General features: G+C 55.6%; 46 protein-coding genes and 2 pseudogenes (1 of these 48 running past the window's edge). 15 read left to right on the top strand and 33 right to left on the bottom strand.

Features of this window, described 5'->3' with window-relative positions:
• Positions 1 to 1,077, bottom strand: the 5' portion of a protein-coding gene (locus AC2FLA_RS14715) for a Gfo/Idh/MocA family protein (RefSeq protein ID WP_496723121.1). Its footprint begins 57 nt before the window's first position; the window shows 1,077 of its 1,134 coding nt (coding positions 1-1,077); it begins with the start codon at positions 1,075 to 1,077; its stop codon lies beyond the left edge, outside the window.
• Between the two features lie 39 nt (positions 1,078 to 1,116).
• Positions 1,117 to 2,220 carry a Gfo/Idh/MocA family protein gene (locus AC2FLA_RS14710; RefSeq protein ID WP_496723119.1) on the bottom strand — a complete coding sequence of 368 codons (1,104 nt, stop codon included), beginning with the start codon at positions 2,218 to 2,220 and terminating at the stop codon, positions 1,117 to 1,119.
• A 115-nt stretch (positions 2,221 to 2,335) separates the two neighbouring features.
• Here AC2FLA_RS14710 and iolC point away from each other — a divergent pair, with 115 nt between their 5' ends.
• From iolC to AC2FLA_RS14695, 3 genes are read left to right on the top strand one after another with little or no spacing between them, the layout of a single operon-like run.
• Entirely contained in the window at positions 2,336 to 3,316 is a 981-nt protein-coding gene (iolC, locus tag AC2FLA_RS14705; RefSeq protein WP_496723117.1) for a 5-dehydro-2-deoxygluconokinase, read from the top strand.
• A gap of 9 nt (positions 3,317 to 3,325) precedes the next feature.
• Positions 3,326 to 4,162, top strand: coding sequence for a 5-deoxy-glucuronate isomerase (locus tag AC2FLA_RS14700; protein WP_496723115.1), 837 nt, complete (start codon positions 3,326 to 3,328; stop codon positions 4,160 to 4,162).
• Positions 4,159 to 4,998, top strand: coding sequence for a class II fructose-bisphosphate aldolase (locus AC2FLA_RS14695; RefSeq protein ID WP_496723113.1), 840 nt, complete (start codon positions 4,159 to 4,161; stop codon positions 4,996 to 4,998). Before AC2FLA_RS14700 ends, AC2FLA_RS14695 begins: the two co-directional genes overlap by 4 nt.
• 9 nt (positions 4,999 to 5,007) lie before the next feature.
• Here the strand turns inward: AC2FLA_RS14695 and iolB are convergent, their stop codons facing one another.
• The 9 genes from iolB to AC2FLA_RS14650 form a co-directional block, all read right to left on the bottom strand.
• Positions 5,008 to 5,814 carry a 5-deoxy-glucuronate isomerase gene (gene iolB / locus AC2FLA_RS14690; RefSeq protein ID WP_496723111.1) on the bottom strand — a complete coding sequence of 269 codons (807 nt, stop codon included), beginning with the start codon at positions 5,812 to 5,814 and terminating at the stop codon, positions 5,008 to 5,010.
• Positions 5,815 to 5,862: 48 nt separating this feature from the next.
• A complete protein-coding gene (locus AC2FLA_RS14685) occupies positions 5,863 to 7,044 on the bottom strand; it encodes a phytanoyl-CoA dioxygenase family protein (protein WP_496723109.1) in 1,182 nt (393 codons plus the stop codon).
• Positions 7,045 to 7,092: 48 nt separating this feature from the next.
• Positions 7,093 to 7,992 (bottom strand): myo-inosose-2 dehydratase, encoded by a 900-nt coding sequence (iolE, locus tag AC2FLA_RS14680; protein WP_496723107.1) that lies wholly within the window; start codon positions 7,990 to 7,992, stop codon positions 7,093 to 7,095.
• Positions 7,989 to 9,821 carry a 3D-(3,5/4)-trihydroxycyclohexane-1,2-dione acylhydrolase (decyclizing) gene (gene iolD, locus AC2FLA_RS14675; RefSeq protein ID WP_496723105.1) on the bottom strand — a complete coding sequence of 611 codons (1,833 nt, stop codon included), beginning with the start codon at positions 9,819 to 9,821 and terminating at the stop codon, positions 7,989 to 7,991. Before iolD ends, iolE begins: the two co-directional genes overlap by 4 nt.
• An 81-nt stretch (positions 9,822 to 9,902) precedes the next feature.
• On the bottom strand, positions 9,903 to 10,721 hold the full coding sequence (locus AC2FLA_RS14670; RefSeq protein ID WP_282119507.1) for an ATP-binding cassette domain-containing protein: 819 nt from the start codon (positions 10,719 to 10,721) through the stop codon (positions 9,903 to 9,905).
• 1 nt (position 10,722) lies between these two features.
• Positions 10,723 to 11,847 carry an ABC transporter permease gene (locus tag AC2FLA_RS14665; RefSeq protein ID WP_496723104.1) on the bottom strand — a complete coding sequence of 375 codons (1,125 nt, stop codon included), beginning with the start codon at positions 11,845 to 11,847 and terminating at the stop codon, positions 10,723 to 10,725.
• Positions 11,848 to 11,928: 81 nt separating this feature from the next.
• Positions 11,929 to 12,870, bottom strand: a complete 942-nt coding sequence (locus tag AC2FLA_RS14660; protein WP_496723102.1) for a sugar ABC transporter substrate-binding protein — start codon at positions 12,868 to 12,870, stop codon at positions 11,929 to 11,931.
• 136 nt (positions 12,871 to 13,006) lie between these two features.
• Positions 13,007 to 14,005, bottom strand: coding sequence for an inositol 2-dehydrogenase (gene iolG / locus AC2FLA_RS14655; RefSeq protein WP_496723100.1), 999 nt, complete (start codon positions 14,003 to 14,005; stop codon positions 13,007 to 13,009).
• A gap of 76 nt (positions 14,006 to 14,081) precedes the next feature.
• Positions 14,082 to 14,984, bottom strand: coding sequence for a LysR substrate-binding domain-containing protein (locus AC2FLA_RS14650; RefSeq protein WP_496723098.1), 903 nt, complete (start codon positions 14,982 to 14,984; stop codon positions 14,082 to 14,084).
• Between the two features lie 172 nt (positions 14,985 to 15,156).
• Between AC2FLA_RS14650 and ugpB the strand changes: the two genes are divergently transcribed.
• The 6 genes and pseudogenes from ugpB to AC2FLA_RS14620 all read left to right on the top strand — a co-directional run.
• Positions 15,157 to 16,467, top strand: coding sequence for a sn-glycerol-3-phosphate ABC transporter substrate-binding protein UgpB (gene ugpB / locus AC2FLA_RS14645; RefSeq protein WP_496723096.1), 1,311 nt, complete (start codon positions 15,157 to 15,159; stop codon positions 16,465 to 16,467).
• A 61-nt stretch (positions 16,468 to 16,528) separates the two neighbouring features.
• A complete protein-coding gene (gene ugpA / locus AC2FLA_RS14640; RefSeq protein ID WP_058274560.1) occupies positions 16,529 to 17,410 on the top strand; it encodes a sn-glycerol-3-phosphate ABC transporter permease UgpA in 882 nt (293 codons plus the stop codon).
• A gap of 20 nt (positions 17,411 to 17,430) precedes the next feature.
• Positions 17,431 to 18,267, top strand: a complete 837-nt coding sequence (gene ugpE / locus AC2FLA_RS14635; RefSeq protein WP_058274572.1) for a sn-glycerol-3-phosphate ABC transporter permease UgpE — start codon at positions 17,431 to 17,433, stop codon at positions 18,265 to 18,267.
• A gap of 3 nt (positions 18,268 to 18,270) precedes the next feature.
• Positions 18,271 to 19,326 carry a sn-glycerol-3-phosphate ABC transporter ATP-binding protein UgpC gene (gene ugpC / locus AC2FLA_RS14630; protein WP_496723095.1) on the top strand — a complete coding sequence of 352 codons (1,056 nt, stop codon included), beginning with the start codon at positions 18,271 to 18,273 and terminating at the stop codon, positions 19,324 to 19,326.
• Positions 19,326 to 20,270, top strand: a complete 945-nt coding sequence (locus AC2FLA_RS14625) for a glycerophosphodiester phosphodiesterase family protein (RefSeq protein ID WP_496723093.1) — start codon at positions 19,326 to 19,328, stop codon at positions 20,268 to 20,270. Before ugpC ends, AC2FLA_RS14625 begins: the two co-directional genes overlap by 1 nt.
• A 347-nt stretch (positions 20,271 to 20,617) precedes the next feature.
• Positions 20,618 to 20,906 (top strand): annotated as a pseudogene (locus AC2FLA_RS14620) (IS30 family transposase); the annotation flags it as partial.
• Positions 20,907 to 20,967: 61 nt separating this feature from the next.
• Here the strand turns inward: AC2FLA_RS14620 and AC2FLA_RS14615 are convergent.
• The 3 genes from AC2FLA_RS14615 to AC2FLA_RS14605 are packed head-to-tail and all read right to left on the bottom strand — an operon-like array spanning position 20,968 to position 24,835.
• Positions 20,968 to 22,776 carry a metallophosphoesterase family protein gene (locus AC2FLA_RS14615; protein WP_496723091.1) on the bottom strand — a complete coding sequence of 603 codons (1,809 nt, stop codon included), beginning with the start codon at positions 22,774 to 22,776 and terminating at the stop codon, positions 20,968 to 20,970.
• 3 nt (positions 22,777 to 22,779) lie between these two features.
• Positions 22,780 to 24,285 (bottom strand): tripartite tricarboxylate transporter permease, encoded by a 1,506-nt coding sequence (locus tag AC2FLA_RS14610; RefSeq protein WP_496723089.1) that lies wholly within the window; start codon positions 24,283 to 24,285, stop codon positions 22,780 to 22,782.
• 16 nt (positions 24,286 to 24,301) lie between these two features.
• Positions 24,302 to 24,835, bottom strand: coding sequence for a tripartite tricarboxylate transporter TctB family protein (locus tag AC2FLA_RS14605; protein ID WP_496723222.1), 534 nt, complete (start codon positions 24,833 to 24,835; stop codon positions 24,302 to 24,304).
• A gap of 196 nt (positions 24,836 to 25,031) precedes the next feature.
• On the opposite strand from AC2FLA_RS14605, the gene AC2FLA_RS14600 reads away from it, so the two are divergent.
• Both AC2FLA_RS14600 and AC2FLA_RS14595 read left to right on the top strand, forming a co-directional pair.
• Positions 25,032 to 26,009 carry a Bug family tripartite tricarboxylate transporter substrate binding protein gene (locus tag AC2FLA_RS14600; RefSeq protein ID WP_496723087.1) on the top strand — a complete coding sequence of 326 codons (978 nt, stop codon included), beginning with the start codon at positions 25,032 to 25,034 and terminating at the stop codon, positions 26,007 to 26,009.
• A 92-nt stretch (positions 26,010 to 26,101) separates the two neighbouring features.
• Positions 26,102 to 27,034, top strand: a complete 933-nt coding sequence (locus AC2FLA_RS14595) for an AEC family transporter (protein WP_496723086.1) — start codon at positions 26,102 to 26,104, stop codon at positions 27,032 to 27,034.
• Between the two features lie 53 nt (positions 27,035 to 27,087).
• Here AC2FLA_RS14595 and betC read toward each other — a convergent pair whose 3' ends face one another.
• On the bottom strand, positions 27,088 to 28,632 hold the full coding sequence (gene betC, locus AC2FLA_RS14590; RefSeq protein ID WP_496723084.1) for a choline-sulfatase: 1,545 nt from the start codon (positions 28,630 to 28,632) through the stop codon (positions 27,088 to 27,090).
• Positions 28,633 to 28,961: 329 nt separating this feature from the next.
• Between betC and AC2FLA_RS14585 the strand changes: the two genes are divergently transcribed.
• The gene (locus tag AC2FLA_RS14585) at positions 28,962 to 30,182 is read left to right on the top strand and encodes an ROK family protein (protein WP_496723082.1); all 1,221 of its coding nucleotides are present in this window, start codon (positions 28,962 to 28,964) and stop codon (positions 30,180 to 30,182) included.
• Between the two features lie 20 nt (positions 30,183 to 30,202).
• Here AC2FLA_RS14585 and AC2FLA_RS14580 read toward each other — a convergent pair whose 3' ends face one another.
• Genes AC2FLA_RS14580 through AC2FLA_RS14565 form a run of 4 tightly spaced genes read right to left on the bottom strand, consistent with a single transcriptional unit; the run spans position 30,203 to position 35,886 of the window.
• Entirely contained in the window at positions 30,203 to 32,065 is a 1,863-nt protein-coding gene (locus AC2FLA_RS14580; protein WP_496723080.1) for an SLC13 family permease, read from the bottom strand.
• A gap of 16 nt (positions 32,066 to 32,081) precedes the next feature.
• Positions 32,082 to 32,387, bottom strand: a complete 306-nt coding sequence (locus tag AC2FLA_RS14575; RefSeq protein WP_496723078.1) for a hypothetical protein — start codon at positions 32,385 to 32,387, stop codon at positions 32,082 to 32,084.
• A 59-nt stretch (positions 32,388 to 32,446) separates the two neighbouring features.
• On the bottom strand, positions 32,447 to 34,228 hold the full coding sequence (gene xsc, locus AC2FLA_RS14570; RefSeq protein ID WP_496723076.1) for a sulfoacetaldehyde acetyltransferase: 1,782 nt from the start codon (positions 34,226 to 34,228) through the stop codon (positions 32,447 to 32,449).
• Positions 34,229 to 34,281: 53 nt separating this feature from the next.
• On the bottom strand, positions 34,282 to 35,886 hold the full coding sequence (locus AC2FLA_RS14565; RefSeq protein ID WP_496723074.1) for a GMC family oxidoreductase: 1,605 nt from the start codon (positions 35,884 to 35,886) through the stop codon (positions 34,282 to 34,284).
• A 1,336-nt stretch (positions 35,887 to 37,222) separates the two neighbouring features.
• On the opposite strand from AC2FLA_RS14565, the gene AC2FLA_RS14560 reads away from it, so the two are divergent.
• Positions 37,223 to 37,888, top strand: coding sequence for a YrbL family protein (locus AC2FLA_RS14560; RefSeq protein ID WP_496723072.1), 666 nt, complete (start codon positions 37,223 to 37,225; stop codon positions 37,886 to 37,888).
• A 119-nt stretch (positions 37,889 to 38,007) separates the two neighbouring features.
• Here AC2FLA_RS14560 and AC2FLA_RS14555 read toward each other — a convergent pair whose 3' ends face one another.
• The 5 genes from AC2FLA_RS14555 to AC2FLA_RS14535 all read right to left on the bottom strand — a co-directional run bounded on the left by AC2FLA_RS14555 (position 38,008) and on the right by AC2FLA_RS14535 (position 43,498).
• Complete coding sequence (locus tag AC2FLA_RS14555) at positions 38,008 to 38,613, bottom strand: YrbL family protein (protein ID WP_496723070.1); 606 nt, start codon at positions 38,611 to 38,613, stop codon at positions 38,008 to 38,010.
• A 765-nt stretch (positions 38,614 to 39,378) separates the two neighbouring features.
• The gene (locus tag AC2FLA_RS14550) at positions 39,379 to 40,158 is read right to left on the bottom strand and encodes an IclR family transcriptional regulator (protein WP_496723069.1); all 780 of its coding nucleotides are present in this window, start codon (positions 40,156 to 40,158) and stop codon (positions 39,379 to 39,381) included.
• An 11-nt stretch (positions 40,159 to 40,169) separates the two neighbouring features.
• On the bottom strand, positions 40,170 to 41,528 hold the full coding sequence (locus AC2FLA_RS14545; protein WP_058276698.1) for a TRAP transporter large permease: 1,359 nt from the start codon (positions 41,526 to 41,528) through the stop codon (positions 40,170 to 40,172).
• Positions 41,528 to 42,193: a TRAP transporter small permease gene (locus AC2FLA_RS14540; RefSeq protein WP_496723067.1), complete on the bottom strand. Its 666-nt coding sequence runs from the start codon at positions 42,191 to 42,193 to the stop codon at positions 41,528 to 41,530. Before AC2FLA_RS14540 ends, AC2FLA_RS14545 begins: the two co-directional genes overlap by 1 nt.
• Before the next feature lie 66 nt (positions 42,194 to 42,259).
• The gene (locus AC2FLA_RS14535) at positions 42,260 to 43,498 is read right to left on the bottom strand and encodes a TRAP transporter substrate-binding protein (RefSeq protein ID WP_113791428.1); all 1,239 of its coding nucleotides are present in this window, start codon (positions 43,496 to 43,498) and stop codon (positions 42,260 to 42,262) included.
• A 109-nt stretch (positions 43,499 to 43,607) separates the two neighbouring features.
• On the opposite strand from AC2FLA_RS14535, the gene AC2FLA_RS14530 reads away from it, so the two are divergent.
• Positions 43,608 to 45,203 (top strand): GMC family oxidoreductase, encoded by a 1,596-nt coding sequence (locus tag AC2FLA_RS14530; RefSeq protein ID WP_496723065.1) that lies wholly within the window; start codon positions 43,608 to 43,610, stop codon positions 45,201 to 45,203.
• A 229-nt stretch (positions 45,204 to 45,432) separates the two neighbouring features.
• On the opposite strand, the gene AC2FLA_RS14525 is transcribed toward AC2FLA_RS14530, so the two are convergent.
• From AC2FLA_RS14525 to AC2FLA_RS14495, 7 genes are all read right to left on the bottom strand, one after another.
• Positions 45,433 to 46,944: a mannitol dehydrogenase family protein gene (locus AC2FLA_RS14525; protein ID WP_496723063.1), complete on the bottom strand. Its 1,512-nt coding sequence runs from the start codon at positions 46,942 to 46,944 to the stop codon at positions 45,433 to 45,435.
• Positions 46,944 to 47,717 carry an L-iditol 2-dehydrogenase gene (locus AC2FLA_RS14520; protein ID WP_496723062.1) on the bottom strand — a complete coding sequence of 258 codons (774 nt, stop codon included), beginning with the start codon at positions 47,715 to 47,717 and terminating at the stop codon, positions 46,944 to 46,946. The genes AC2FLA_RS14525 and AC2FLA_RS14520 overlap by 1 nt, the downstream gene beginning before the upstream one ends.
• Positions 47,714 to 48,718: an ABC transporter ATP-binding protein gene (locus AC2FLA_RS14515; RefSeq protein ID WP_496723060.1), complete on the bottom strand. Its 1,005-nt coding sequence runs from the start codon at positions 48,716 to 48,718 to the stop codon at positions 47,714 to 47,716. Before AC2FLA_RS14515 ends, AC2FLA_RS14520 begins: the two co-directional genes overlap by 4 nt.
• A gap of 12 nt (positions 48,719 to 48,730) precedes the next feature.
• A complete protein-coding gene (locus tag AC2FLA_RS14510) occupies positions 48,731 to 49,561 on the bottom strand; it encodes a carbohydrate ABC transporter permease (protein ID WP_113791433.1) in 831 nt (276 codons plus the stop codon).
• A gap of 12 nt (positions 49,562 to 49,573) precedes the next feature.
• Positions 49,574 to 50,440 (bottom strand): carbohydrate ABC transporter permease, encoded by an 867-nt coding sequence (locus AC2FLA_RS14505; protein ID WP_108859810.1) that lies wholly within the window; start codon positions 50,438 to 50,440, stop codon positions 49,574 to 49,576.
• Positions 50,441 to 50,546: 106 nt separating this feature from the next.
• Positions 50,547 to 51,848 (bottom strand): ABC transporter substrate-binding protein, encoded by a 1,302-nt coding sequence (locus AC2FLA_RS14500; RefSeq protein ID WP_282154165.1) that lies wholly within the window; start codon positions 51,846 to 51,848, stop codon positions 50,547 to 50,549.
• A gap of 94 nt (positions 51,849 to 51,942) precedes the next feature.
• Complete coding sequence (locus tag AC2FLA_RS14495; protein ID WP_282120190.1) at positions 51,943 to 52,968, bottom strand: LacI family DNA-binding transcriptional regulator; 1,026 nt, start codon at positions 52,966 to 52,968, stop codon at positions 51,943 to 51,945.
• A gap of 120 nt (positions 52,969 to 53,088) precedes the next feature.
• Here AC2FLA_RS14495 and xylB point away from each other — a divergent pair, with 120 nt between their 5' ends.
• Positions 53,089 to 54,525, top strand: a complete 1,437-nt coding sequence (xylB, locus tag AC2FLA_RS14490; RefSeq protein ID WP_496723057.1) for a xylulokinase — start codon at positions 53,089 to 53,091, stop codon at positions 54,523 to 54,525.
• Between the two features lie 630 nt (positions 54,526 to 55,155).
• On the opposite strand, the gene AC2FLA_RS14485 is transcribed toward xylB, so the two are convergent.
• Entirely contained in the window at positions 55,156 to 57,210 is a 2,055-nt protein-coding gene (locus AC2FLA_RS14485; protein WP_496723055.1) for an adenylate/guanylate cyclase domain-containing protein, read from the bottom strand.
• Positions 57,211 to 57,562: 352 nt separating this feature from the next.
• Positions 57,563 to 57,671: pseudogene (locus tag AC2FLA_RS14480) on the bottom strand (IS6 family transposase); the annotation flags it as partial.

The following is a 57,671-nucleotide window of genomic DNA, read 5'->3' as shown; positions in this document are numbered from 1 at the left end:
CACTGCGGCATGCACGGCTGCGATCGACCGCACTCCGTCGGCAGGTGTCGGCAGACCATCACGCGCCTCTCCGCGAATAGCGTCGGCAAGATCGCAATAGATGTTGGCCACGGCCAGCGGGAACCCTTCGGGATGGGCAATCGCCACACGGGACAATCGTTGCGCATCGTCGTGAAGACCGCCCTCGCCTTTTTCGATGATCTGTGTACGGCCACCGACAGGCGTATAGATCAATTGATTGGGTTGCTCGGACGTCCAGCGAAGGCCTCCGGTTTCGCCAAACACCTGAATATCAAACCCGTGCTGACGCCCAATTGCCACTGAAGAGGTCCACAACCGCCCGACAGCACCGCCTTCGGTCCGGAAGTTGACCATGGCATCGTCCTCAAGTTCGCGGCTTGAAATCGTAGACGCCATATCTGCAGACAAGGTTTTGACTTCATCGTCACTGATGAAACTGGCCATGTGCAGCGCATGGATACCGCAATCTGCGAACTGGCCAGACACGCCGGCCATCGCTGGATCATAGCGCCACCGCACCCGAGGGTTATCGGCGTCAGTCGCGTCGCCATGGTGGCCATGGCTGAAATTCGTCACAACTAGGCGAACCTTGCCAATATCCCCGGCGCGAACCATCGCGCGCGCCTGGCGCACCATCGGATAAGCGGAATAGCAATAGTTCACGGCACAAATCTTGCCCGAGGCCTCTGCGACGCGAACGATCTCTTGGCCCTCTTCCACGGTCATTGTCATTGGCTTTTCGCAAAGCACATTGAACCCGGCTTCAAGGAACGTTTTGGCAATCTCAAAGTGGGTGGAGTTCGGAGTGGCGATTGTCACCAGATCAACCCGGTCGGGACGGTCCTTTTCCCCGGCCAGCATTTCCTGCCAGTCGCCATAGGCGCGATCCGTCGCCACGCCAAATCTTTGCGCATATTCCCGCCCAACATCGGGTCGGTGATCCAAAGCACCCGCAGCGAATTCAAACATCCCATCCGCCAACGCTCCTAACCGGTGTGCGGGTCCGATCTGACTGCCTTCACCACCACCAATCATGCCCCATTTCAGCTTTGCCATGGTTCTCGTCTCTCTTAGATGATCTCTTAGTTTTTGTGTTCAGACGGTACTGACGTCCTGCCACTGCCGCTGCTCTGAAGATTTCAACGCGGCGGCCAGAACGCAGTTGACCTCATGCCCATCTCGGAATGTGGGCCAGATTGATTTGCCAGTGTAAATGGCCTCAAGAAAATCTTTGGCCTCAATGATGATCTGGTCCTGATAACCTGTTCCATGACCGGGGCCCTGACAGAAAGGCTCGTAATCGGGGTGCGCCGGACCCGTCAGGATCTTAGTGAAACCTCTTTCTTCCTCTGGTCCTTCGCGTCGATAAAGCCACAGGGCGTTCTGATCTTCCTGATCGAACCGGATTGCGCCTTTGGTGCCTGTAATTTCATAGGCATAGCCCATCTTTCGACCTGTCGCGATGCGGCTGACATAGATATTGCCCATCGCACCACCGGCAAACCGGCACATGATCTGCGCGTGGTCATCATTGGTGACAGTGCCGCCTGGGCGTTCACTATGAACCGTTTCGACTTCGGCCATAACCTCGACAATCGGACCGATCAGGGCCAAAGCACCGTTGATCATATGTGGGGCAAGATCCCCGATCGTGCCGTTGGCCATTCCGGACGTCCGCCATGTAGCCGGGGCGTCGGGGTCGGCATAGAAGTCCTCGGTATGCTCGCCGCGAAACCAGGTTATGTCCCCCAATTCACCGTTGGCGATCAACTGACGGGCAAACTGTGTTGCGGGCGTTCTGACGTAGTTGAACCCGACCATATTGGTGACGCCCGTGGCTTCGGCCGCGGCAACCATTGCGCGCCCATCATCCAAAGAAGATCCGAGGGGTTTTTCGCACAACACAGGCTTGCCCAAGGCTAACGCGGCCTCTGCAATCTGTCTGTGCGTTGTTTGAGGCGAGGCAATCACGACAGCATCCACTGCCGGGTCATTGACCAGCACTGACCAATCCGAGGTCGCGCGACGAAAGCCGTAAGCCGCGCGGTATCGCTCGGCGCTTTCGGGTGTGGAGGCGCAGATCATCTCAAGTCGTGGCCGCAAGGCTGTGTTGAACACTGCGCCTACGGCTGACATCGCGACTGAATGAGCTTTGCCCATATAGCCACCGCCGATTATTCCAATTCCGATTTCAGGCATCTGCAACGGCTCCGAACAATGTATTTGCAACCGGTTGCAAAATCAGTATCGTGTGAATCGATTCAACGCAAGGACCAACGATCCTCGCCAGCCCATTTTTGCCGGAGGACATGACGTGAGCGCTTTGATAGACGGTATCAAAGGAAACCGGTTCGCGGTCTTTGGACGCGCGGGCATGGACCTGTATGCCGAACCCGTTGGTGTTAAAAGCGAAGACGCCGACACGTTTCACGCCGATCTGGGCGGGTCATCGGCAAATATCTGCGCGGGGCTGGTCAAGCTGGGCAGCCAGGCATCCTTGATCACTTCGGTCTCAGATGATGCGGTTGGCCGCTTCTGCCTGAATAAACTTGCTCACTACGGTGTAGACACGTCCTATATCCGCGTCGTCTGTGGTGAATACCGCATGTCTCTGGCCGTTTACGAAAGCCGGATCGAAGAATTTCAGAATGTCATCTACCGCAACGGCGCAGTCGACTTTCAGGTGACCGAGGATGACATGGACAAGGTCGACTACGGCAAATTTTCAGCCGTGATATCTGCCGGAACGGTGTTTGCCGCTGAACCCTCGCGCAGCGCCACGTTTCGCGCGTTCGACAACGCCCGCAAGGCGGGGTTGCCGGTAATTTTTGACATAGACTACCGTCCCTACAGCTGGCCATCACCTGAGGTTGCCGCCGAAGTCCTGTCGCGCGCGGGCGAAGCAAGCGATCTAATCGTCGGCAATGACGAAGAATTTGGGTTCATGGCCGGCGGCATCGACAAAGGCTTCGCTAAAGCCAAGGAGTTGGCGGCGAAACCGGGCCGGATCGTGATCTATAAGATGGGCGAAAAAGGCGCGGTAACTCTGGTGGATAGTCAGGAAATCGAAACCGGCATCTATCCGGTAGAGGCCGTCAAACCCAACGGCGCTGGCGACAGTTTCATGGCCGGCCTGCTGGCCTCGATCGCCGCTGGAAGCGAGCCTAAAGAAGCGGTTATGCGCGGCTCAGCCTGCGCCTCAATCGTCGTGTCCAAGCCCGGCTGCGCCCCGGCCATGCCCACAACGTCGGAACTGGACGCGTTTCTTGCGTCTCATCCCGGCCCAACGACATAGGAAACCCTCATGCATATCGCTCCCTATGACAATCAGAACAAACCGATCGTCGACGCCGATGATCCAACGGTTCCGCTGAATTACTTCAACATCGTCAAACTGAAAAAGGGCGAAGCGTTTGAATATCAGGTGCCCGGTTATGAGACGTGTATCGTGCCCGCCACGGGCAGTGTCGATGTCGATGTCGAAGGCGAGCAGTTCGCCAAGCTGGGCAAGCGGGGCGAAGACGTCTGGGATGGGGATCCGGAAGGCGTTTATGTGCCGGTCGGCGCTAAGGTCCAACTGGTCTGTGTGTCGGATGAAACCGAAATCTTCATAGCGGGCGCCAAGTACGACAAGGTGCTGGATCCGTTCGATGTGCGTGAACATGACCTTGTGCAATACGGCAGCGACGACACTAAAACGCATCGCAAAATCAAACACATCCTCGGTCAAAAACAGCACGACAAGGTGGGTCGCCTGCTGATCAGTGAGCTGTTCACCGTGGGTCAGGGTGGCTGGTCCGGCTTCCCCAGCCACAAGCATGACACGAACCGCCTGCCCTACGAGACGCGGCACGACGAGACCTACAATTTCCGTTTCAAACCCAACTGGGGGTCGGGCCTTCAGATGCTGCAGCGTGAGGACAACGAACCGGGCGACGCCTATCACATCGTCGACGGCTCAACGATCTGCATCGACAAGGGCTATCACCCCTGCTGTGTTCTGCCGGGATACGAGATGTACTATTTCACCATCCTTGGCGGTCTGACTCAGCGTTCTCTGGTCCAGTACTTCCAACCAACCCATGCCTATCAGGTCGAGACCATTCCAGGCATCAAAGACATGATTGCCAAATTCAAATGACCCTCGCCACACTCAAAGACGTCCTCACCCCCGCATACGAAAACGGCTACGCTGTTGGCGGGCTTGTTACGCTGGGATGGGAGGATATGCGCGCCTATGTAGCCGCAGCCGAGGCGGAAAATGCGCCGGTGATCCTTCAGGCTGGTCCAAGCTGCCGCGAGCACACACCCCTGCCTGTTCTGGGCAAGATGTTTCATTTCCTTGCGGAAAATGCCTCGGTTCCGGTCGTGGCCCATCTAGATCACGGTTATACATTCGAGGACTGCAAGATCGCATTGGACAGCGGGTTCACATCGCTCATGTTTGACGGGTCGCGAAAGCCGCTGCAGCAAAACATCGACGAAACTGCTGCCATTGCCGAAATGGCCCACGCGGCCGGTATTTCCTGCGAAGGTGAGATCGGCTTTGTAGGCTATTCCGGCGGCGAAGGATCGAACGGGACAGACCCAAACGAGGCCGCGCAGTTCGCTCGTGAAAGCGGCGTTGACGCGATGGCCATCTCAGTCGGAAACGTCCATCTGCAACAAGACAAAGAAGGCGGATTGGACGAGGCTCGCATAGCCGAAATCGACGCTGCGACAAGTGTTCCGTTGGTCATTCATGGCGGCTCTGGCGTGCCTGTGGAACAACGCAGCCGGTTGGCGCGGGAAACGTCGATCTGCAAGTTCAATATCGGGACAGAACTGCGCATGGCATTTGGCAACGCGCTGCGCGAGGCAGTCAACCGAGACCCTGACAGATTTGACCGCGTGACGATCCTGAAAGAAACCCACGACCCGGTTGAGGCAGCAGCCCGCATGGTCATTCGGGCCTTTGGTTCCCCTGTGCAAAGGTAAGCGTGTGCGTTACGCGTCGCGCTCCATGATCCATTCAACTTCGGGGGCCGGAACAAAGCGCCATTTGCGCAGCGGTCCGGCCATAACGTTCAGATAATACATCTCGAACCCATAGGGTGCGCCGCATGGGTGATGACCGCGGGGCACGCAAACAACATCGTCATCGGAAACAGCCATAGTCTCATCCAACTGCCCGTCATCGGTATAGACGCGCTGAATCCCGAACCCGTTCGCCGGGTTCAGACGGTGATAGTAGGTCTCTTCCAGATAGGTGATCCGCGGAAAATCATCTTCATCATGTCGATGGCTGGGATACGATGACCAATGCCCGTTTGGCGTAAACACTTCGGTCACCAGCAAGCTATCAGCATAGTCCTCATTCTCCATCGCGATGTTGTTGATATAGCGCGTATTTACGCCCTTGCCGCGCTCGGTCAAAGTAATGCCTTCGGGGCCGATGCGTCGCGCAGAGTGGCCACTCTTGCCCGGGGCTGTACACACCGCAATCACGCAATCCGTTTCGGCTGTGGCCGTCCATTCTGTGCCGTTCGGCAGATAAAGACAGTGCGGCGGCGTCTTCTCAAAAACGTTCATCCGATCGCCCAGAACACCCCAGTCCCGCTCAGCTCCGGCGATGCGGGCCTTGCCCTCGACCATGACCAGAATGACCTCGCGATCACCCGTTGCCTCGGCCACTGTATCGCCTGCCCGAAGGTGGTAAAGCCCAAACCCCACATAGCGCCACCCGGCACTTGCCGGAGTGATGTCATGCACTTTACCTCTGGTCCCAAAGGGCTTTTTGAGCAGGTCGGCCATGTGTTTTTCTCCGTGTGGGGCGGGCTTGGAATGCCCGCCCGTATTCCTTCAGGCAGCTTGCCTTGTTTGCAGCGCCGAGAATGTTTCGGTCAGTTGTTGTTCGGTCCAGCCTTCAGACACAGCACGACGTAAAATATCGGCCTGACTTTCCGGGGCGTTGCCGCCGACCGGTGGGTCCGTATCCAGATTGGTCGGGAACGGGTATCCCTCTGCCGTAGCCGCGATGGCTGCATCCAGTTCGGCCCCTTTCATCTGTCTGCGTTGTTTCAACGCAATAAGCGAAGGAAACACCGCCTCAGACATGGACCGCCGGTCAACGGTTTCCATCGCGCGACCAAAAGCGGATGAGATTTGCAACAGGTTCGCCATCCGGTCGATATCCGCACTGCGATTTTCACCAGCCGCATGGAACAGTGCCGGGTTGAAGAACACAGCATCGCCCTTGTCCAGCGCCAGTTGGATGTAGCTGTCTTCGAAATACTCGCGATGACCCTCGTCATGAAACGCCAGATAGCCCGGCGGATAAAGCTGCGAGAACGGCAGCAGCTTGGTTGGCCCGCTTTCGACCGGCATGTCGCAATGGGCAATCGCCCCCTGCAATGTCAGTGATGCCGTAACAAGATGTGCGTGCACTGGATAGCGCGCAGCACTTTCTGCGCTCTGGAATCCAAGATGGTAGTCCCTATGCGCCTGCTGCGCTTTACCACCCGGACGCACCTGATTGATCTGTGCCGTGACCTGATAGTTTGGCCCCAACCACGCCTCGCAGGCTGCAGCAACAGCCGTGTTCCCGAAATAAAGGGCAAAACCCTCGGGGTCGCGCAGACATTGCTTTTGGATGGCGTTCCAGATCCGATCATTGGCCCCGGACGCCGCAAAGTGGTCGCCCTCTCCCGCGCCGCTTTGTCTTTCGTCAACTATGATCTGGCGAAAGACATCGGTTGCGCGGTCAATCACGGACGTATCGGCGAACGCACGTTTCAGAACGATTACGCCCGACGATTTGTCCAACACATGGCCCCACTCAGCCAGCAGAGCCTTGCGCTTACCTACGTTTTCCAGCGGAGGGCGCAATTCGTCCATGTCATAGACTGGAACGTTCTTTTCGATCGTGGCGGCGTACGGGGCGACATCGGCTGTAAGGTTCTGCGAGGTCAACACCTTGAATTCATCCAGATCACAGGATTCCCGGTCGAAATAGCCGACAAAACCTAGCTGCTGATTTACCATGATCTTCTCCTTTTCATGGCTTCGGTGTTAACCCCGTAGGGAGAGTAGTTACGCCTGGACCTCCAATCCTGCCCGCCTGCAGACGTCGAGAATATGCTCGTAGCCTTTCTTAGAATATTCGTATGGCGGAGCCTTGGCCGGGTCCTGTTCGGCCTCGACAACGATCCATCCGTTGTAATCCAAGGTTTTGAGCGCATTCGCCACGGCCTGAAAGTCGATACATCCGTCACCTGGCACGGTGAATGCTCCAGCGACGACCGCATCGAGAAAGCTGCGATCATTCTCCTTTACGTCCTGCACCACAGCCGGGCGGATATCTTTGAAATGCACGTGATGCACACGATCGCCCCAGCGTTTGAGGGTCGCCATCACATCGCCGCCGCCAAACAACAAGTGTCCTGTGTCAAAGCACAGGTTCACCTCCGTGCCCGAACCTTCCATCAACCAGTTCACGTCATCTTCGGTCTCGATGATGGTACCCATGTGATGGTGATAGGCCATCGGCATCCCCTGATCGGCCATCCATTTGGCCAGCTCGGTGATCTTGGCGGCATATGCCAACACTTCGTCCTTGGACAGCCTGGGTCGGTTGTTCACCGGCGTACCCGCTTGGCCCTGAACGGTGTTTGAGCATTCGGCATAGACGATGCAAGGGCTGTTCAGGGCGACAAACTGCTCAACCTGTTCCCGCACAGCCTCACGTTCTGCTGCGAAATCATTGACTAGCGAGGCACCCGAGCACCAACCGCCACAGAGCGCGATGTCATTGCCTTCCAGATAGGCACGCAACCCTTCGGTATCGCTGGGCATCCGTTGACCACGCTCCACACCGGTGTACCCGATCTCGCGCGCCTCTTTCAGCGCCTGTTCCATCGTGTACGCCGCCGTCAGGTCCGGCAGGTCATCATTCTGCCAGGCGATCGGAGAAATCCCGATTTTCACGCTCATTTCGTGTTTCTTTCCTTAATCGCCAGCTCATAGGCTGCGCGTTTTTCATTCACTTCGGGGCGGATGCTGACCTCGGGCACCGCCACTTCCCACCACGTGCCGCCATATTCGGTCGACGGGTACGGGTCGGTGTCGATGACCACCACGTAAGGCCCGTTGATTTCGCCACGCTTGGCGAGCGCGTCTTCCAGTTCCGCAATCGAGCTGACCTTGACCGAGGTCGCGCCCATTGCCGCAGCGTGGGCCGCGAAATCGATGGCCGAGGGGGTCTCGTGCACAGCATGATCCAGCAGATTGTTAAACTCGGCTCCCCCTGTGCCCATCTGCAGACGATTGATACAGCCAAAGCCGCGATTGTCGGTGATGACCACAGTGAACGAGACACCCATCATCGCAGCCGAAGCCATTTCCGAGTTCGCCATCATATAGGTCCCGTCACCGGTAAAGCAGATCACGTCGCGATCTGGTTGGGCCATCTTGATGCCCATAGCTCCGGCAATCTCATACCCCATGCAACTGAAACCATATTCCATGTGATAGGCACCCGGGCGCGGCGCCTTCCACAGCTTGTGTAGTTCTCCGGGCATGGTGCCCGCCGCGCACATGACGACAGTATCGTTGTTCGAGGCTCGCTGAACCGCACCAACCACCTGCATATCGGTCGGCAGCGCATTGCCGTCGCCAGGGGCATCGGTCAGTTTGTCGACCTTGCCGTACCAATCCGCCTTAAGCGTATCTGCCACAGGATCGGCACGGTATCCTTGCAAAGCAGAACCCAGCTCCTCAAGCCCAACGCGCGCATCTGACTGCAGGGGCATCGCGCCGTGCTTTTCAGCATCATAGGCAGCGGTATTCAGGCAAATCATTTCGCGCTGTGGGTTCGAAAACAAACCCCATGAGCCGGTCGTGAAATCCTGCAGGCGAGAGCCAACTGCCAATACCAGATCAGCCTCAGCGCAGACCGAGTTTGCCGGTTCGCCACCGGTCACGCCCACGGGTCCAAGGTTCAGTGGATGATCCCATGCCAGGGCGGATTTGCCTGCCTGTGTCTCGGTGATCGGGATATTGTGCGTTTCCACGAAACTCTGCAACGCGTCCGTCGCGCCCGAATAGTGAACTCCGCCCCCGGCCACGATGACCGGGCGCTTTGCGGCTTTGATGGCAGCGACGGCGCGGGCCAGTTCGCCTTCGTCGGGGCGAATGCGACGCTGATACCAGACGCGCGGCTCAAAGAAGCTTTCAGGATAGTCATAGGCCTCGGCCTGAACGTCCTGACAGAAGGCCAAAGTCGCCGGCCCACAATCAGCGGGGTCGGTCATCGTGCGGAACGCCCGCGGCAACGCGGTCAGCAGGTGCTCGGGCCGCGAGATGCGGTCGAAATAACGGCTGACGGGTTTGAAACAGTCGTTTGCGCTGACCGTACCGTCGCCAAAGCTCTCGATCTGCTGCAACACAGGATCAGGACCGCGCGTCGCGAAGATATCCCCGGGGATGATCAACACCGGCAACCGGTTTACATGCGCCAAAGCGGCGGCTGTCACCATGTTGGTCGCGCCCGGTCCGATGGACGAGGTCACCGCCATCGCCCGTGATCGCCGCATCTGTTTGGTGTAAGCGATGGCACAATGCGCCATCGTCTGTTCGTTATGGCCGCGATAGGTCGGCAGGCTGTCTTTCACAGCATGCAGCGCCTCGCCCAGGCCAGCCACGTTTCCATGGCCGAAAATAGCCCAGACACCTGCGATAAACGGCTCTCCGGCCTCATTCATCTGCGCGCCCAGATAGCGAACCAGAGCTTGCGCTGCGGTCAGTCTGATAGTTTTGCCCATATTGATTCCTTTCAACTCAAGGCCACCCGGCCAGTCCGTTGAATACCAGTTTTTCGAAAGCTGGGTCTGCGCGGGACCGCGTCAGACCGTTCCGCCCAAAGACCCTTCCAGCTGGGCCAGTTCCTGACCGCCTGCCATCAAGTCCTGTAGTTCTTCGGGCGAAATCTCACCCCGTATGGCCGTGCCCAGAGTTTTACCCCGGTTTAACACCGTAAACCGATCGCCGACCGCCAGCGCGTGACGGACATTGTGGCTGATAAACACCACACCCACACCCTGACTGCGCACTTTGTCGATGGTCGCCAAAACGTTCGAAGTCTGGCGCACGCCAAGAGCCGATGTCGGTTCGTCTAAAATCAAGATCTTAGCGCCAAAATGCACGGCACGTGCAATCGCGACCGTCTGACGCTCACCACCTGACAACGTACCCACAGCCTGATCGGGACCACGCAAGTTGATGCCCATTTTGCGCATCTCTTCCATGGTGATTTCGTCGGCCAACTTCTTGTCGAAAAAGCTGATCCCGGCGACTTTGCGCGTGGGTTCATTGCCCATGAAGAAGTTGCGGCTGACGCTCATCAGCGGGATCATAGCCAGATGTTGGTGCACTGTTGCGATCCCGGCTTCGATAGCATCACGCGGGTCCTCAAAATGCATAGGCTTGTCTTCAAAGATGATCTCGCCAGCTGTCGGCTTATGGACCCCGGACATAGTCTTGATGAAGGTCGATTTACCCGCGCCATTGTCACCCAGAAGGCAGTGACACTCACCCGGTTTCAGATCAAAGCTGACCCCAGCCAGAGCGATCACAGAGCCAAAGTGTTTTTCAATGTCGATCATCCGGATGATCGGATCCTGACCCTGCACATCACCGTGATGGAAATTGGTATCTTCGGTCATCTCAGCGTTCTCCTGTGATGATGCGACGGATGTAGGTATTCAGGATCACGGCACCCAACAGGATCACGCCCAGAAACACCCGGAACAGAGAGCTTTCGACCCCGGCAAAGAACAGCCCCTGCTGCACCACACCAAAGATCAGGGCACCAAGTGCCGCCCCAAGGACCGAGCCATAACCGCCGGTCAGCAGCGCGCCGCCGATCACCACGGCGATGATTGCCTCGAATTCCTTCAGCAACCCGCGATCTGCACCGGCAGAACCGAATTCCATCACCTGACAAGTCGCAAAAACCGTCGCGCAGAATGCGGTGAACATGAACATCAAAACTTTGACCCTGTTGACTGGAACACCTGAGTTTCGGGCAGCCTCAGCGTCACCGCCAGAGGCAAAGATCCAGTTGCCGAATTTTGTTTTGGTCAGAAGCACATGGCCAAAGATGATAAGCGCGATGGCCCAAATAATCAGCATTGGGATACCGTCAACCACCGGCTGACCCTCGCGCGTGCCGCGTTCAAAAGTTCCGATTAGGTCATTATCACCCAACCAGACGAAAAAGCCCTGCCCTATCTTGCCGCCAAACACCGATGCCAGCCAATCGCCATCGGCTACATCCCGGATGCCGCCAATGATGGTCTTCCGCTCAATGGTTTGCGGCAGGAAAATGGTAAAGCCACGCAGGATGAACAGGAAGGCCAGCGTTACGATAAAACTGGGCAAACCCGTGCGCACGACGATAAAGCCGTTCAGCGCCCCAATCGAGACGCAAAGTACAAAGGTCACTATGATGGCAACCCAGACCGGCCAGCTAAGAGTGACCGAGAAAATCGCGATCATCATGCCCGCGAACCCGATCATGGAGCCGACGGAAAGGTCAAACTCACCCGCGATCATAAGCAAACAGGCTCCAACAGCGATGATCATGAACTGCGCGGAAACCACGGACCAGTTCATCACGCCCTGACTGGTGAACATGCCGCTGTCAAAAGCAAACAGCAGGAAAAACGTGAATACCGCGACTGTGCCGACCATTCCGCCCAATTCGGGGCGTATCAGGGCCTGGCGCAGGGGTGAGATCTCTTTTACCCGCTCGTCACCACCGACTGCGGATTGCGCTGACTCAGCCATTGTTGCCTCCTTGGCGCGTTCGTCTGAATGCTTGCATCAGGTGGTGCGGACACACATTCGGCGTCCGCACCGTTTTGAAGATCAGCGGTATTCGCCCGCGAACTCTTCGATCTTTTCCAGCCCGTCAGCGGTCACGAAACCAGGGCCAGAGTTGATGTTGTTGCCCGGCAGAACGCCGTAACGGTGGTAGTTCGTCATCACGACGACTGGCAGGTAAGCCTGCAGGAAGGGCTGCTGGTCGATGCCCCACTGGATCACACCGCTTTTGATGCCTTTGACGATTTCACCACCCAGATCGAAGGTGCCGAAGTAGATGTCACCGGCCATGCCGTTTTCTTCCAACGCCAGAATGGTCGGGTCAGCCGATGTCGGGCCAAGCGTCAGAACGGCGTCAGTGTCGGGATTTGCCGACAAGTAGGCCAGAACGCGGTTCTTGATCTCGGCCGGGTCTTGACCCGCGTCGATCATCTGCTCGCCCAATTCGATGCCCAGACCGTCTGCAAAGCCCTGGCAGCGTTCTTGGCTGGATGGCTGCACGATATAGTGGTTTACGCACAGGAACGAGCCAATGCCATCGTCTTTGGCGCGCTGGCCAGCGGCCAATCCAGCGTCATACTCCGGCTGGCCGACATACATCAGCGCACCAACTTCGCGCGCCTTTTCCGGCGTGCCAGTATTCATGATGATGACGTCGATACCGGAATCCACGGCGGCTTTGATCGGACCTTCCAGAATGTCCGGATCGGCCAGCGTAGTGATGATACCATTGGGTCCCGAAGCGGCGGCTTGATCGATGATCCGCGCCATGTCGGCAAGGTCGCCGGTGGGCGGGTTGCGATATTCAACCTCGACACCCATCTGATCGCCCGCCAGTGCAATACCGTTCTTGATGGTGTTCCACCAGCTGTCGCTGTCCGGAGCATGGCTGACCAGAATATATTTCTCGCCTTCTGCCGCAACGCCTGTGGCGCCGGCAAATGCGACTGCGCTGGCCATCAGCACACCTTTTACGATTTTTTTCATTTCCATTCCTCCCAATAGAAAATTCAATCTTGGTGCCGGGTCTGCCCGGCCATTCGGCTAAACCGAATCTCGTCTGCTCCGATCGGTGATCGGGCTTCCTTCAGTTTCCGGATATCCGATCATTTTGCAACCGGTTTCAAAAAACTTCCTCCATCGCAACCGGCCTTCCGGACTTTGCCGAGCGCGTTGCGGCTTCTGCCATCGCCAACGCCGCGACACCATCCTCAAGTGTTACCGGCACGTCCGAGCCGGACTGAATGGCGCGCGTAAACGCATCCCATTCGGCGCGGTAAGCGGCCATGTAGCGTTCAAGAAAGAAGTATGTTGGCTTCGCTCCGGTCACACCGTCGGCCGTTGATTTAACAATTGAATTCTCAAGGACATTATGCGCCTGCAAAAGGCCTCTTGAGCCTAGCAGTTCGACCCGTTGATCATATCCGTATGCTGCCCGCCGCGAGTTCTTGATTACAGCGAGGCTACCATCCGCGTAAGCCATTGTTACCACAGCCGTATCCACGTCACCGGCCTGCCCTATTTCCGGATCGACGACCGAGGTTCCCACGGCTGAAATGGTGACAGGAATTTGCCCCGTCAGGTAGTTGGCCATATCAAAATCATGAATCATCATGTCCCGGAACAACCCGCCCGATACCTTGACATAACTTACCGGAGGCGGCGCCGGATCAAACGACGTGATGGACAACAGCTCAGCTTTCCCGACCTCCCCACCATCATAGGCAGCTTTTAGCGCCTGGAAATTGGGATCGAAGCGACGGTTGAAGCCAAGCATGACCGGTTGACCAGTCGCGCCTGCAGCTTTTTGGCAAATCTTCGCTCGCTCAAGGTCCAGATCGACGGGTTTTTCGCACAGAACCGCTTTGCCGGCCTGCGTTGCCGCTTCGATCAAGTCGGAATGCGTATCGGTAGGCGTTGCGATCAGAACCGCATCAATCGTTGAATCACCGATAATCTCGTCAGAGCTTTGCACCCTCGCGCCGTACTCAGCAGCCAGACCGACAGCGGCATTATTCACCGCGTCTGAAATAGCCGTCAATTCGGTTTGGGGGTGTGCCGAAATCGCTTCCGCATGCACGCGACCAATACGTCCGGCCCCCAGCAATCCGATCTTCAACATACGGTCCCCCGAATCAATTCTCAGGTGACACAATCAATATTTTTGCAACCGGTTGCAACATTTAATTTCAACCGCCCTATTCTGCCTTGAAAGGCTCAAGGCTGTCTCGAAACTGTTCGATGAATTCCAGGGTCACCAGTGACGGTTGTTTCAAAATCGGGCGAACAAGAGAAAGAGTATGCGGCAGAAATGGCTTAAACGGTCGATAGCTTAACCCGTGGGCTGCGTATTGGACGGCGTCCAGTTCGCTCACGACGGAAACGCCAACGCCTTTCACAGCCAATTCACATGCCGCCGTGAACTGCCTGACTTCAATATGGGAATTCAATTCCACGTTGGCACTTTGAAACGCTTTTGAGAGCCGCCCGAAAAAGTCGCTGTCGCGTCGTGTGTGGATAATTTTGCTGTTTACGAGGTCCGTCGGTGTAACCTCAGAGAGGTTTTCCAAATCACTTCCGGTGGGAAACACACAAACCGTCCGGACCTCGATATCCCAGCTTTCGACAGCGGGGTGACCGTTAAAGCTGTCGGTGATCCCGAAATCATACTGCTCGCCGATCATCCATTCGAGAATGCGCTCGGGTCTGTCAGGTTCAATCGTCAGGGTGACGCCAGGCCGATCTTTCAAGAATCTGGCGACAACGTCGGGCAAATGGCTGGTGGCGAAACCGGGCAGGCATGCAACACGGATGTGCCCTGCCTTGCGCTGCGTGATGTCCTGGCTGACGTCAGAGATTTGCCTCATCAATTCCAGAACACGCTCAACGCTGGGCAAAAGATACCGAACCTCCTGCGTTGGCACCAACCGGCCTTCGCGGCGATCGAAAAGCTGAAACCCAAGTGACTTTTCAAGATCCGAAAGCAACCTGCTGACGGCTGGCTGGCTCACCCCCAGGTCGGTCGCTGCCGCCGTGACAGAGCCGTTGGTGGTGACAGCCATAAGGGCTTCTAACTGCCGGACCCTAAGAATTTGACTCATTACCGATCCCAATCTGCCGCCTCGCCTCATAACACTATGTTATTTTTTTATCCAGTAAATTGGGCTTGAATTATATTCCTGTAACGTTAACGTCGTGAAATCGTCATGTGTGCCGTTTACCCGTTGCGGTCGGTATTCAACGAAGCATCGAACCTGATGCATGGGAGGAATCATGAAAAAGAATTTTCTCGGCGCTCTCGCCGTAACAACTGCATTGTCCCCAGTGGCGGCAATGGCACAAACCGAGGTTCAGTTCTGGCACGCCTTTACCGGCCGCCTTGGTGAGCTTGTCAAAGCCCAAGTGGAAGAGTTCAACGCCAGTCAGGACGAGTATGTCGTGGTTGAAAGCCACAAGGGCAACTACTCGGAAACCCTGAATGCGGGCATCGCTGCCTTCCGCGCGGGTGAGCAGCCGCAAATCCTGATGGTATTCGAGGTCGGCACGGCAACGATGATGTCAGCCGAAGGTGCAATCAGGCCGGTCTACGAAGTGATGGCTGAAAGTGGCGCGTCTTTTGATCCCGACGCGTATATTGGTGCCGTCAAAGGATACTATACAACCACTGACGGGGACATGCTTTCGCTGCCCTTCAACTCATCCACGCCAGTTCTTTGGGTCAACCGAGACGCGTTCGAAGCGGCCGGCGTTGATCCAGACACGGATCTGTCCACGTGGGAAAAGGTTGGAGACGTACTTGAACAGCTCAAGTCCGGGGGCGAAGACTGCCCGCTGGTCACCGCATGGCAGAGCTGGATCCATCTTGAGAACATGTCGGCCTATCACGACGTTCCGTTCGCATCTCAGGACAACGGTTTTGCCGGTCTGGATACCGAACTGATGCTGAACGGTCCGGCGCAGGTGGCACACCTGACCGCGATGGGTGACTGGGCCAAGGATGGCAAGTTCATCTATACCGGTCGCAGAAACGAAGGCGGGGCGAACTTCCGGTCAGGCGAATGCGCATTGTTCACTGAAAGTTCGGCAGGTTACGCGGGCATCAAGGCAGAGGCCGAATTCGACTTTGACGTCCGCCCGCTGCCCTACTGGGAAGCCGTCACAAGTGAGCCTCAGAACACCATTATCGGTGGCGCATCCCTTTGGGTAATGGAAGGTCATGACCCTGAGGAGTACAAGGGCGTCGGAGAGTTCCTGAGCTTCCTGTCATCGTCTGACGTGCAGTCGGCCTGGCACCAGAACACCGGCTACCTTCCGATCACGGCCGAAGCGGGTGATGCGACCCGTGCGGCAGGTTTTTATGACGAAAACCCCGGCACCGACATCGCTGTGATCCAGATGACAGCGAAAGAGCCGACCGCGAATTCCAAAGGTCTGCGTCTGGGATCATTCGACCAGATCCGCGGTATCATCGACGAAGAGCTTGAGGCCGTCTGGGCCGGTGAGAAAACTGCTCAGGAAGCGATGGATAGCGCGAAGGAACGTGGTGACGCGCTGCTGCGCCGCTTCGAATCCGCCAATCAATAAGTCATAACTTCATGCGGGCCCTTTTCGGGCCCGCATTATCTTTCTTCGGTGGAAATTCAGGATGGAAAAACGCGTCACCTTTCGCGGCTGGCTATTGCCATTGGCGCTGATCGCCCCACAGGTCATCATTTCCGCCGTCTTCTTCTTTTATCCCGCCGGTCAGGCGGTGTGGCAGTCCCTGTTCATTCCCGACCCGTTCGGTCTGTCGTCGCAGTTTGTGGGGCTCGGCAACTTTGAGTTCCTGCTGAGCGACAAGTATTATCGCGCATCTTTCGTTACGACGGCCGTGTTTTCGACGCTTGTGACTCTCTGCTCGATGATTCCGGCATTGTTTCTGGCAGTCATTGCAGACCGCCTGATCAAAGGGTCAGGCGTATATCGGACATTGCTGATCTGGCCCTATGCAGTAGCCCCTGCTGTGGCTGGTGTGCTGTGGCTGTTCATGTTCAATACACGCGTTGGCGTGGTGGCGTGGTATCTCAGCCAACTTGGCTATGACTGGAACCATGTCCTGAACGACACCGAAGCTATGGGGTTGGTTGTTGTAGCCTCGGCCTGGGGCCGCATCAGCTATAACTTCCTGTTTTTCTTTGCAGCGCTGCAATCCGTTCCCCGCTCGGTCATCGAAGCGGCGGCGATTGACGGCGCGCATTTCTGGCGCCGGTTTTTCACGATTGTGCTGCCGCTGCTGTCTCCGACTGCATTCTTCCTGCTGGTAGTGAATGTTGTCTATGCCTTCTTTGAGACCTTCGGAGTGATCCACACGATCACTGGCGGAGGCCCACAACAGGCGACGACGATCCTAGTCTACAAGGTCTTCTCAGATGGGTTTGTTGGTCAGGATCTTGGGTCATCATCGGCACAATCTGTCATCCTGCTGATTGTTGTCGGCCTGCTGACCGTCATTCAGTTCAAATACGTGGAAAAGAGGGTGCATTACTGATGGCAGCCCAACAACACGGAATGGTCGAAAAACGCGGCGTAGGCATCTGGTTCACCCACGCCTTCATGATCCTAGGCGTTTTGATCATCTTTTTCCCGATCTGGTTGGCCTTTGTAGCCTCGACCGTGACCCAGGCCGATATCGTTTCTCCGCCAATGCCCGTGGTGCCGGGTGATCAGTTCTGGGTGAACTACAAAGCGGCGCTGTTCTCGGGTGTAAACGTGCCCGTTGCAACGATGCTGTTCAACAGCCTGGTGATGGCAATTGGCATCGCGGTGGGCAAAATCATCATCTCGCTGCTGTCCGCTTTTGCGATTGTCTACTTCAAGTTTCCCGGCCGTACGACGTTTTTCTGGCTGATCTTCCTGACCCTGATGCTGCCGGTCGAGGTGCGGATTGTTCCAACCTTCGAGGTTGTGGCCGGGTTTGGCATGCTCAACAGTTATTACGGTCTGATCTTTCCGTTGATTGCCTCAGCAACGGCGACATTTCTGTTCCGTCAGTTCTTCCTGACGATCCCTGATGAACTGGCCGAAGCTGCCCGCGTGGATGGCGCGCGACCGATGCGGTTCTTCATCGACATCGTGGTGCCCATGAGCCGGACCAATATCGCGGCGCTGTTTGTGATCTTGTTCATCTACGGCTGGAACCAATACCTGTGGCCGCTGCTGATAACTACAGATCCTGAAATGAACACCATCGTGATGGGCATCAAGCAGATGTTCCCGTCGGGTGATGATTTTGCGCATTGGCCCACAATCATGGCGACCTCAATTCTGGCAATGATCCCACCGGTCATCGTTGTGGTGTCGATGCAAAAGCTCTTTGTCCGCGGCCTTGTCGATAGCGAGAAATAAGAAATGGCAACAGTAACCCTAGAGAACGTCAAAAAGAGTTTTGGCCCGACGGATGTGATCCACGGTATTGATGTCAATATCGCAGACGGAGAGTTCATCGTGATCGTCGGCCCCTCGGGCTGCGGTAAATCCACGCTACTGCGAATGGTGGCAGGGCTGGAAACGGTTACGTCCGGGGAAATCCGGATCGGCGAGGAACGGGCCAACGACAAAGAGCCTATGGATCGGGACATCGCGATGGTGTTCCAGAACTATGCGCTCTACCCGCACATGTCCGTGCGTCAGAACATGGGTTACGGCCTGAAGATTGCCGGACTTCCCAAAGATCAGATCGATCAAAAGGTGACTGCCGCGGCCAAGCTATTGCAGTTGGAACCTTTGCTGGATCGTAAGCCCAGACAACTGTCGGGCGGTCAACGCCAAAGGGTGGCCATGGGCCGTGCCATTGTCCGCGAACCAGCAGTCTTCCTGTTTGATGAGCCACTCTCGAACCTCGATGCTAAACTGCGTGTTCAGATGCGCCTGGAAATCCGTGAACTCCAGGAAAAGCTTGGAGTCACCTCCCTGTACGTTACGCACGACCAGGTCGAGGCCATGACGATGGCGGACAGGATGATCGTGATGAATGGCGGTATCGCCGAGCAGATTGGAACGCCACTGGAAGTTTACGAAACTCCCAGAACTCTGTTCTCAGCGCAGTTTATTGGCAGCCCTGCGATGAACGTGTTTGATGCCCGCCGTGAAAACGGGACGGTCAAGATCGGAGAAATTGAGGTTGGCGCATCTCAGGGGCCTGATATCGCAGTAAAGTTGGGGATACGGCCAGAGCATCTGTTGTTGGATGAAAACGGTCCGCTGGAAGCTACGATTCAGATTGCGGAACCGTTGGGTGCAAACACACTTTTGCACGGTCAGCTCAAAGGCTCTGGCAACGCGATTACGATAAGCCTTCCAGGTGTCCACCCAATCGAAGGCCAGCATCCGAACATGCGGTTTTCGATCGCCTCAGAAAATATGCACCTGTTTGACCATTCAACCGGTGAAAGGTTGCAAAACTGATGACGTTTCCACAGGTTGAAGCCTTTCGTGGCGGTGAAAACCTGATCCGGGTTGTGGGGCATCGGGGAGCACGCGGCGTTTTACCAGAAAACAGTATGATTGGCTTTGACTTTTCGCTGTCCATCGGCGTCCCGCTCCTGGAATTTGATGTCGTTCTGACCGCAGATAGCGTTCCGGTCATAACCCATAACCACCGACTGCACGCACCGACATTTCGAGACGCCGATGGTCGATTTTTGGTGGGAGAAGAACCAAAGGTTTCCTCGTTGACCGTCGAACAGATGCAGCAATTCGACATCGGACGGTTGGATGGGCATTCGGCCTATGGTCGTCGTTTTCCAGACCAGGCCCAAATGGACGGTGTTCGTGTTCCAACGCTGATGAACCTGCTGGAACTGGTCGATGACCCAAAATACCGCGATGCCTGCCTGATGCTCGAACTAAAGTCTGATCCTGATTTGGCCCATGATGCGGTTTACAGACAGAACTTCGTCGGCCGGGTTCTTCAAGACGTTCGCGCCAAGGATATGTCGTCGCGTGCGGTTCTGCACAGTTTTGACTGGACTCTCTTAGAAGAATGTCAGCGACAGGCCCCCGATATGCCGTCTTCGTACCTGACGCAGCTTCCAGATAACGCGGACGATGTGGGCGAAGACTCATCAAAAGCAGTTTGTCCGGACTTTCGCGGTCGTCGCGATGAAATTCCGAAGTTGGTCAAAGAAGCGGGCGGTGCGCTTTGGTGTCCGTATTTTGCGGATGTGACTGCTGAAAACGTGGCTCTTGCCAAGATGCTGGGCCTGTGCGTCGCAGTGTGGACAGTCAATGAACACGAAGACATCGACAAGATGATTGATCTGGGCGTGGACGCAATCGTGTCTGACTATCCCGGACGGGTTCAAAGGCATCTGTCGGATTTCGGAATGAGGTGGAGTGCCATCCACTAGCAAAGCTAGTCCAAGCATGAACGTCGTAAATACGATCCTGGTCGCCGGAATACTCCGCGCAGCTGACCGCAACGCGGCCGGCCATCAAAAACCCATCGAAAATACTTGGGAACCTTTTCGCGCGCAGCGCATCCAATAACACAGGTGCCAATTGTGACGCACCGGATGTGAACTATGGAAAGGACAAGCCCATGACTAAAATCTCTGTGTCTGCAATCGGACTGTTGTTCGCCACCACAACGCTTGCCGCTGCGCATGACGAAAATGCTCTTATGAATGCGCCCGCCGGTGATCCTTATGTGCAAGTGAGCGACGTGCTTTCCTTGCCGGAATTTATCCCGGGCCTTGGCACGCTGTTTGTAGACCCGGCCACCCTGCCCGCTGGGGAGATCGGAACGCAAACTTGGTTCCGGGATCTCTCCTCACCGTGGCAAAAAGGCTTTGTGGAGAACACCAACCGACGCGTCCGAAGATGGTTGTCCGGGAAGCGCGACATCCAAGCGGTCAGATCATGAATTGAAAATGATCCGCGATCACCTCAACGCGACTCCTCGCGAATCCCTCGGATGGAAAACATCGGCCGAGGTCTTCGACGAAAGGATGATTGAGGAAGTGGACCAAGCCCCCCGGCCCTAAACGTCAATAGGAGCCGCGGTTCAGGTATCGTTCACAGCTCAAATGCTTCTCAACTGACCCGTCATTGTTCCGAACGCGGCCGCATCTGGTGGTGGGCGGCAATGCGACGAGATACATCTGTCGGATTGCCACAGGGATCAATTGCGCCAACTCTTGCGAAGTAACCGCGATCCACATCCGCAAGCGTATCGCAATACACCCTTGTCGATGAGGACCGTTCAGAAAACGCCAACACTTGTTCGATACGTCCAAGCAGATTTTTCCGGTCCGTCGCAGGTTCGGCCGGGTTCGCGGCCCCGCATTTGAAATGTACCGAGGCCTGCAGACCGCGTGCCGATGTGACCGCATTGATCTCGGCCAAGCCCGGCGGCACATCCTGATCAGAACCAAGCCGGAAAACAGCACCCGATATTCCCTTGTCCCGATAGTCTGCCAATGTGTCCAGCATACCGATATCAGATGCGGAAAAACCGTGATTGATCACATGGTAGTACACTGATCCAGCTACCAGATCGTCTTTGGACCTCATCCGGGAAAGATAGATCGGCAGCCCTGTGAACGCCTGCGCAACCGAAATGGCGGGTAGACAGTCTTCAAACTTATCCCAGTCGATGGTGATCTCCCAGCCTGTAAGGACCCCATACAACGATTGGATCAACCCAACATCGGCCTCCGTCGGGGCACCAAAGCTGAATAAAGTCGGGCGGATACCCAAACCGTGCAGCGCCCTCAGCCTGTCGACGCGATCCGGTCGCCGGATGTCGGACAGGGGTATTCTGATATCGCGGATACCCATCTCAATCAGGGCCAGCAGCGGATAGTCATTACGGGCCAGTTTTCGGTCGAACTCATCCAACCCGCCGGACGGGGGGATTTCGCTGATTTCAGCCCAGTTGGCCCGCAGGTCGAAACCGATGAGTGGACGCGTGTTTTCCAATGGGGTTGGCCCTGCCGGACACGCCTGTGCAGCCTCTTGTTCGGCCCCCCGCTCTGCCCCCTGCGTTCTGACGATCTGAACCGTATGCCCATTTTCGTAGATGTTGACGATGAAATAGCCAAGCTTTCCCCGGTCATCCCGGCCAAACTCGGTATCTTCCGGCGGCGCGGCGCGCAGCATTTCGCTGTAGTCCTGCCGCACGAAACTGGTTGACGGGGCAAGGTAATAGTCAGTCCCCAAAACGCGGTCATACCAGAAGTTGTGGGCATGCCCGCAGAACATCAGATCCACTTTGTGTGTCTTGAGCAATCCAAGCAGCCACTCACGGCCCGGAGGATCTGTGTTGTCGTAATGCGGAGCCTCATCTGGCGTGCAGATATAGGCCGGATGATGATAGGCCAAGACAATGCGCCCAGTTGCCTGTTTCAACGTGGTCTCAACCCATTGGCGCTGCTCTGCTTCCTCGGGCAGGCCCGAATTGAGCAATTGGGCATTAAACATCACAAATGTGATGCCCTTATGGACAATGCTTTGGTATTGCGGCCCGAACTCCTGCGTCCAGGCCGCGATCATCGGCGGCGTGGTCGGGGCGGCAGGGGCACCTGATACGGGTGTATCCCCGATATCGTGGTTTCCCGGTGTGAAATAGATCGGCACCGAAAGGTCCGAAGCTATCCTGCGAAATGCCTCGGCGGCCTGACTGTATATCGATCCGGCTTCGGGAACCGGGTGCACCAGGTCCCCCAGATGCAGAACAAAGTCGATGTCACGCTGGTTGAGGTCGGACACCACGTGCCGGAACCTGCGATTTGCGCGCGCGTTTACAGGGAAGGGTGAATTGCAGCTGTCTTCTTCGACATTGACATGTGTATCTGAGATCACGGCGAACGAAAAAACCCGCTCGCCATGATGTGTTTTTTGTGGAATGGCCATCACTCAGCCGCCTGTGGTCAAGACTGACGCCTTACCAGTGCGTGCCGCCTCGATCCGACTGCGGATCAGAACAAACACCGACAGTGCAGTCAGCCCCCAGAAGACAATACAGATCGCATTACGGAAGAAGATCGTCGGATCACCATCAGAGATCAAAAGCGATTGTCGGAAGTTGTCTTCAAGCAACGGCCCCAACACAAAGGCAATAAGGAAGGGCGCCACTGGAACATCCAGCTTAAGCATCAGATACCCGACCAGCCCCATCGACAACATGATGAAAACATCAAACAATGTGTTGTTCACCGCATAGGCGCCGTAGACACACAATACGAAAACGATGGGGTACAGGATTCTGTTCGGCACCGTAGCGACCCGGCTGAAGAACTTGATCGCCACCTTGCCGACCACAAACAGGTAGGCCGAGCTGAGCAGGATGCCCATGAACAAGGCGTAAATCATCGGCAGGTTCTGGTCGAACATCAGCGGACCAGGGCGCAAGCCGTGGATCATGAACGCACCCAGAATAACCGCCGTAATCACATCGCCCGGAACACCTAGCGCAAGCAACGGGATCATGGTTGCACCGGCAACCCCGTTGTTGCCCGCTTCAGCGGCGGCAATGCCCTCGATTTCGCCCTTACCGAAGTTTTCCGGGTTCTTCGAGTTCCGGCGCGCCTCGGAATAGGACAGGAACGCTGCTGGCGCACCCCCGATCCCGGGAATTGCGCCCAGGATGACACCAAAGATACTGCCGCGCACAACGGATTTCAGCACACGCTTGAACTCGGCAAAGGTCGCGCCGGTGCCCAATTCCTGCTTGGACGCTCCGGGCGGACGCGCACGTCGCGTCGCGCGGTCGATGATTTCGGGCAAGGCAAAAAGACCGATCAGAACCGGAATAAAGCTCAGGCCGCTCATCAGACGATAATCGCCAAAGACGAAACGTTCCGTGCCGTAGATTAAATCCAGACCGACAGTCGCCAAGATCAGGCCAAGCGACGCGGATACGATGCCTTTTGACAGGCTGGGACCTGATACACCGGCGATGATTGTCAGAGAAAAGACAATCAGCGTGAAGAATTCTGGCGGACCAAACCGCAGCGCGAAGCTGGCCAGAACGCCAGCAAACAGGATCAGCGCAATGTTCGAGATCAGATCCGCCACACAGGACGAGTACAGGGCGATGTCCAGTGCCTTACGCGCTTGCCCTTTCTGTGTCAGCGGATAGCCATCCAAAACGGTACAGGATGCCGCCGGTGTCCCTGGCGTCTTGATCAGGATCGCGGTCAGAGAGCCACCGTAAAGGCCGCCTTTGTAAACACCCAGCAACAGCAAGATGCCCGCCACCGGAGGCATGCTGAACGTAAATGGCAGCGCCAGCGCCACGCCCATTGGCGTGGTCATTCCGGGGATTGCACCAATCACCGTCCCAATCGCAACACCGATGCCTACGACAAGAATGTTTTGAAGGCTGAAGAAAATCGAAAAGGCTTCGAGAATAATATCCATAGGTTACGACTCCTTTTCACCCAAACATGCCAAGCGGAATTGGAACGTTGGCGACATAGCGAAAGAACAAATACAGCAACACCGGCACCCCGACGCTCAGACAGGCGATCATCACGTATTTGCGTTCGCCAAAAAACAGCATCATCGCGGCAATCAGAAACACCGACGTCACCACCATGCCAAGGGTTGTCAGGCTGAAATAAAAGCCGAACAGGACGACAATCAAAACAAGTGTGCGCAATACCGCCGGGAGAGTGGCCAACTTGTATTGGGCCGCTGCCTCGGCATCTTCCTCATCATCAGCCGGGGGCTGTTGCAGAAAAATGCTTTCCAAAATCAGGGCCACTGATGCGAGCACTGCTCCCCAGGCGATTATTTTTGGCCAGAAATCCGGAGACAACGCCGATATCTTCACGCTTCCCGGCACCGCAACGCCTTTTGGAATAAACAAGAATATCGCCGCAAGCCCCACCGCGCAAAAAATGACCCCGGCCAAAAGGTCTTTGCTTTTGGTGAATTGCATTTCGTTTCCTCCCTGGATGGCCATCATCTGCACAGTCCGCAAAGACACACCACCTTTGACTTTCGCCTCCGCGTTGACATCCAGAACCGCACCTCACCCAAACCCTCCGACGGTAGGATGCGCTTCACTAAATAGTTGCCAACGGTAAGTAAATAACATATGGTTTTGATAAGGGCAATAAAAAAAACACGTCCAAACAAACCTAGTTAAGGGAGGTAACCTTATGGTTTTTTTCAATAAAATAGCTGCAGCCGCCGGATTCGCTGTGGCGCTTACCGCATCTGCGGCGGTGGCGGAGTATCCATCCAAGCCCGTCACGCTGGTTGTTCCATACGGCCCAGGCGGCGCAGCTGATCTGGCGGCCCGCATCATCGGCGCCGAGGCCCCGGAATACCTGGGCGGCAATGTACTTGTGGTAAACCAGGCCGGCGCCGGTGGCGTCACCGGCTCAACCATGGTGGCCAAGGGAAACCCTGATGGGCACACCCTGTTGATGTCACGCGTTGGCTCGCAGGCTACGGTGCCCGCCATGAACACCACCATTCCCTACACGTGGGACGAGTTCACCTTTTTGGGGCTAGTGGAAACCAACCCCTTTGTGATCGCAGTTGGCGCGGATTCCGAATACCAGTCCTTCGAAGATCTGGCCAACGCGATACAAAGCGGTGAACGTCTGACCTATTCCTCCGCTGGCGTCGGAACATTGCTGCACATGGCTGTTTTGATCCTGCTGGATGATCTGGGCGTCGATCCCGAAGCGTTGATCCACGTGCCCTTCAAAGGGGGCGGTGCAGCAACCACAGGTGTTGTCAGCGGAAATGCCGACTTCATCTTCCACAACCTCTCAGGTCTGATCGGTCCGATCGAAAGTGGTCAGCTTCGCCCCCTGCTGACCAGCACGACCGAACGCGTACCATCTCTGCCCGACACGCCGACCGCTGCAGAGGCCGGTCACCCGGCGCTTGAAGCGGTGATAGGCTGGTCTGGCGTCTGGGGTCCGAAAGACATGCCGCAGGAAGCTGCGGACAAGTGGATCGCTGTTCTGGAAAACCTGTCCACTGATGAAAGCTGGATCGCATCCACAGAAAAGCTGGGCTCAATCCCGCAGGTCATGTCTCCCGATGACACCAAGATCTTTGTCGAAGCCCAGTATAACAAATTCCGCGAAGTGGCGGATAAGTTGGGGATGGTTGTGCGCTAACGCCACCCGGTAACCGATGAAGACAAAATGGGCCTCTCGGTTAAGCCGGGGGGCCTTTTTTCTCGTAGAGTTTTCACTCGGGGGTGCGCAGAATGACAGCCACAATCATTCAGGCAATTTTGCCGTTGTGGGGCTATCTGATCGCTGGCTACCTGCTGCGCCGGGCCATCCCACGATCGCAGGTTTTCTGGCGCTGGCTGAACCAGATAAGTTATCTGGTACTGTTGCCGTTGACCATCTTCGCCCTGCTTGTCGGGGCTGGAACGCTGGCCGCCCTATCGCTCAAGCTGGGCTTGGTTCTGTTTGCTGCCTATCTAATCCTGTTCACGGCGCTTGCCCTGGCTTATTTGGGCATTTCCGCTCTGCGCCAACATACCGATGCCTATAGCAGCATGGTGCAGACGGCTACCCGTCTGAACGTGCCCGCAGGGGTGCTGCTCACTACCTCGCTGGTCGGAGTATCCGCGGATGCGGCGGTGGGAACGATCATTATCGCAACCGTACCTCTGATCAATTTCGCCAATGTTCTGATGGTTGTGATCTGCCATCGGCCGCCGCATTCCTCGGTCCCAACCATCGCGCGCATGACCGCGTTCAATCCGTTGGTCATCGCCTGCACCGCAGGGCTGGGGTGCCTTTTATTCCGCGTAGACCTTCCGGCAGCCCCGGCCGAGCTACTAACCATCATCGCCCAGATCGGACCCCCAGCAATGCTGGTGGGGATCGGGGCATCGTTGGACGGGCTGCGAATGCAAGGGCAGATGCGCTTTGTTGTGGCCGCTAATGTAGCCAAGCTGCTCGCACTGCCAATGTTGGTTCTTGCATTGGGGTGGATGGTGGCGTTGGAACCGCAGCACTTGTTAGTTGCCCTGATCTTTGCTGCCCTGCCAACTGCGCCTAACGGCCTTGTGCTGGCGTTGCAGTTTGGCGGGGACATCAGAACCTATTCCGCAGCCCTGCTGTGGCAAACAGTGGCGGCGGTCGCAACGCTACCATTCTGGATCTGGCTTGCCACTGCTGCCTGAGGACAAAAAAGCGGCCCGCGCAAACGGGCCGCAGACACAAAGCCGAACCAGGATCAGACCAGATCAGGCTTTGCCGGAGGAACATAAGGAAGCCGCGCCTTGGCCTTGGTATCGGCGGCTCCCGCGTTTCGGATGTAACGGTTGTCATCGTCGGCCCGAACGATGTTGACCCAGGTCGGACTGCCTCCGGTGGCGCGATGAATCATCAGACGGCGCTGCTGATCCAGTGCGATTTCCTTGGACAGTGCCTCTGGGTCCCAGTTGCGCATTGCGATTTCACGCAGCTCGGCCAGGGCTTCGGCATGGGCAGGATCGTCGATCAGATTGTTCAACTCATTGGGGTCGGCATCGATATCATAAAGCAGCTCGTCCACACCTTCGAGATACATGTATTTCAGCGGCCCTTTCTTCACCATACGACTGACACCGGTCGACCCATCGGCAGCAAATTCCGAGATACAGATGTCATCCATCCCGGAGGTATCGCCGTTCAGCGCAGGCACCAGCGATTCACCGTCGATACCGCCACCTGCATAATCATCGAACGGCTTTCCTGCAGCCAGATCCAGCAATGTGGGCATCAAATCGATCAGCGAGGCATTCTGCTTTATATGCCCCGGCTTGAAACGGTTGGGTGCATGAACAACGAAAGGTATCTTTGCGGCCCACTCAAAGAAATGCTGTTTGAACCACATGCCACGCTCACCCATCATGTCGCCGTGATCGGCGGTCAGGATGATGATTGTGTTGTCAGCCAGCCCACATTTCTCAATCGTTTCGCGCAGCTGAGCCACCTTGTCGTCGACATATGAAATCATACCGTAATAGCCATGTCGCGCGATCCGACGGTTTTCCGGGGTCACCGTGAATTCGTGGCGGCCCTGACAATAATGAAGGTTCCGGCTGAGGTGATCTTTCTCATCCAACGGAATCTCATCGACCGCCGGATATTCGATCTCATCGTGGTCGTAACGGTCCCAATAATCCTGAGAGATGACGTAAGGAGAATGCGGTTCCGTAAAGGAAACAGTCAGATACCAGGGCTTACCGTCACCCTTGCGTGCCAAATCGTAAATCGCCTGCACGCCGTTATAAGCGACCTCGTCATCGTAATCCATCTGCATGGTCCGGATCGCTGGGCCGCTTTCAAGGATCGGTGCCATGGTCAGGTTAGTCGGGCGATACTCGCGCCCCTTTGTCCAGTCGACTGTCCAGGCAAAGTTTGCAGGGTAGATCTCGGTCGTGTGCCGTTTTTCATAGCCATGAAACTGATCGGCGCCGACAAAATGCATCTTACCGCTCATCTCGACATGATAGCCCAGTGACCGCAAGTAATGCGCAAATGTGGGAATCGATGACTGGAACTCGCTGGCATTGTCATACATGCGGATATTAAACGGCAATCGTCCCGCATGCATCGATGCACGCGAAGGTCCGCACATGGGCAAGTTGCAATAAAAGTTCTCGAAAACAACACCCTCTTCGGCCAGACGCGCCATATTCGGGGCCTTTACGGTTTTGTTTCCCTGAAAAGGCATGGCCGGTCCGGCCATCTGATCCGCCTGGATAAATAAAATATTCGGTTGTTCAGTCGCCATTGTCTTGCCTCGTTCAGCTTCCAGTCCCGAAGTTCGCCCCAACCCAATACGTGGGAGGTATATCGCCGGGAATTGCACCGGGTCACGCCGGCACTATTCGCGGACATTAAGTACGCGGGCAGCAATAAATTCGAAACAACAGTTGGGTAACTCGCTGTGTTCCCCGCCAAGAATGACGCTTGTGCCGCCTCAAGTCATTGCCACCAAAGGTCAATCTTACGATACAGATTATCTTTGCGCTTACGTTCAGTCAATATTTAATTACCGTCTTTAATTAATTATAACGCGGTTAGAATACATTTCAAGAAGTGAATTGTAGGAGAGCGGCTGTGCAGGATGGCAAGCCCCAAGAACACGGTCAGCCCGAAAAGGGTACAGCGGCCTTGCGGCGACATAACAGGGAATGGTTGGTCAGCCTCATTGCCCGCAGCGGGCCAGTGACGCGTGGTACACTCGCAGGTCTAACCGGCCTGACTGGCGCTGCAATTTCCCGAATAACGCGCGAACTGATCGACGCCAAGCTGGTCAGAGAAGGAGATCCCATCGCCGTACCCGGCCGAGTGGGCCGAAGGGAATACAACCTGTCGATCAATCCCACAGGGGCCTTTTTTCTGGGCATTTCGCTGACCGCCAACCGACGCAGTGTAAGCCTGGCAAACGCTGATGGCGAAGTTTTGCGGGCAGCGGATTGCAGCGACATACCCATAGATGACCCGCTGGCCTTTCTTGCCGAACTTGGAAACCGGGCCAAGACGCTGGCCTTTGACGAAGCGATGGAACGCGATCGCCTTTTGGGTGTCGGGGTTTCTTTTGCCATGTCAGCAGGTCCCGACAGCAGCTCGGGTAACGGCCTCGTCAGTTCAGAACCTTTGGGCTGGAAAGACGTCCCCGTGCGTGACACGCTTTCGCAGTCGCTGAATTTGCCAGTGCAGGTGGAACATCGCGCAAGTGCAATCCTGTGCGGTGAACTTCTTGGGGGGCAAGACTTAAATAGCGTCTATCTGATAAACGCAGCCCTTGGCCTGGGCAACAGCGCTTATTTTGACGGTAGATTCCTGACCACCTCGGATCGCGGGTTTGGGGATCTGTCGCACTATTCGACATCGCATTCGGACAAACTTTGCACATGCGGCCGTACCGGTTGTATGGAGGTTGCCGCATCTGGGAAAGCCATCCTGAACGCGCTCGGGTCCGAGTTTGCACCTTCAGAACGTGTTGCGACGCGCTTGGCAAAAGCGATAGAAGCAGCGAACGCCGGTGACCCGAATGTTCGCGCCCGCTTTCGCGATGCCGGCACACAGCTGTCCTTTGGCGTTGATGCAATCCTCTCTCTTTTTGATCCCGAAAGTGTCATCGTCGCCGGTGAAGTGGGGCGTCAGGCTGATTACTATCAGGGCCTTGTTGACGGGCTCGAAAAAGTCGGACGACCCAATGCCCGCGACATCATCATGCAAAGTTCAATAACCTCGGAAGAGGCCGCCGTCAGCGTAGCACTGCAGAACTTCCTCTATTCAGGAAGCCTGATCGGTTCATTTACGCATGCCCTGTAAGCAACCAACCGGCCTGAACCTCAGAAAAACAGGTTCAGCGCGGCGATCGAAACGATCAGGAACAGGATCGTCATGACGCCGCCAGCGCGTACAAAGTCAACGACACGGTAACCGCCCGGCCCCATCAAAAGCGCATTGACCTGATGGGTCGGGATCAGGAACGAATTTGACGTGGCAATCGCCACAGTCAGCGCAAAAATTGCCGGATCAGCCCCGGCGCCCAGCGCAATATTGACGGCCAATGGCACCAGCAGGACCGTGGCACCGACATTTGACATCACCAGCGTGAAAAAGGTCGCAAGCGCCGCCACGCTGGCCTGAATGACCCAGACTGGCATCCCGTCCAGAACCACCAGAACCTGGTCAGCGATCCAGGCTGCCGTCCCCGAGGATTGCACCGCCTGCCCTAGTGGAATGAGACTGGCTAACAGAAAAACAGTTGTCCAACTGACGGCGTTATAGGCCTCATCCATCGACAAGACACGGCTGACGACCATGCCCATCGCGCCAACCAGAAGGCACAGCGAGAGACGCAAATCGGAAAACAGGATCAGCGACACCGCAATAACAAAGAACAACAAGGCCCAGCCGATCTTTTTTGGGCGCAGATCCTCATGGGGGAAATCGGTGGTGACCACAACGAAATCGCGGTCTTTCTCAAGCCGCGCCAGTGCTTCCCAAGCGGTGTGGCAAACCAATGTATCGCCGGCCTGATACGGAATCTCGCCCAGATCTTCCTGGTCTCGCGACAATGTATCGCCACCGCGGTAGATCGCCAGAGGTGACAGGCCATAGACTTTTCTCAGCCACAACCCCCTGCCCGTTTGACCAATCAGACCAGAACCGGGCGGGATCACCACCTCGGCGATACCTGCCTTTCCAGCACCCAGCGTTTCGACAAATTCATCCAGCTCCGAACTTTCGGTCAGACCGTATTCATCCAGAAACGCGGTTACGGCCTCTTCCGCTGCGATCACGGCGATTGTGGCGGGGGCGACCAATTCAGTGTCACGCGGCGGAGCAGGATAAGTGCGCCCCTGATAGTGAGTGGCAATGATTTGCAGGTGATACTTGCGCTGGACCTCGTCGATACTGTGGCCCACAAGTGTGCTGCCTTCGGGGATGCGTATCTCGTGGATCTGGCCATCCAGCCCGTAGGTGCCATTGACATAATCCAGCATTGAGTTGCCCGCTGGCCCGTCTGTTGAATTGGTGCTCGGCAGAACGAACCGGCCAAAAATGATGAAATACATCAACCCGGTCGCCAAAAGACTCAGGCCGATCGGGGTTACCGAAAACAGTGAAAAGGTGGTGATTTGCGCATCAGCCGGCAGGGTGTCGTTGATCGACTGGATCAAATCGTTCAGCAGGATCAGGGGGGACGAGCCCACCATGGTCATTGTTCCACCCAGAATGGCACAGAACCCCATTGGCATCAGCAGCCGCGACATCGGAAACCCGGTGCGGGTTGAGATGCGACTGACCACCGGCAAAAACAGAGCCGCCGCGCCAACATTCTGCATAAAGCTGGATATTACTCCAACCGCACCCGAGATCATCAGGATCAATCGGTTCTCGGTCCCACCTCCGACCCGCGTGATCCAGGCTGCGACAGTCGACATCACGCCCGTTCGGTCCAGCCCCGCGCCGATAATCATGACTGCGATGATGGAAATCACTGCGTTACTGGCGAAGCCGTCAAACAGGCTGCGCACATCAATCAGGTTTTCAAGCCCCGGCACTGCCGTCAGCAACCCTAAGGTGACCATGACCAGCACTGCCGCGATATCGACGCGGACAATTTCGGAAATAAATAGCCCGATCGTCGCCACCAGCAGCAACAATACGACGACCATCTCAAATGAAAGCCCCAGCGCGTCCATGCCTCACCTCATTTTTTTATTTTCCATACGTGATATTGAGCCCGGGCCCACCCGTAGCAGAGCTGACTGACACGCTCCGCCCCGCTTCCATCACCGCACGCGCGGCGGCCGCATAAACACCTGGAAGCTGGTGCAGGGCACAGTAATCCTCGGCATATGCGTTCAGTTCTAGTGAGACACGCGGGTTGTAAATCTCAATCCCCTCGCCAATCGCCCTGCCGGTTTCCGCACGGATTTTGCCCGCGCAACGGACGAGCATGAAACGGACAAGCCCGACCTTTGCGGCGCGTGATATTTCACAGATCTGATCAATCAAAGACATGGTCTATCCCAGTCGGTCAGGGACAGGGCGGCGCATGGCCGCCCTGCTCTAGTGAGTGGTCACAGCCGAGGCTGCTGGGGAATAAGATCATCCTTGTTGATGCCAGCCACCGAGACGGGTTTTTTCATCGCGTCGCGGCGGAATGGCTCGCCCAATTCCTGGTTCAGAACGACCTCGATGAAAGTGGTCACGTTGTCGTTCATCTGCTCTTTGACGGCTGTGCGCAGCGCCTCGGTTAGATCGTCCATCGAAGTGACCTGCACGCCCTTCAGTCCGCAACATTCGGCGATCTTGGCATAGTTCACGTCCAGGTTCAGTTCGGTGCCGACAAAGTTGTCGTCAAACCAAAGCGTCGTATTCCGCTTTTCCGCACCCCACTGATAGTTGCGGAAGATCACCATGGTAATTGGCGGCCAGTCGTCGCGACCACAGGCAGTCATTTCGTTCATCGAGATGCCGAATGCACCGTCACCCGCAAAGCCGATGACCGGCGTATCGGGGTTGCCGATCTTTGCACCCAATATCGAGGGCAAACCATAACCGCACGGTCCAAACAGGCCCGGTGCCAGATACTTGCGCCCTTTTTCGAAGGTCGGATAGGCGTTGCCAATGGCGCAATTGTTGCCAATATCCGAGCTGATGATCGCATCATCGGGCATCGCCGCCTGTATCGCGCGCCATGCCATACGGGGGCTCATCCGCTCGGGGTCGCGGGCGCGGGCGCGTTCATTCCAGGTAATGCCCGGATCATCTTCCTCGTGATCCATTGACGCCAGTTGCTGCGCCCAGGTGGATTTTGCAACGGCAATCGCGTCTTTACGTTCCTTGCGACCAGCATCGCCTGCGTGTTCGCCCAATTGGTCAAGAATCTGTTCGGCGACCATGCGCGCGTCACTCTGAATGCCCACTGCAACCTTTTTGGTCAGACCTATCCGGTCTGCATTGATATCGACCTGAATGATCTTGGCGTCGTTGGGCCAGTATTCGCTCTGATAGGCAGGCAGCGACGAAAACGGGTTAAGCCGTGTGCCGAGGCATAAAACCACATCCGCTTTCGAGATCATCTCCATCCCGGCCTTAGAGCCATTGTAACCCAGCGGGCCGCAGGACAGCGGATGCGAGCCGGGGAAAGCGTCGTTGTGCTGATAGTTGCAACAAACTGGCGCCGAAAGACGCTCGGCCAAACGTGCGCTGGCATCAACGCCACCAGACAAGATCACGCCCGCACCGTTCAGGATGACAGGGTGTTTGGCGTTGCTAAGAAGGTCCGCAGCCGCGCTGATCGCGTCAGCATCACCGCGCGGATGTTCGATCCGGACCACCTGTGGCAGTTCGATGTCGATGACTTGCGTCCAGTAGTCGCGCGGAATGTTGATCTGCGCCGGAGCCGAGCCGCGGAACGCTTTCAGGATAACCCGGTTCAGAACCTCGGCGATCCGGGTTGGATCGCGGACCTCCTCCTGATAGCAGACGGCATCCTTGAACAAGTTCATCTGCGGCATTTCCTGAAACCCGCCCTGTCCGATGGTTTTGTTGGCCGCCTGGGGCGTGACCAGCAACAGAGGCGTATGGTTCCAGTAGGCGGTCATGATTGGCGTAACCAAGCTGGTGATACCCGGACCATTCTGGGCGATAGCCATGGACATCTTGCCTGTGGTGCGGGTGTAGCCATCGGCGCTCATCCCGGCGTTAACCTCATGCGCGCAGTCCCAGAACTTTATCCCCGCCGCCGGAAACAGATCTGAGATGGGCATCATGGCTGACCCGATAATCCCGAACCCATGTTCGATCCCATGCATCTGCAGAACTTTGATAAAAGCTTCTTCAGTCGTCATTTTCATGGCACTGTTCCCTGTTGAGAGTTTAAGTCAGTCTTAAACGCGGGTGTCCGGTATCACCTGTGATCCTCAAGGATCATGTCACTGGCTTTTTCACCGATCATGATGGCCGGAGCGTTGGTATTGCCGCTGACGATCGCGGGCATGATCGAGGCGTCCGCCACCCGAAGCCCGCGTATCCCGTGCACACGCAACCGGTCGTCAACCACGGCCTGTGGATCATTGCCCATGCGGCAAGTGCTGGTGGGGTGATAGATCGTCTGGCTGATATTGCGCGCGGTATCCAGCAGCTCTTCGTCGGTCTGCGGGTTGTTGTTGGGGACATGTTCGCGCACGACAAAGGGCCGCAACGCATCCGTTTTCGTCATCGCCCGTGCAAATTTCACAGCCCGGATCGCGCACAGCTCATCCGCAGGGGCCGATAAGTAGTTGGGCACGATCTTCGGATAATCGGTCGCGTTGGGGCTGGTGATATGGATATGGCCACGGCTTTCCGGCCTGAGTTGGCAAACAGATGAGGTAATACCCGAAAACGGGTGCATCTCGATCCCAGGCTTGTCCGCGCTCAGCGGCTGGAAATGGAACTGGATATCGGGGGTTTCAAGCCCCGCCATCGACTTTGCGAACACCGCCACCTGGCTTGCGCCCAGGCTCATCGGTCCTTTACGGCGGAACATATAGTTTATACCGATCCCAATGCGCGGGATCAGCCGGTTGATGGCGTCATTCAGTGTCGGCACATTGACTTCGTAAACCAGACGAATTTGCAGGTGATCCTGCAATGCCTCGCCAACGCCCGGCAACTCGTGGCGCACATCCACGCCAGCTCGGGTCAGAAACTCACCACGACCGATCCCCGAAAGCTCAAGTAATTGCGGCGAACCTATCGCGCCAGCGCTCAATACCACCTCTCCGCCGGGTTTGAGCTGAGCGTGCTGCGGGCGCCCCTTGATGCTATAGCTGACGCCATCGACCCGCTTGGGATCCTCTGCGTCAAAGGTCAGCCCCTCGGTCAGCGCATGGGTTATGATGGTCAGGTTGCTGCGTGATTTCGCCGGATTCAGAAAGGCACGCGCGCTCGAACATCTAAAGCCGCCTCGCGCAGTCTGATGAAAATACCCCGCGCCCTCCTGATCCTGACCATTATAGTCTTCGGTGCGGGGGACGCCCATTTCATTGGCGGCACCAATAAACGCCTCGGCAATGTCACTTTTGGCGCGAATGCGCGACACCGACAAACCGCCACTGGCGCCGTGCAGATCAGTTTCACCATCCTCATGCTGCTCGGACCGCTTGAACAACGGCAGAACTTCGTCCCAGCCCCAGCCCTTGTTGCCCCATTGGGCCCAATGGTCGTAGTCCTGCTTTTGCCCGCGAACATAAAGCAGCCCGTTGATTGAACTTGATCCCCCAAGTGTCTTGCCCCGCGGCCAATCCAAGGAACGGCCGTTCAGTCCTTCGTCAGGTTCGGATTTATAGCACCAGTCTGTGTTGGGGTTGTGCAGCGTTTTGAAGTACCCAACCGGGATATGAATCCATGGGTTGATGTCCTTGCCACCCGCCTCGAGCAGCAACACTCTGTTTTTCGGGTTCTCTGACAATCGGTTGGCCAGAACACAGCCTGCGGAACCCGCCCCGACAACGATGAAGTCATACGACATAAAATGAAACCTCGCCCAAGTTTGCGGCACGGCGCCAATAGGCGCACCATTCTCGCTGCACATGTCCCGGTGAGCGAAGAAATGCACTTACGTCCAAACTGGAATCACCGCAGTTAGTTATTAATTACTGTTGTACTTTAATTGGAGTCTCAGAATCAATAATTTTCTCAAATATCTGCTTCCTTGCACTCAACATATCTATGCTCGGCCTTATCATCTTATATTTATACACTTTTTATGATCTCTCACCTTTGGTATCCCCTCAATTTTGGGTCAGTTATCTTTATTACTATCTGTAATTTAATCTAATTTCAGCGCGCCTCTTGTGGCTTGATCTTCCAGCCAACAGCGGCATTCCTTTGTCGAGTTGACAAAAGAGATTCACACCAGATCGAAGGGTGTGATTACATTGACTTCGCGCCCGCCAAAGATTGCCTCGAGGCGGTGTTGTCAGATGGTTAAGGCAGAGCGACGCCATGTTGATCAATCGCGCGTCAAAGCCAACATTTCTGACCTGATATTTGACGACAACTTCATCGACATGCCAGGCATCGCCGGCTGCCCTTTCGCTGTCGAAAGTTGCCAGCATTCTGCGATCCGAGGTTGATCGCCTAGCGCCGGGTAGTTTCGTAGGATGCGTCGATCCCACGTTGCAGTTGCATGTCCTCAACTTCACGCAGGCTCAAACTGAAGCGAACGCAAACCCACACTGCGTGATAATGATTGGCGGAGGGTATCGGAGACGCTTGTAGCTGATGGGCGATGAATTCTGCGATGCAACCTAATTCCAAATCTGGGCACGACGACCGGAACGATGGATAGCGTAGCTAAGACCCATTGGGACCTTTTTCGCCTCTGAGGCATCTATCCCGTTAATGTCTATTTTGGGAACGACAAAACCATTCTGAAACAAAGAGAAAGGAAAACCTATAGACGCTCGAAGTGCGGCACTTGCATCACTGTAAACACTCCGCGTGATCAGACTAACCAGATAAGCCCGACGCTCGCTAAGGGTAAGCTTCATTTGGTTCCAATAACCCTGACGACGGATAGCACCGAGGTTGTTGAGAAAAGTAAGGCCAGAGCTGGGCCAGCAATCAGTTTCATCAATCTTCTCCCTGTTTTTGTTTGGTCACAGGTTCTTATGCGCAGGGGATTAGTCTAGGCGTTTACTGCGGCGACCCCATTGGCTCACGGCAACATTCAAGATGGTACCCGTCCCTGAGCAGCTTGAATTCCAAGCATCATGATTGCAATTGTCTCCGGCGTTTAACGTAACAATATCAATGGTCAAAAAACAACTTGCGCTGGTCCGGAATCAACTTAAACAGAAAATATGAATTGCCACCAAAATCCCACTCTGCTTGAACTAGCAAACAGCCCTGTTATCGCGAAGGGAAACAGGCAATTCGTATATGAACACCCATTTGACAAGGGGTTGCTGTTAAAGGTTCCGCAACCTCACACGATGGATGCAGGTTCGAGGCTTGTAACCGACAAGTGGTATGACCGACTGTTTCGCAGAGCTACCGCTTTTAAGGGTTTCATGCGTGAGTTTGACGAAGCCTTTTTTCTGATGGTTCGCCATCAGGATAGCCCGGACGTGATGCCCGTCTGCAGGGTGTTTGGCACCGCACCGACAGACAAGGGTCTGGCGTTGGTCTATGAACGCATTTCTGATCCGGATGGACAGCTTTCCCCAAGTCTGGGTCAGTTGATTGCCGAAAGTCGCCTCACCCCTCAGCATTTGAGCGATCTCAATAAACACTTCGACCAATTGTCAGAAGAACGTGTCGTCATAAGCAACAAGAACACTGGCAATCTTGTCTATCAAACATGGCCCGACGGATCCGGGCGATGGGTTTGGATTGACAGCTTTGGGTCTAAACAAGTCATCCCTCTGCGAAGATGGGTTCGCAGTTACAATGACCGCAAGCTCGGCCAAGTTCGAAAGAAGTTCTTTGACTTGATAGACGCCGCAAAGGGCCAATCGTCTGACTAGCCCGGTTGATTGGATTCAACAGGTCCTTGTTTGGTCCGGCTAGGAAGACGCCTATTCGGCTGGTGGCTTATGAAGCGAAGCCAAGTCGACGCCATTTGATTGCCATAGACCGGGTTCTATCAGCCCAGACCAAATGCTTGGCCCATGCGCGTCCGGCGGCGCTCGATGGATTTGCGGAATGCTAAATCAGAAACCAGCGTCAGCGGAAACAACACTCTTTCGCCCAAGCCATCGATAACGACCAGTTTTCCATTGCGCTCTTGCGCCCGTACAATGTTTTCAAAACCCAGGTCGCCCACGATAATCCGGCCACGTTCAAGGTCGTCCATGAGTTCCATGAATTCACCGTGCAGCTGTTTGCGCTCTGACAAGTCATCGCCCAACGCGGCCCTTTCCGATTCCAGCGTTGGCGCCAAATCACCATCAGGACCGGTCATCTTTTCGACCACCAGTGCTGGTCCTTGAGATGTTGCAGCATACCCCATAAAATCCGCAAGGCGTTCAATCTCGGGGCAGCCTCGTGTCAACGCGGCTAAGTATTCGTTTGCTTCCCGGTTCCACTGACGGAGGTTGCCATAGCGTCTCTCGGCATAACGAGGAATTACGTGGTTGCGCACCGGTTCATCTACCCTGACCTTCAACAGCGCGCGCTCATTAAACGGATGTTGATAAATTTCGTAGTTACGGCTTCTTCGCAATGGCCGAATTTTACTTAAGTCTATCATGTTGTTTTGCCGATCCTAATAAAGAAGATCACCGACTACAGCCATCCTCTCAAACCAAGGTCTCCAAATAGTCCTTTTCATGTTTGAGGACAACCAGATGCTGAAACCAGACATTTAGCACCGGCATCTTGCGGACCGTATCGATAGTGAATCGGTACGGCTCTTAAGTCCAGAATTTGCGGATGTATTTGTTTGCCTTGAGACCACTCAGTGTCTTCAAACGGCGGACGTAGTTGAAGGCTTCAAGGGAGTCTGTCAAATTCGAGCGAACCTGGTCTTGGTTTTCGCAGCAAAGCCGTTTGACGGTTGCCTCACAAATCGGCGGCAAAGCGTCTACAACTCTAGGGGCAACTCATGCTTCGTAATCTATGCGGAGGTCGCCATCGCCGAATTATCTTGCATGTGCTTCACGCGGCACAGCAGTGGCCTTTAACCACGTCTTCCGCTTGCTCATAGCATGCCTCATGGTATCCACTATCGATGGCAGACACTTAGGATCTGGCTATCAAGCGCGACTGGTCAGGTTTATCGAGCGGACACAATTATCCCGCAGCCCGTGCGCCATAAACATCAAAAGTTCTTCTGACTCTTCAGCCTCACGTTAAAGCCAAAGGCGATGGTTTTGAAATTCGACGCGGCGAAAGAGCATTTTTTACTGACATGAAGGCATGCTCACGTCTGATCTTGACGCAGGTACTGTCACTGGCGGGGCAATCCAGAATGTTGTTGATGGTTCTCTAAGTGATAACGTCTTTCAAGACGTATTTATGATACGAGCAATCCCGAAATTTTGTTGGCTCCGACCTGCAGCAATTTAACAAACTGCATTAAACTTTCCAAGTCGTGGCGTTGGGTTGGAGCGTGAACTGACAGAGTGGCCACTAGCCTGTTGTTTTTATCTGGTACAGGAACAGCTACGGCAGCCATTCCCGGCATAAACTCCTCGTCGTCTGTCGAATATCCTTTTCGCGCAACATTGATGACTTCGGCTCGCAGAGTTTCAGGGTCAGTTAGAGTTTTCTTTGTGTTCGCGTTCAGCTTACGAGCGGACAGAAACCCGTCCAACGTGTTCTCACGAAGCGTGGACAGGTACATCTTGCCGCTGGCCGTACAATGAAACGGAACCTGAGTGCCAATCGGCAATTGAATCCTCAGGGGCCATTTCGTTTCTACCCGGTCCAGATATATCATTCCTTCCCGATCCGGGATAGCGAGGTTGCAGGTCTCGCCAATTTCATCGGCGATGCCCCGAAGGATCGCAAGGCGGGCTGTCCGAAGGTGCTCCGACGAGACCGTGTTTACCGAAAGCTGCCGCAAACGTGGCCCGGGACCGTAAGACCGCCCATCCAGATCACGTTGAAGGAACCCTTCGGCCTCAGCCGTTTGAAGCAGGCGATGGATTGTCGGCTTCGCCAGACCCAATGCTTCAATCAGGTCTGACGGTTTGACTGCGACCCCGCGCTTTGCAACCTCTTCAAGAATAACCAGCAACCGCAGATTCGTCGGGATTTGGGATTCTCTGTCTCGCGTGTCTGCGTTTGCCATCCCGCTAAACTCTAGTTGTTTGGCAACAAGATCAAGGCCAGATCAGGCACCAAAGAGACCAAAATCCACACAGACAGCAAAGCCACAAGGTACGGCACAGTGTAGCGCAGCAGCCGGAAGTAAGGCACGCCTGTCACACCGGACGCAACATAGAGGTTCAGGCCATAAGGCGGCGTGATGAACCCAATCGACGCACCCACAAGGAAGATCACCGAGAAGTGGATCGGATCGACCCCTACCGACGCAGCAATTGGCGCGAGGATCGGCGCAAGGATAATCGTGACCGGCAGACTTTCCAGCACCATGCCTGAGAAGAAGACAATGACCATCGATGTGAATAGAACCGCGTAATACCCACCCATTGAGGTCACGAAATCTCCGATCGTTTGTTGTGCTCCAAGCAGCGACAGAATTTGCTGCATGACCACCGAGATCGCAATCAGCGGCGCAAGGATACCCGTGATCTGAGCCGAGCGGATCACGATCGAGGGGATCTCAGGGATCGTGAATCCTTCGACAACCAGCATTTCGGCAAAGCTTTTGTCTGTGGGCGAAATATTATCCCGCGCGCCCATGATCCGGTTGATCGGATAGCTGACCAAGCCCGCGATGACACAGAAACCAACGGTTACACCCGCCGCCTCGGTCGGTGAGAACTTGCCTGTATAGATGCCCCATAGCACGAGGCCGATGGCGAAAAAGCCGAGCCACGCACCAAATGCCGTTTTGAGAATCCGGTTCAGTTGCAGCGGAATCAGGTGCCCCCACCCATTGATCCGACAGATGATCCAGCACGCAAATTGCATGCCAAAGACCATAAGCGCACCAGGTATGATACCGGCGACGAACAGCTCGGAAATGGGCAGGTTCATCAGAAACCCGTAGACGATGAAGATGATCGACGGAGGGATGATGATCCCAACCGTACCGCCCGCCGCCGCCGTGGCCGCGCTAAAGCGTTCGTCATAGCCGCCTTTAACCATCTCAGGGTGCAGCATTGATCCGATGGTTGCTGTCGTTGCGGAGTTCGATCCGGAAATCGCCGCAAACAATCCACATGCCCCAAGGGATGCCATAGCCAGCCCGCCGCGTATCCAGCCTAAACAGGAATAGGCAAAATCACTCAGCCGCCGCGCGATCCCCGACTTGTTGATCAGGTCGCCGGTCAGGATGAACAGCGGCATCGCCAAAAGTGCGAAGCCTTTGTTAAACACGTTCAGCAGCTCTGCACCCATATTGTCGAGTGTCAGACCCAGAACGAATGAGCATCCGATCACCCAGTATCCGATGACCAGCAGCACCGGCACGCCCAACATGAACAGAAACGTCACGCCCAGCGAAATAAGTGTAACTAAAGTTCCGTCTGTCATCAGTCTGCCCCTATCACGGCCTGCTTGATCAGCGGCTCTCCGGTTTTCCAATTGTGCAGATCGTCAGCAAGGTTTTGAAACACGCGACCGACCATCAAAAAGAAGGACACAGGCGCGGCCAACAGAAACCACCATTGCATGATGTTGTCTGTCCCAAGCACGATCTGAAAGTTCGAGGCTGACAGCGCAACGAGGCGTGTTGTGGTCACGATGACGATTACTGCAAAGATGAACCACAAAATGGCATCCAAAAACAAACACGCCAGTTGACCGCCGCGCGGCATCGCGGTGCGAAACTCGCTGAAGCTAAGATGGGTGCGCAAGCGGACATTATAGGACGCACCAAACCAGGCCATTATCATGAACAGAAGCGGAGGAATGGTGGTGGACCAGGGCTCCTGATCGTTGAAGACAAAGCGGTCGATCACACCCCAGAATATGATCAGCGCAATGGCGAGGTAGGAATAGACCATGACCGACCGTTCAAAGTGGCGTTCAACAAAGGGCACTTTGCGATAGATCTGCATCACCAGAAGGCCACCAAGAGCGGCGAAAATTGTGCCTACAACCCAGGCAGCGTCAGATTCCAATGCGGATTGAATCTCGAATGAATCACGGCTGAGCAAGGCGCTAAATATTGCCCCGATATCTGCCCATAAAGACATGAACCCCGTCCTCCCAGTCGGTGTTTAGTGAAACCGGCCCGTGAAGGGCCGGCTCGAAATGTTAGATCAGGCCGCGCCCTTCCACCAACGGCGGGGCTCAACGTTTTCGGGCAGCGTGTCTGCCGGAATCTCGCGCGCGATGTCGTAGATTTCCTGATAGGTGTCGATGCCACCAGCCCATTTGTTCAGTCGCTCACGCCACTGCGCCCATGGTTCAGGATTGAAGTTCGGCGCACACATTTCCTCGGCCAGTTTGATCTGATCATCCGCCAGGAAGGCAGGACGCACACCGTTTTCTGCGAAGATCGTGTTAGGCAATTGCGGCTCCGAGAATCCCACGGTATTCAGCAGCGCTGCCTCATTTGCACCCTGAATCAAGGCCTGCGTGAAGTAGGACGATTCCATAACAGCGTCCTGCAGTTCACCACCAAGTCCGTCGAACACCTTGGCCGACATCGACGTATGTTCAGTGCCACAGAAGAACTTGAGATTCACCGATTGCGACACCACAGGTGACATGTTGGCATAAGCCACAGCCGAGGCCCAAGTTTCGGCCCCATCAATCAGGCCCGTCTTGAGCGCGTCCAGCGTTTCTTCCCATGCCACCGGTACCGGATTCAGGTTCAGTAGCTGCATGGCGATCCGGCCAAGCTGTGTCCCTGTCACACGGTTCTTGGTCCCGAACAGTTCTTCCAGTTTGGTGACTGTTGGCTTGTCAGAGAACGTCGAACCCATTTGCAGGCCGCGCAGTTCACAGTGGGTGAACAGGAATTTCAGCCCGTGGCGCTTTTCGAGGGGGTCTCGCAGAATGCGCTGGCTTTCTGGGCTGTAGAAGAAATGATACTGGGCCGCCCTGCTGGGGAACATATAGGCATAGTCCAGCACGTTCAGATATGGCGCGCCGCCCGCAGAGTTCTGGGTCGACGCCGCATAGATGTCGACGATTCCCTGCTGAGTCTTCTCTACACAGCTCAGTTGTCCGCAGATCTGGTTGTCGCCAATGAACTCGATCCGAATCTCACCGTCAGTGCGTTCTTCCAGATCTCGGGCGAATTCGATGGCCCCTGCCCGTTCGATCAGCAGGTTGCGCGTGTTGAAGCCCGAAGCACCGAATTTCAGCGTGTGTTTAGGTTCTTTCGAAAACCGTTTTTCATAAGTTGATTCTGCGGCTTGCGCCAAATTGGCCAAACTCATCGCGCCACCAAAGCCACCCGCTGCCAGCAGCGTTGAGCTCATGCCATAACGCCCGGCCACACGAAAAAAATCCCGCCGTGAGACACCGCTTAGTTTCTTACCGATCTCCATTGCTTACCTCCCTGATCGCAATTATTGAGACGTTTTGTATCAAAAAATGCTAGTATAGTTCCGGCAATTTGCATAGTGTTTTTTTCAGTTACCTTGGGAGGAGACCGTCATGGAGGTGGATTATGCAGTCGTCGGAGCAGGCTCTTCGGGCTGCGTCATTGCCAATCGGCTAAGCGCTGACCCCAGCACAACAGTGGCATTGTTGGAAGCTGGCGGACCTGACACCAACCCGTGGATCCATATACCGGTTGGATACTTCAAAACCATGCATAACCCCTCATTGGATTGGTGTTACCGCACTGAACCAGATCCAGGTTTGAATGGACGCTCGATTGATTGGCCGCGCGGAAAGGTCCTTGGCGGATCTTCCTCGTTGAACGGGCTTCTTTATGTCCGCGGTCAGAAAGAGGACTATGACCGCTGGCGTCAGATGGGTAACGTCGGCTGGGGCTGGGATGATGTCTTGCCTCTGTTCAAACGCAGCGAGGATCAAGAGCGCGGCGAAGACGCGTTTCACGGTACGGGCGGCCCGCTGTCGGTGTCCAACATGCGCATTCAGCGACCGATCTGTGACGCCTGGGTCGCCGCCGCTCAAGAGGCGGGTTACCCGTTTAATCCTGACTACAACGGGGCCGATCAGGAAGGCGTTGGCTACTTTCAACTGACCACACGGAATGGTCGTCGTTGCAGTGCGGCCGTTGCATACCTCAAACCGATCAGGAACAGGCCGAACCTGAACATCATCACCCGTGCATTGGTAACCAAGGTCGAACTGGACGGCAAAAAAGCAACCGGCCTTCTTTATCGCGACCGGTCTGGCGAAGTGAAGTCGATCAAAGTGCGCCGTGAAATCATCTTGTCCGGTGGTGCCATCAACTCACCTCAGATTTTGATGTTGTCAGGCATCGGAGACCCGGATCATCTGAAGGCCAATGGCATTGAACCCGTTCATTCGCTGCCCGGCGTCGGCAAAGGGCTGCAGGATCACTTGCAGGCACGCCTAGTCTTCAAGTGCAACGAGCCAACGCTGAATGATGAAGTGCGCAGCCTGTTCAATCAGGCACGGATCGCGCTGAAATACGCGCTATTCCGGGCAGGACCCATGACAATGGCGGCCAGCCTGGCCACCGGATTTCTGAAAACCCGCCCCGAGGTTCAGACACCCGACATTCAATTCCACGTTCAACCCTGGTCTGCCGACAGTCCCGGAGAGGGCGTGCACCCGTTTTCAGCCTTCACAATGTCCGTCTGTCAGCTCAGGCCGGAAAGCCGCGGAGAACTGCGTCTGGATGGCCCCGATCCAGCCAGTTACGTCAAGATCATTCCAAACTACCTGTCCACAGAAACTGATTGCAGAACCATCGTCGACGGCGTGAACATCGCGCGGGATATCGCCCGGCATAATCCACTGGCGTCAAAGATTTCAGAAGAGTTTCGACCAACCTCGGACCTATCCCGCGATGACTATGAAGGCACTTTGGATTGGGCGCGCTCGAATTCAGTCTCGATTTATCACCCGACGGGAACTTGTGCGATGGGCACTTCGGAAAGCTCTGTTGTGGATCCAAGCCTGAAGGTCAAAGGGATCGAAAACCTGCGCGTCGCCGATTGTTCCATCATGCCGGAAATCGTCAGCGGCAACACTAATGCTCCAGCAATCATGATCGGTGAAAAAGCCAGTGAGTTGCTATGCGCAAACAAGTGATTTTGGACTTTTTGTGACCTTCCTTATCCGTGCCTGGATCTGACCTGTACAAGATGGTCAGATTCCATAAGTTTCACGGGCATGTCGAAGGCAATGGCCTACGGTGCTTACGCACCATGGACAGCTAGACTAATGCGCTCAAAGAACCCCTATTCTTTGCCCATCATTAGACCTCGTGCCAAGCTGGCCTCTACCACAGAGACTAGATTGAAACATGTCTGCCGTAGGATTAGCGGGACTTTGTCTCACGAGCGACTAAGTCAGCTATCGCCTCGCGGCAACCACGTTGCCAAATCGCAGCCAGCCGGGTGGAAAAAGCGTCTGCGAACTGCGTGTCGCGGCCTAAGTCACCAAAATACTGGCTTTGTTCGATCCACAAAATCGGATTGGCTTTAGAAGCCAGCGCGGTTTTTTGCAATTGCTCCCAATGAGGGTCATTTGGGGCGATTTCTGAACCATCTTCACGAAGACCTGCGCACATCCGGCACCAGAATGCTTCGGCCAGCGCAAGCCCATTTACGGACGACCCAATTGCAAGGGCATCGCGCAGCGACGGCAGTAAAAAACCCGGGTGTCGTGAAGATCCATCAAACGCCACGCGTCGTGTTGTGTCGTGGATGGTGGTGTTGGAAAATCGCCTCTCAACCAACCCAAGATATTCGGCGGCAGTGGTTCCGGGGACGGCTTCGACCTGAGGCAGAATTTCTTCCGTCTGAACTTTCCTGAAAAACGCCACGATGTCCGGGTCCTGCATGCAGTCTGAAATCGTTGGCACATTCAGAATCTCTCCGACATTTGCGAGCAGTTGGTGGCCGCCGTTCAATATGCGTAGTTTCATCGCTTCATAGCTGTGGACGTTCTGCGTCAGGGTTACTCCAACTTGCTCAAGGGGCGGTCGTTCTGCGCAGAAATTGTCCTCAATCACCCATTGGCGAAAGTTCTCATGCGTGACCGGTGCGCGGTCGTCGACGCCCAGTGCGCGGCATTGCGCTAGGACCTCCTCGGTCGTTGCGGGAACAATGCAGTCCACCATCGAGTTCGGAAATGCTCCATTCTGATCGATCCAATCGGCCAGATCCGGGTCGGATAGACGCGCCAAACCAACAACGCAGGTTCGCAGAATTCCACCGTTGCCCTGAAGATTATCGCAGCTGAGCGCGGTAAAGGGTTTCAAGCCATTTGTACGCCGTTGCCTGAGCGCCGCGACAATAGCGCCGAAAGCCGTGCGCGGCTGATCCGGGTTCTCGGCATCGTGCCGAATGTCTGCGTGATCTGTATCGAACGCATCAGTGTTGGCGTCCGGGAAATACCCACCTTCAGTTACAGTCAGCGACACAATTCGTATGGCAGGGTCCGCCATCGTCCGGATAAGCGCGGCATTGTTGTCTTCGATCGGCAGGTAATCAATCATGGGACCAATCACTTCGGCGGACATTCCTTTTGGGTCCAGTTCGATCAGCGTTGTCAGGCAGTCTTGGGCCAACAGTCGCTCTCGCATGTTTGCGTCATAGCTTCGGACACCTGCCCCGATGATTGCCCAGTCATGGGCCTGGCCCAGCTGCATCAACTGGTGAATATACCAGGCCTGATGCGCGCGATGAAAGTTGCCAAGTCCGATATGGACAATGCCCGGTGTCAGGTCCGAGCGCGCATAGGCCGGAGTCCTGACGATCTCTGGCAGGTCTGAAAGACTGTCACGCCGTAGCCGTACCGTAGGTTTTGCATTCGCCACAGGGTCCATCAGCTCATCCAGTTTCCGCCATCGACATTGTAGGTTTGTGCGACGATGTACTTGGCATCTTCAGAAGCCAGAAATACTGCCATCCCGGTCAGATCTTCGGCCCGACCCATTCGGCCATAAGGAACGGCTGCAGCCACTTCGCGTTTCTTCTGGCCCAGTGGTTTGCCTTCGTGCTTCGCAAAAAACGCATCAACACCATCCCAGTGCTCGCCATCGACAACTCCAGGTGCAATGGCGTTTACGTTGATCCCATGAGAGATCAGGTTCAGCCCGGCCGATTGGGTCAAGGATATGATCGCGGCTTTGCTGGCACAGTACACGGCGACCAAGGGCTCGCCCCTACGCCCTGCCTGCGATGCCATGTTGATGATCCGACCTTTGGTTCCGTGATCAATCATGTGGCGCGCAACGGCCTGCATCGTAAACAGCGCGCCAGCAACGTTGATATCAAAAACGCGGTTGTAGTCAGCGCGCTCAATTTCAACGATTGGAGCGGCAGAGAAGATGGCCGCGTTGTTGATCAGAATGTCGATTGGGCCAAAATGTGCCGCCGTTCGTGCAACGGCGTCTTCTATGCTTTGTTGGCTGGTCACATCCATCTCGACGGCCAACGCGGCTGCGCCGATCTCAGTTGCTGCGTCCTGCGCACCCTGCCCGTCTATGTCCGCGATGGCGACGCGTGCGCCCTCGGCCACATAAGCCTTGGCAAACGCCAGTCCGATGCCCCGCCCGGCCCCGGTGATCAGGGCAGTTTTGCCGGTCAGACGCGTCATTCGAACCGCAGACCTTTCGCGTCAAACCGGTGGATTACATCTGAGCGTGGTGTCAGGTAGATACGGTCGCCGTGGCGAAAGCTGACCTCGCCATCTGCACGGACGGTGATGGTCTCGGCCAACCCTGTTTCGTGGACGTGGAAGAAAGTGTCCGAGCCAAGGTGCTCAGAAACGCTTACGACACCGGACCAGTCTCCCTCAGATTCAGACACCGCAATGTGTTCAGGGCGAATTCCGATGGTTTGGGCACCGAGTTTTTCTGCCTCGGGGCCTTCGATGAAGTTCATCTTGGGCGAACCGATGAAGCCTGCAACAAACAGGTTGCGCGGCGTACGGTACAGCTCCAACGGGCTGCCAACCTGTTCGATCACACCTGCCTGAAGCACAACGATCTTGTCGGCCATAGTCATGGCCTCGACCTGATCGTGGGTGACGTAGATCATCGTAGTCGCCAGACGTTCGTGCAGTTCGCTGATCTCCAGCCGCATGCCAACGCGCAAGGCGGCGTCCAGGTTCGAAAGCGGTTCATCAAACAGGAACGCAGCCGGTTCGCGTACAATGGCCCGACCGATGGCCACCCTTTGACGTTGCCCGCCAGACAGTTGGCCGGGACGACGATCCAGGTAGTCGGTCAGGTTCAGAACGCTCGCCGCACCTTCGACCCGTTTGTCGATCTCAGCCTGATCCAGTTTCGCCATGCGCAGCGGAAATGCGATATTCTTGCGAACGGTCATGTGCGGGTACAAGGCGTAGGATTGGAACACCATCGCCAGCCCGCGTTTGGCAGGCGGCACGTCTGTTGCGTCGGCGCCGTCAATGTCGATGGAGCCAGAGGTCATGTCTTCCAGTCCCGCAATCAGGCGCAACAAAGTGGACTTGCCGCAACCCGAGGGGCCGACAAATACGGTGAATTCGCCATCTTCGATGGTCAGATCCAGCGGGGGAATGACCTCTACGTCGCCGAAGCTTTTGGTCACGGACTTGAGTTGAATACGTCCCATACGAAGTCTTCCTTATTTCACAGCGCCGAAAGTCAGGCCGCGGACAAGTTGTTTCTGGCTGAACCAGCCAAGGATCAGGATGGGTGCAATCGCCATGGTCGAGGCCGCGCTGAGCTTGGCAAAGAACAAGCCTTCGGGGCTGGAATAGCTGGCGATAAATGCGGTGAGCGGGGCCGCATCGACGGCCGTCAGGTTTAGGGTCCAGAACGCCTCGTTCCAGGCCAGGATGAAGTTCAACAGAACGGTCGAGGCGATGCCGGGGATGGCCATGGGCGTCAGGATATAAAGGATTTCCTCTTTCAGCGTCGCACCATCCATCCGTGCCGCTTCAAGGATTTCCCCCGGAATTTCGCGGAAATAGGTGTAGAGCATCCAGACGATGATCGGCAGGTTGATCAGCATCAGCACCACGACCAGCCCACCGCGACTGTCCAGCAAACCCAACTGAATGAACAGCAAGTAAATTGGGTACAGAACACCAACTGCGGGCAACATCTTTGTGGACAGCATCCACAACAGAATGTCCTTGGTGCGTTTGGACGGAACAAACGCCATCGCCCAGGCTGCGGGTATCGCGACAATCACACCCAGAACGGTCGATCCGCCTGCGATGATGACCGAATTCCACAGGAACCGCATATAGTCAGAGCGTTCCTGCACGATGGCGTAGTTTTCGAGCGTCCAGTCGAAGTTGAGGAAGATCGGTGGGCTTGCAATCGCCTGTGCCTCGGTCTTGAAGCTGGTCAGGATCGTCCAGAGGATTGGGAAAAAGATCAGCAGACCTACGGCCCAGGCAAGGGCAGTGTTTAGTGTTTTGCGTTGTGTCGTGACGGTGCGGGCCATGGTTTTGTCTCCTCACGCGTCCAGGTTTTTGCCGACGATGCGCATCAGGAAGATGGCAACGATATTGGCAAGGATGATTGCATAGACACCACCGGCTGATCCGAGGCCAACGTTCTGGCTTTCCAACACGCGCTGGAAGATCATGTAGGTCAGTGTACGGGTGCCGAAGGCGCCGCCGGTGGTCACGAAAATCTCGGCGAAGATCGACAGTAAAAAGATCGTCTGGATCAGGATCACAATCGTGATGGCGCGACCAAGATGCGGCAGGATGATGTGATAAAAGCGTTTAAGCACCGGCGCACCGTCCATCTCGGCTGCTTCCAGCTGTTCACTGTCCAAGGACTGGATAGCGGTCAGCAGGATCAGCGTCGCAAAGGGAAGCCACTGCCAGGAAACGATCATAACAATCGAAGTCATCGAAGCTTCGGACAGCCACGAAATCGGCTCAGCCCCGAAAAAGCGCCACAGATGGGCCAGCAAACCGTTCACCGGGTCCATGAACATGTTCTTCCAGACCAGCGCTGATACGGTCGGCATGACAAAGAATGGCGCGATCACAAGGATGCGGACAACGCCCTGCCCCCACATGGGCTGATCCAGCAGCATGGCCAGCAGAATGCCCAGAATGACCGTAATCACCAGCACGCCGCCAACGATCACCAATGTTGCTTGGACCGCGGGCCAGAAGGAACTGGAGGATACGAAACGAACGTAGTTGTCGAACCCGACCCAACCCAGATCACCTCCACGCAGCGGAAGGTACTTCTTGAAAGAAAAATACAGCGTCATCGTCAGAGGCACGAGCATCCAGCCAAGCAGCAGGACCACTGCGGGTGCCATCATCAGGCGGGCAACTGATCGAGAATGTTGAGTAGCCATAACGCAAACCCTCTCTGTTCAGGCGTAACTCAGCCTGCGAGAAAAACGCGAATTGTGGAAGGGATGAACGGGGGGCAGGCCTCTGCCCACCCGTTGGGAGGATGCCTCAGTAACCGGCGGCTTCCATTTCTTCGGCTGTGAAAGCCTGCGCTTTGGCAAGTGCTTCCTCAACCGTTTGCTGTCCGGCATATACTGCCGAGAACTCCTGGCTCACCTGTGTGGCGATGCCTGCGAATTCCGGGATCGCGGCAAACTGGATGCCAACATACGGGACGGGTTTTACCGTCGGGCTGTTCGGATCAGCTGACAGGATCGAATCCAGCGTCATCTTGGCGAACGGAACCTTTTGGTATTCCGGATTCTCGTACAGAGACGTACGTGCACCCGGGGGAACGTTTGCCCATCCTTCGCTTTCGGCCACTAGCTCAATGTAGTCCTTTGATGTCGCCCATTCGATGAATTGCTTGGCAGCGTCTTCTTGCTGTGTACCGGCAGGAATAGCCAGTGCCCACGCCCAAAGCCAGTTGGACCGTTTGCCCAATCCGGTGTCAGGTGCCAGCGCAAACCCTACTTGATCCGCGACCGTGGAGTCGTCCGGGTTGGTTACGAACGAAGCCGCAACTGTCGCGTCGATCCACATGCCGCATTTGCCCTGCTGGAACAGCGACAGGTTTTCGTTAAACCCATTGGTGGCATAGCCGGCCGGACCGGATTCGTTCATCATTTCAACGTAGAAATTCAGCGTATCTGCCCACTCGGGCTGATCGAACTGAGGCTTCCATTCTTCGTCGAACCAGCGGGCACCGAATGAATTGGACATCGCAGTGATAAAGGCTCCGCCTTCACCCCAACCGGCTTTGCCACGAAGGCAGATGCCGTTGATCTCGGCGTCGCGGTCGGTCATCGCGGCGGCGGCCTCTTTGATGAACTGCCAGGACGGCGCCTCAGGCATTTCCATGCCCGCCTTTTCCATAAGGTCAGTGCGGTACATGATCATCGAGCTTTCACCATAGAACGGTGCCGCGAAAAGCGTTCCGTCATGGCTCAACCCACCTGCCATCGCTGGCAGAATGTCACCAACGTCGTATTCTTCGGACAGGCCATCCAGCGGTACCAGCCAGCCATTCGCGCCCCAGATCGGCGTCTCATACATGCCGATCGTCATGATGTCGAACGTACCGCCTTTGGTCGTGATGTCGGTCGTTACGCGCTGACGCAGCACGTTTTCTTCCAACGTCACCCATTCGACGTCAATGCCGGTCGCCTCGGTGAATTTATCGGTATAGCCCTGCATCCGGATCATGTCGCCGTTGTTCACGGTCGCTATTGTTAAGGTATCCGCATGAGCTGCTGCCGTCGCGACGAGTGTCATTGCAGTCGCCGCACGAAGTGCGTTTCTCAAATACATCCCTGTCCTCCCTGAGCTTGGATGTCGTACAGAGAACGTAATGCAAAAATTGTCGCGGCGTCAATGAAAACTTTACGCGCGTTAAATTTTAGGATTACGCGGAATCTCTCAAAACCAGCCTTGCAGGGAACAACGTTTCCGATCGCGTTTCAAATTTCCCTCCACTTTCAATGAGTTCGAACAGAGTTTCGACGCTACGCCCAGCCACGTTGTCATAATCATGGGCAGCCGTGGTCAGAGAGGGGCACGTAAATTTTGCGAAGGGATGATCGTCATTTGAAGCCAGACGCAGCGCGCAATCGTCCCGTCGACCGACTCGAATCCCTTGTTCGTAGCAAGCCGCCAGAAAACCGATTGCCAGCCGGTCATTGCTGCACAGGACCGAGTTTGTTCGCAGCTCATTTTCCGCCAGAACTTTCAGCGCACCCTTGTGACCGATTTCTTCAAACGCCCAGCCCTTACCGTCGACTCTGATGATATGCGGCTCGAACCCAAGACGCTCCATGACTTCAACATAGGCTTTTCGGCGTTTATTGGCGTTCGGGTTTGCAGGCGTTCGCATTTCGAAGAATGACGGGGGCTCGCCCGTCCGGATCATGTATTCCACGGTTTGCGACACAAAGCTGAAATTGTCCGACCCGATAAACGCGGCACCCAGACCCTCTAGGTTACTGTCGAACAAAACAGTCGGCACATTCGCGCAGAACCTCTCGATCACTGATTGGTCTGAGGTCCGTCCCAATGGCGCCAACAAAACCCCGGCAGGCTTCATGGATTGCAGCCCGTCCAGAATGTCGTTTTCCAGTTTTTGTTCACCATGAGAGCTAAAGAGGGACGGACGATACCCCGCCGCGATACAGCTTTGTTCCAAATAGCGCGCGATTTCGGCAAAGAACGGATCAGCCAGGTAGGGCACAACGATGCCGATATTCTTGGTTAGCTTCCGGTTCTGGTTCACCGCATAAATATTGGGGCGATAGTCGAACCGCTCCAGCGCCTCTTCGATACGGGCCCTCGTTGTCGGGCGAACGCTGTCAGGATCGTGAAAGTACTTGGATACCGTAGGCCGCGAGATGCCACTGAGGGCTGCGAACTCTTCCATGTTTTTTATTTTGGTCATGTCAGTCTGCCTGCGGATCTGAGCCGCCTTGATCTTATCCTATTTTTACATATTCTTTGCGCGCGCAAAAAAATCAATAGCCATGCAAGGTCCGGGCGTTTCTGCGGGCAAGGGGATTGAATGTTTCTCGGGATAGATATCGGAACATCAGCGGTCAAACTTGTCTGTGCGGATACCCATCGAATTCTTGCAACGTCTTCAGTAGACATAAAAACTTCCTCGCCGCAGCCTGGTTGGTCAGAGCAGCACCCGGACATTTGGTGGCAGGCGACGCGCGATGCATTGAGCCAACTTGCAAAACAAGTCACGCTGTCGGATGTGCAGGCCATCGGGTTGTCCGGTCAGATGCATGGGGCTGTTTTGCTGGATCGTGATCTGCGCCCGATCCGCCCGGCGATCCTGTGGAATGACAGCAGAGCGGTACGTGAATGCGATGAATTGCGCGCAGCCCAGCCGCAGATTGGTCATATCGCTGGCGTCCTCCCTTTGCCGGGTTTCACGGCACCCAAGATCGCCTGGTTGAAACAACATGAGCCTGCACACTATGCCCGACTTGCTCATATCCTGCTGCCCAAGGATTACATCGGCTTATGCCTGCATGGAGAGTTGGCAACCGACACATCCGATGCAGCCGGTACAATGTGGCTCGATCAGGCATCGCGAAAATGGCATGTCGGCGTTGCCGAAGCCACTGATGTAGCGCCCGACTGGCTGCCGCAGGTTTTCGACGGTCACGTCGTCGTCGGAACCGTGACGGCGCAAGCCGCGGCTGAAACCGGGCTGAAACCCGGCGTGCCCGTCGTTGCCGGAGGCGGAGATGCGGCAACCGGGGCGGTATCTCTGGGCGCGACCGAACCGGGACGTGGGTTCATTTCCCTGGGGACGTCCGGCCAGTTGTTCGTGGCGGACCGTCGGTTCAAACCCAATCCTGAACGCTATGTGCATGCTTTCGCGCACACATTGCCCGACCGTTGGTATCAAATGGCGGCGATGTTGAACGGCGCAAGGCCAATTTCTTGGATTGGCGGCCAACTGGGGCTGTCCGCTGCCGAAGTTGTTGCGCTTGCTGAAACGGTCAGCGGTGATCGCGGACCGATTTTCCTGCCGTATTTAACAGGTGAACGCAGCCCACTTGGGGATCCACATATTCGCGCCTGTTTCTTTGGTCTTGAGGATTCGACAACGCGCGCGGATCTGTGCCGTTCCGTGGTCGAGGCAATTGCTTTTTGCTTTGCCGATGCCGCGCAGAGCTTCGGAGACACGATAGAAAATCTACCGGAATTAGCGGCCATCGGCGGTGGCAGTCAATCGGACCTCTTGTTGGGCCTGATTGCATCGGTGACAGGAAAGCCGGTGATACGCTCAGAAGGATCGGATTCTGGCCCAGCCTATGGCGCAGCCCTTTTGGCCGCCTGTGGAGTTGGTACCATTGGTATTGCCGATCTGGCGGTTCAGCCCAAGACAAAAGACAGGTTTGAACCCGTTGATCCCGGCGCACTGCACGACAGACTGAGGCTGTTTCGCCGGCTCTACACCGCGGTGAGGGCAGTAGACTGACCTCGGTACAATCGTTGGTTTTGACCGTGTGAGTCAGCTTTTCGTTAATTAGGATACCCGATTTTCCTCCATCCCAAATCAAGGAATTTACAGGAAATGTCCCGAGAGGCCGTGCATATCTACAGAAGCTACGCCGAGCCTGACCCGCCCAACCAATAAAACGCTCCTGTTCCAATTCATTTGATGACGGACACGGCAGGTATTGCCCATCTAGGAAAGCAACACCCGGAGGAAAGTTGTTAGGGTCATGGTGGCGGTCAGATAGTTCTGGGAGTTTTCACGAGCAAATTGATACAGGCCAATGTAAGGCCGAATTAACAAGGTCTTTTGGGCTCTCTGCGCTCATCAGACCGATCACCGCTTGTTTGCCTCACGAGCTGCCCGCTATTATAGTAGACGGCCCATACCGGACACTCGGCCAAGGTTAACTATGCCGTGTTCGCTGCCCGTTTTTCGGACATTCGCCGCAACTACACGGTCCCCGGCGTGCTGAACTCATCCAACACGCGACTTGTCGAACTTTCCCGAAACGCTGCCCAAATCAATGTCCTCATGCACGCAATCAGCAGATAACATGCCCGCGAAAAACCCGGGACCTAAATATCTTAACTTGATCGGATGTGGCTACTACTATTTCTTCGTGCTGTTAACTGCGCGCCAGTCTTCCGGTGGAGGCTTATCTAACAGGTTTTGCGCGCGGGCCATCATTACGACTGAGGCGGGATCCCCGTCTCGTGTTCGGTCCGCAACCTCAAATGCGGCAACAGCCTTTTCAAACTGCCCTGCGCGATAGTGCGCAAGGCCTTGTTCATAGGTTGCAATCCACGAAAATGATCCGTCACACCCATCGGCCATCGCTATCAGTTCGTAGACCACCAGCTCTTCGATGCGTCCAAATACGGTAAGCGTGTCCAGTTCGCGCACCACGATTGTGCCGGCCGCCTGTTGTCTCGTTTCCGGCCCAATGAGGATCAGCGTGCCATAATCTTTGTTGGCTCCTTCCAACCGGCTGGCAACATTCACAACATCGCCAATCGCGGTGTAGTTCAACCGCTGCTCTGATCCGATATTTCCGACCAAAGCCTCGCCGCTGTTCAGCCCGATCCTGACACGCAAGGGAGTGCCGTCATCATCTTCAATTCCGGACGCGTCCACTGCAGCGACAAGGTCCAATGCTGCGCGGCAGGCGTTTTCAGCGTGGTTCGCATCCTTGCGTGGCGCCCCCCAAAACGCCATCACCGCATCACCCATGAATTTGTCGATCGTCCCACCATTTTTAGCGATGGCCGTGGAGGCCGCGCTGAAAAAGGGCTCCATCAACTGGGCAATCTTGGGGCCAAGTTTCTCGGACAGCCCTGTGAAACCTGTGACGTCGCAGAACAAGACGGAGATCTGCTTCATCTCTCCGCCGGGCTGTATCTTGATGCCCTCAGCAAGCAGCATGCGAACAAGATCTGTGGGTACGTATTTTCGGAATGCTGACAAACCAGCTGCCATGCTAGCAGTGGCCGCAGAAAGATTGGCAAGCTCAGACAGTTTGGACGGTCTGCGCTCAATCTGCTCGACGTCAAAGCGCTCAATTTTACCAAGGTCCTCGGCGATGCGGGCCAGCGGATTTGCCACAATTTTGCGGATCAGCCAGATCGCTAATCCGGTTGCGACAACCACCACAATGATCAAAACGTAAATCAGATTGATCAGCGTCTCGTCGATGCCCGAAAGAAAGGCTGCTTCAGGTATGACTGTGGCAACGCGCCAGCCGTAAAACCCCAGAGGCGTCAGCGCCACCGCATACGGCACGCCGTCAATGACGACACGTTTCGTCAATGTGCCAGACGCATTTGCTTGTGGGTCCGCCAACAGCCGTTCGCCCGTGATCATGGCCACTTCATAAAGCTTGCCCTCGCCCATGCGCGCCGGAGTAACCTCATCCGCTTCGGCATCAGGGACCGCAATAACTTTTCCATCGGCGTTCAATATGAATGCAGCGCCGAATTCGCCGGGTGCAAGCGTGGCAAGAAACCGTGACAAACGATCCGTTTCGATCGCAACTGCCAGAACGCCTTGTCGCGCTCTATTGACGTCTATCGGACCAGCATAGGCGTAAACGGTTCTGTCACTATCCGGAAGGTCGCGCGCTTCGATCCACCCAGAGGAGTTGAGGCCCATGAAGTTTTTAAACCAGGCATGTTCGCGCGGATCATAGGATGTATAGGTAAAGGTCCGCTCTTCGAATTGTATGTCACCGGGAATGAAGATGTAGCGATCTTTCCGCAGCATTCGATCGCGGATTCCCTCATCGATTTCAATCATCTCAAGCCCGCCGTCACCCAGGCGATGTGACGCGAAAAAATTCCCGTCAGGCCAGCCGAAGAACATCCATGAGATATTCGGCTGCGCCTGCAATTGTGACAGAAAAACAAACTCCCGCTTGTCGGCCTGTCGCGTCGCGATGACGTTCTGAACAAAGATCGTACGAACGGCCGCCCAGGCGGCTTCGGCCGACCTGAGTGTCACGCCCACCTCGATACGGACAGTGTTTGCGATCTGGCCGTTTATTTCTGCCGCAAGCATGCGGCTATTGTCGCGCGCTGTCGTCCACCACAGGGAATGGACAATAAACGTCGACACTCCGATAGACACAGCCACCAGAATTGACACCGCAATGCCTACACTAAATCGCAATTAAATCTCCGCCGAAAAGCTACTTGTTTCAGTATTGAGTTGAGACTGCCAAGAGAGCAAAGTTTTCTTAGACACAGACCCGAAATATCACGCAACTGTTAGGTAGGAGCAAAAGACTGTTTTGAAGCGCCTGAACGCCGATTGCCATATCTGACGTCGGCAATTTTGCTGGGCGCTGCGCACGGGTGAAGGTACAGCACATTGCCGACATTGGTCCGCTCTTCTCGATGCTGCAGCTGCGGCCCACTTTGCTGCCATTCGCTGGAATCACAAAATCCCTGGAGTTAGGTGAACTCACATGGTTCTGTTGCGAATTTTTGACAGGCCGAAGTGATAGCTTGGTAGCAGCGGGCTAAGCGGCCAGTTCCACGAATTGCGGAAACGGGCAAACTCCGGGCGTGATTTGGTCCTTGCGGATCATATGCGCCACTTCGATTCAGTCGAGTGTCGCCGCCGCTGAA

This window comes from Ruegeria sp. CDSA033, from assembly GCF_059612305.1.
This window is presented reverse-complemented; position numbering and strand designations above follow the sequence as displayed.

What these genes read in the sequence shown, in the direction of transcription:
- ugpB (WP_496723096.1), top strand. Translation starts at nt 15,157, where the DNA reads ATGAAAAAGAATTTTCTCGGCGCTCTCGCCGTAACAACTGCATTGTCC.
- AC2FLA_RS14650 (WP_496723098.1), bottom strand. Translation starts at nt 14,984, where the DNA reads ATGAGTCAAATTCTTAGGGTCCGGCAGTTAGAAGCCCTTATGGCTGTC.
- AC2FLA_RS14695 (WP_496723113.1), top strand. Translation starts at nt 4,159, where the DNA reads ATGACCCTCGCCACACTCAAAGACGTCCTCACCCCCGCATACGAAAAC.
- AC2FLA_RS14510 (WP_113791433.1), bottom strand. Translation starts at nt 49,561, where the DNA reads ATGGCCCGCACCGTCACGACACAACGCAAAACACTAAACACTGCCCTT.
- AC2FLA_RS14665 (WP_496723104.1), bottom strand. Translation starts at nt 11,847, where the DNA reads ATGGCTGAGTCAGCGCAATCCGCAGTCGGTGGTGACGAGCGGGTAAAA.
- xsc (WP_496723076.1), bottom strand. Translation starts at nt 34,228, where the DNA reads ATGAAAATGACGACTGAAGAAGCTTTTATCAAAGTTCTGCAGATGCAT.
- ugpE (WP_058274572.1), top strand. Translation starts at nt 17,431, where the DNA reads ATGGTCGAAAAACGCGGCGTAGGCATCTGGTTCACCCACGCCTTCATG.
- AC2FLA_RS14550 (WP_496723069.1), bottom strand. Translation starts at nt 40,158, where the DNA reads ATGGCAAACGCAGACACGCGAGACAGAGAATCCCAAATCCCGACGAAT.
- iolE (WP_496723107.1), bottom strand. Translation starts at nt 7,992, where the DNA reads ATGAGCGTGAAAATCGGGATTTCTCCGATCGCCTGGCAGAATGATGAC.
- AC2FLA_RS14555 (WP_496723070.1), bottom strand. Translation starts at nt 38,613, where the DNA reads ATGATAGACTTAAGTAAAATTCGGCCATTGCGAAGAAGCCGTAACTAC.
- AC2FLA_RS14595 (WP_496723086.1), top strand. Translation starts at nt 26,102, where the DNA reads ATGACAGCCACAATCATTCAGGCAATTTTGCCGTTGTGGGGCTATCTG.
- AC2FLA_RS14525 (WP_496723063.1), bottom strand. Translation starts at nt 46,944, where the DNA reads ATGGACCCTGTGGCGAATGCAAAACCTACGGTACGGCTACGGCGTGAC.
- AC2FLA_RS14505 (WP_108859810.1), bottom strand. Translation starts at nt 50,440, where the DNA reads ATGGCTACTCAACATTCTCGATCAGTTGCCCGCCTGATGATGGCACCC.
- AC2FLA_RS14615 (WP_496723091.1), bottom strand. Translation starts at nt 22,776, where the DNA reads ATGGCCATTCCACAAAAAACACATCATGGCGAGCGGGTTTTTTCGTTC.
- AC2FLA_RS14495 (WP_282120190.1), bottom strand. Translation starts at nt 52,968, where the DNA reads ATGACCAAAATAAAAAACATGGAAGAGTTCGCAGCCCTCAGTGGCATC.
- AC2FLA_RS14515 (WP_496723060.1), bottom strand. Translation starts at nt 48,718, where the DNA reads ATGGGACGTATTCAACTCAAGTCCGTGACCAAAAGCTTCGGCGACGTA.
- AC2FLA_RS14610 (WP_496723089.1), bottom strand. Translation starts at nt 24,285, where the DNA reads ATGGATATTATTCTCGAAGCCTTTTCGATTTTCTTCAGCCTTCAAAAC.
- AC2FLA_RS14565 (WP_496723074.1), bottom strand. Translation starts at nt 35,886, where the DNA reads ATGTCGTATGACTTCATCGTTGTCGGGGCGGGTTCCGCAGGCTGTGTT.
- ugpC (WP_496723095.1), top strand. Translation starts at nt 18,271, where the DNA reads ATGGCAACAGTAACCCTAGAGAACGTCAAAAAGAGTTTTGGCCCGACG.
- betC (WP_496723084.1), bottom strand. Translation starts at nt 28,632, where the DNA reads ATGGCGACTGAACAACCGAATATTTTATTTATCCAGGCGGATCAGATG.
- ugpA (WP_058274560.1), top strand. Translation starts at nt 16,529, where the DNA reads ATGGAAAAACGCGTCACCTTTCGCGGCTGGCTATTGCCATTGGCGCTG.
- AC2FLA_RS14625 (WP_496723093.1), top strand. Translation starts at nt 19,326, where the DNA reads ATGACGTTTCCACAGGTTGAAGCCTTTCGTGGCGGTGAAAACCTGATC.
- AC2FLA_RS14580 (WP_496723080.1), bottom strand. Translation starts at nt 32,065, where the DNA reads ATGGACGCGCTGGGGCTTTCATTTGAGATGGTCGTCGTATTGTTGCTG.
- AC2FLA_RS14530 (WP_496723065.1), top strand. Translation starts at nt 43,608, where the DNA reads ATGGAGGTGGATTATGCAGTCGTCGGAGCAGGCTCTTCGGGCTGCGTC.
- AC2FLA_RS14545 (WP_058276698.1), bottom strand. Translation starts at nt 41,528, where the DNA reads ATGACAGACGGAACTTTAGTTACACTTATTTCGCTGGGCGTGACGTTT.
- AC2FLA_RS14540 (WP_496723067.1), bottom strand. Translation starts at nt 42,193, where the DNA reads ATGTCTTTATGGGCAGATATCGGGGCAATATTTAGCGCCTTGCTCAGC.
- AC2FLA_RS14710 (WP_496723119.1), bottom strand. Translation starts at nt 2,220, where the DNA reads ATGCCTGAAATCGGAATTGGAATAATCGGCGGTGGCTATATGGGCAAA.
- AC2FLA_RS14535 (WP_113791428.1), bottom strand. Translation starts at nt 43,498, where the DNA reads ATGGAGATCGGTAAGAAACTAAGCGGTGTCTCACGGCGGGATTTTTTT.
- AC2FLA_RS14700 (WP_496723115.1), top strand. Translation starts at nt 3,326, where the DNA reads ATGCATATCGCTCCCTATGACAATCAGAACAAACCGATCGTCGACGCC.
- AC2FLA_RS14575 (WP_496723078.1), bottom strand. Translation starts at nt 32,387, where the DNA reads ATGTCTTTGATTGATCAGATCTGTGAAATATCACGCGCCGCAAAGGTC.
- AC2FLA_RS14685 (WP_496723109.1), bottom strand. Translation starts at nt 7,044, where the DNA reads ATGGTAAATCAGCAGCTAGGTTTTGTCGGCTATTTCGACCGGGAATCC.
- iolD (WP_496723105.1), bottom strand. Translation starts at nt 9,821, where the DNA reads ATGGGCAAAACTATCAGACTGACCGCAGCGCAAGCTCTGGTTCGCTAT.
- xylB (WP_496723057.1), top strand. Translation starts at nt 53,089, where the DNA reads ATGTTTCTCGGGATAGATATCGGAACATCAGCGGTCAAACTTGTCTGT.
- AC2FLA_RS14520 (WP_496723062.1), bottom strand. Translation starts at nt 47,717, where the DNA reads ATGACGCGTCTGACCGGCAAAACTGCCCTGATCACCGGGGCCGGGCGG.
- AC2FLA_RS14560 (WP_496723072.1), top strand. Translation starts at nt 37,223, where the DNA reads ATGAATTGCCACCAAAATCCCACTCTGCTTGAACTAGCAAACAGCCCT.
- AC2FLA_RS14605 (WP_496723222.1), bottom strand. Translation starts at nt 24,835, where the DNA reads ATGATGGCCATCCAGGGAGGAAACGAAATGCAATTCACCAAAAGCAAA.
- iolB (WP_496723111.1), bottom strand. Translation starts at nt 5,814, where the DNA reads ATGGCCGACCTGCTCAAAAAGCCCTTTGGGACCAGAGGTAAAGTGCAT.
- AC2FLA_RS14600 (WP_496723087.1), top strand. Translation starts at nt 25,032, where the DNA reads ATGGTTTTTTTCAATAAAATAGCTGCAGCCGCCGGATTCGCTGTGGCG.
- AC2FLA_RS14670 (WP_282119507.1), bottom strand. Translation starts at nt 10,721, where the DNA reads ATGACCGAAGATACCAATTTCCATCACGGTGATGTGCAGGGTCAGGAT.
- AC2FLA_RS14500 (WP_282154165.1), bottom strand. Translation starts at nt 51,848, where the DNA reads ATGTATTTGAGAAACGCACTTCGTGCGGCGACTGCAATGACACTCGTC.
- AC2FLA_RS14660 (WP_496723102.1), bottom strand. Translation starts at nt 12,870, where the DNA reads ATGAAAAAAATCGTAAAAGGTGTGCTGATGGCCAGCGCAGTCGCATTT.
- iolG (WP_496723100.1), bottom strand. Translation starts at nt 14,005, where the DNA reads ATGTTGAAGATCGGATTGCTGGGGGCCGGACGTATTGGTCGCGTGCAT.